General features: G+C 55.1%; 45 protein-coding genes and 2 tRNA genes. 30 read left to right on the top strand and 17 right to left on the bottom strand.

Going from position 1 to position 57,671, the window contains the following annotated elements; translation table 11 throughout:
- Window positions 1–291: 291 nt before the first annotated feature.
- Window positions 292–364: transfer RNA gene (locus H8527_RS07145), tRNA-Lys, on the bottom strand.
- A 263-nt stretch (window positions 365–627) separates the two neighbouring features.
- On the opposite strand from H8527_RS07145, the gene H8527_RS07150 reads away from it, so the two are divergent.
- The 11 genes from H8527_RS07150 (at window position 628) to H8527_RS07200 (ending at window position 15,985) form a co-directional block, all read left to right on the top strand.
- Window positions 628–1,236: a hypothetical protein gene (locus tag H8527_RS07150; RefSeq protein ID WP_187546881.1), complete on the top strand. Its 609-nt coding sequence runs from the start codon at window positions 628–630 to the stop codon at window positions 1,234–1,236.
- Window positions 1,237–1,473: 237 nt separating this feature from the next.
- Window positions 1,474–2,814, top strand: a complete 1,341-nt coding sequence (locus H8527_RS07155) for a DUF4105 domain-containing protein (RefSeq protein ID WP_187546883.1) — start codon at window positions 1,474–1,476, stop codon at window positions 2,812–2,814.
- 27 nt (window positions 2,815–2,841) lie between these two features.
- A complete protein-coding gene (locus H8527_RS07160) occupies window positions 2,842–4,437 on the top strand; it encodes an alkaline phosphatase family protein (protein WP_187546886.1) in 1,596 nt (531 codons plus the stop codon).
- 81 nt (window positions 4,438–4,518) lie between these two features.
- Window positions 4,519–7,908: a preprotein translocase subunit SecA gene (gene secA, locus H8527_RS07165; protein ID WP_187546888.1), complete on the top strand. Its 3,390-nt coding sequence runs from the start codon at window positions 4,519–4,521 to the stop codon at window positions 7,906–7,908.
- Window positions 7,909–8,105: 197 nt separating this feature from the next.
- Window positions 8,106–9,179 carry a 3-phosphoserine/phosphohydroxythreonine transaminase gene (gene serC / locus H8527_RS07170; protein ID WP_187546890.1) on the top strand — a complete coding sequence of 358 codons (1,074 nt, stop codon included), beginning with the start codon at window positions 8,106–8,108 and terminating at the stop codon, window positions 9,177–9,179.
- A 204-nt stretch (window positions 9,180–9,383) separates the two neighbouring features.
- Window positions 9,384–10,304, top strand: a complete 921-nt coding sequence (locus H8527_RS07175; RefSeq protein ID WP_187546892.1) for an NAD(P)-dependent oxidoreductase — start codon at window positions 9,384–9,386, stop codon at window positions 10,302–10,304.
- A gap of 26 nt (window positions 10,305–10,330) precedes the next feature.
- Entirely contained in the window at window positions 10,331–11,578 is a 1,248-nt protein-coding gene (locus H8527_RS07180; RefSeq protein ID WP_187546894.1) for a DUF1015 domain-containing protein, read from the top strand.
- Between the two features lie 354 nt (window positions 11,579–11,932).
- The gene (locus H8527_RS07185) at window positions 11,933–13,309 is read left to right on the top strand and encodes a FimB/Mfa2 family fimbrial subunit (RefSeq protein WP_187546895.1); all 1,377 of its coding nucleotides are present in this window, start codon (window positions 11,933–11,935) and stop codon (window positions 13,307–13,309) included.
- Window positions 13,310–13,340: 31 nt separating this feature from the next.
- Window positions 13,341–13,733, top strand: a complete 393-nt coding sequence (locus H8527_RS07190; RefSeq protein WP_187546897.1) for a rhodanese-like domain-containing protein — start codon at window positions 13,341–13,343, stop codon at window positions 13,731–13,733.
- Between the two features lie 300 nt (window positions 13,734–14,033).
- Window positions 14,034–15,059: an aminodeoxychorismate synthase component I gene (locus H8527_RS07195; RefSeq protein WP_187546899.1), complete on the top strand. Its 1,026-nt coding sequence runs from the start codon at window positions 14,034–14,036 to the stop codon at window positions 15,057–15,059.
- A gap of 248 nt (window positions 15,060–15,307) precedes the next feature.
- On the top strand, window positions 15,308–15,985 hold the full coding sequence (locus H8527_RS07200; RefSeq protein ID WP_222935129.1) for an aminotransferase class IV: 678 nt from the start codon (window positions 15,308–15,310) through the stop codon (window positions 15,983–15,985).
- 192 nt (window positions 15,986–16,177) lie between these two features.
- Here H8527_RS07200 and H8527_RS07205 read toward each other — a convergent pair whose 3' ends face one another.
- Window positions 16,178–17,692, bottom strand: a complete 1,515-nt coding sequence (locus tag H8527_RS07205) for a glutamine synthetase family protein (RefSeq protein WP_187546904.1) — start codon at window positions 17,690–17,692, stop codon at window positions 16,178–16,180.
- A gap of 288 nt (window positions 17,693–17,980) precedes the next feature.
- Window positions 17,981–18,700 carry a DUF4369 domain-containing protein gene (locus H8527_RS07210; RefSeq protein WP_187546906.1) on the bottom strand — a complete coding sequence of 240 codons (720 nt, stop codon included), beginning with the start codon at window positions 18,698–18,700 and terminating at the stop codon, window positions 17,981–17,983.
- A 441-nt stretch (window positions 18,701–19,141) separates the two neighbouring features.
- On the opposite strand from H8527_RS07210, the gene H8527_RS07215 reads away from it, so the two are divergent.
- From H8527_RS07215 to H8527_RS07225, 3 genes are read left to right on the top strand one after another with little or no spacing between them, the layout of a single operon-like run.
- Window positions 19,142–20,404 carry a regulatory iron-sulfur-containing complex subunit RicT gene (locus H8527_RS07215; protein WP_187546908.1) on the top strand — a complete coding sequence of 421 codons (1,263 nt, stop codon included), beginning with the start codon at window positions 19,142–19,144 and terminating at the stop codon, window positions 20,402–20,404.
- Window positions 20,391–20,981 carry a hypothetical protein gene (locus H8527_RS07220; RefSeq protein ID WP_187546910.1) on the top strand — a complete coding sequence of 197 codons (591 nt, stop codon included), beginning with the start codon at window positions 20,391–20,393 and terminating at the stop codon, window positions 20,979–20,981. Before H8527_RS07215 ends, H8527_RS07220 begins: the two co-directional genes overlap by 14 nt.
- A gap of 17 nt (window positions 20,982–20,998) precedes the next feature.
- Window positions 20,999–21,709, top strand: a complete 711-nt coding sequence (locus tag H8527_RS07225) for a porin family protein (RefSeq protein ID WP_255498547.1) — start codon at window positions 20,999–21,001, stop codon at window positions 21,707–21,709.
- A 106-nt stretch (window positions 21,710–21,815) separates the two neighbouring features.
- Here H8527_RS07225 and thrA read toward each other — a convergent pair whose 3' ends face one another.
- From thrA to H8527_RS07240, 3 genes are all read right to left on the bottom strand, one after another.
- Entirely contained in the window at window positions 21,816–24,242 is a 2,427-nt protein-coding gene (gene thrA, locus H8527_RS07230; protein ID WP_187546911.1) for a bifunctional aspartate kinase/homoserine dehydrogenase I, read from the bottom strand.
- Between the two features lie 77 nt (window positions 24,243–24,319).
- A complete protein-coding gene (locus H8527_RS07235; protein ID WP_187546913.1) occupies window positions 24,320–25,819 on the bottom strand; it encodes a glycoside hydrolase family 10 protein in 1,500 nt (499 codons plus the stop codon).
- On the bottom strand, window positions 25,816–28,458 hold the full coding sequence (locus H8527_RS07240; RefSeq protein WP_255498548.1) for a transglutaminase family protein: 2,643 nt from the start codon (window positions 28,456–28,458) through the stop codon (window positions 25,816–25,818). Before H8527_RS07240 ends, H8527_RS07235 begins: the two co-directional genes overlap by 4 nt.
- 313 nt (window positions 28,459–28,771) lie before the next feature.
- Between H8527_RS07240 and H8527_RS07245 the strand changes: the two genes are divergently transcribed.
- From H8527_RS07245 to rfbB, 6 genes are all read left to right on the top strand, one after another.
- Window positions 28,772–28,999, top strand: coding sequence for a hypothetical protein (locus H8527_RS07245; protein ID WP_187546919.1), 228 nt, complete (start codon window positions 28,772–28,774; stop codon window positions 28,997–28,999).
- A gap of 1,107 nt (window positions 29,000–30,106) precedes the next feature.
- Window positions 30,107–30,616: a hypothetical protein gene (locus H8527_RS07250; RefSeq protein WP_187546921.1), complete on the top strand. Its 510-nt coding sequence runs from the start codon at window positions 30,107–30,109 to the stop codon at window positions 30,614–30,616.
- A 31-nt stretch (window positions 30,617–30,647) separates the two neighbouring features.
- Window positions 30,648–31,553 carry a glucose-1-phosphate thymidylyltransferase RfbA gene (gene rfbA, locus H8527_RS07255; protein WP_187546922.1) on the top strand — a complete coding sequence of 302 codons (906 nt, stop codon included), beginning with the start codon at window positions 30,648–30,650 and terminating at the stop codon, window positions 31,551–31,553.
- Window positions 31,554–31,559: 6 nt separating this feature from the next.
- On the top strand, window positions 31,560–32,129 hold the full coding sequence (gene rfbC / locus H8527_RS07260) for a dTDP-4-dehydrorhamnose 3,5-epimerase (protein ID WP_187546924.1): 570 nt from the start codon (window positions 31,560–31,562) through the stop codon (window positions 32,127–32,129).
- A gap of 4 nt (window positions 32,130–32,133) precedes the next feature.
- Window positions 32,134–33,024, top strand: a complete 891-nt coding sequence (gene rfbD / locus H8527_RS07265; RefSeq protein ID WP_187546925.1) for a dTDP-4-dehydrorhamnose reductase — start codon at window positions 32,134–32,136, stop codon at window positions 33,022–33,024.
- Between the two features lie 47 nt (window positions 33,025–33,071).
- Entirely contained in the window at window positions 33,072–34,163 is a 1,092-nt protein-coding gene (gene rfbB / locus H8527_RS07270) for a dTDP-glucose 4,6-dehydratase (protein WP_187546927.1), read from the top strand.
- Between the two features lie 72 nt (window positions 34,164–34,235).
- Here the strand turns inward: rfbB and H8527_RS07275 are convergent, their stop codons facing one another.
- A complete protein-coding gene (locus H8527_RS07275) occupies window positions 34,236–36,386 on the bottom strand; it encodes a TonB-dependent siderophore receptor (protein WP_187546929.1) in 2,151 nt (716 codons plus the stop codon).
- Between the two features lie 132 nt (window positions 36,387–36,518).
- Between H8527_RS07275 and H8527_RS07280 the strand changes: the two genes are divergently transcribed.
- Complete coding sequence (locus tag H8527_RS07280) at window positions 36,519–37,565, top strand: CNNM domain-containing protein (RefSeq protein ID WP_187546935.1); 1,047 nt, start codon at window positions 36,519–36,521, stop codon at window positions 37,563–37,565.
- A gap of 1,019 nt (window positions 37,566–38,584) precedes the next feature.
- Complete coding sequence (locus H8527_RS07285; protein ID WP_187546937.1) at window positions 38,585–39,751, top strand: tail fiber domain-containing protein; 1,167 nt, start codon at window positions 38,585–38,587, stop codon at window positions 39,749–39,751.
- Between the two features lie 112 nt (window positions 39,752–39,863).
- On the opposite strand, the gene H8527_RS07290 is transcribed toward H8527_RS07285, so the two are convergent.
- The 5 genes from H8527_RS07290 to H8527_RS07310 are packed head-to-tail and all read right to left on the bottom strand — an operon-like array spanning window position 39,864 to window position 46,181.
- Window positions 39,864–42,893, bottom strand: a complete 3,030-nt coding sequence (locus tag H8527_RS07290) for a tetratricopeptide repeat protein (protein WP_187546939.1) — start codon at window positions 42,891–42,893, stop codon at window positions 39,864–39,866.
- 33 nt (window positions 42,894–42,926) lie between these two features.
- On the bottom strand, window positions 42,927–43,742 hold the full coding sequence (locus tag H8527_RS07295; RefSeq protein WP_187546941.1) for a metal ABC transporter permease: 816 nt from the start codon (window positions 43,740–43,742) through the stop codon (window positions 42,927–42,929).
- A gap of 37 nt (window positions 43,743–43,779) precedes the next feature.
- The gene (locus tag H8527_RS07300; RefSeq protein WP_187546942.1) at window positions 43,780–44,211 is read right to left on the bottom strand and encodes a phospholipase; all 432 of its coding nucleotides are present in this window, start codon (window positions 44,209–44,211) and stop codon (window positions 43,780–43,782) included.
- A 39-nt stretch (window positions 44,212–44,250) separates the two neighbouring features.
- The gene (locus H8527_RS07305; protein ID WP_187546944.1) at window positions 44,251–45,483 is read right to left on the bottom strand and encodes a 3-phosphoshikimate 1-carboxyvinyltransferase; all 1,233 of its coding nucleotides are present in this window, start codon (window positions 45,481–45,483) and stop codon (window positions 44,251–44,253) included.
- Window positions 45,484–45,527: 44 nt separating this feature from the next.
- Window positions 45,528–46,181, bottom strand: coding sequence for a DedA family protein (locus H8527_RS07310; RefSeq protein ID WP_187546945.1), 654 nt, complete (start codon window positions 46,179–46,181; stop codon window positions 45,528–45,530).
- A 1,083-nt stretch (window positions 46,182–47,264) separates the two neighbouring features.
- Between H8527_RS07310 and lysS the strand changes: the two genes are divergently transcribed.
- The 7 genes from lysS (at window position 47,265) to H8527_RS07345 (ending at window position 53,463) form a co-directional block, all read left to right on the top strand.
- Entirely contained in the window at window positions 47,265–49,007 is a 1,743-nt protein-coding gene (gene lysS / locus H8527_RS07315; RefSeq protein ID WP_187546947.1) for a lysine--tRNA ligase, read from the top strand.
- Window positions 49,008–49,084: 77 nt separating this feature from the next.
- Window positions 49,085–50,137 (top strand): NAD(P)H-dependent glycerol-3-phosphate dehydrogenase, encoded by a 1,053-nt coding sequence (locus tag H8527_RS07320; RefSeq protein ID WP_187546949.1) that lies wholly within the window; start codon window positions 49,085–49,087, stop codon window positions 50,135–50,137.
- A 33-nt stretch (window positions 50,138–50,170) separates the two neighbouring features.
- Complete coding sequence (locus H8527_RS07325) at window positions 50,171–51,535, top strand: NAD(P)/FAD-dependent oxidoreductase (RefSeq protein ID WP_187546951.1); 1,365 nt, start codon at window positions 50,171–50,173, stop codon at window positions 51,533–51,535.
- 30 nt (window positions 51,536–51,565) lie between these two features.
- Window positions 51,566–52,216, top strand: a complete 651-nt coding sequence (gene queC, locus H8527_RS07330) for a 7-cyano-7-deazaguanine synthase QueC (RefSeq protein WP_187546952.1) — start codon at window positions 51,566–51,568, stop codon at window positions 52,214–52,216.
- A 12-nt stretch (window positions 52,217–52,228) separates the two neighbouring features.
- Entirely contained in the window at window positions 52,229–52,693 is a 465-nt protein-coding gene (queF, locus tag H8527_RS07335) for a preQ(1) synthase (RefSeq protein ID WP_187546954.1), read from the top strand.
- 10 nt (window positions 52,694–52,703) lie between these two features.
- Window positions 52,704–53,003, top strand: a complete 300-nt coding sequence (locus H8527_RS07340) for a septum formation initiator family protein (RefSeq protein ID WP_187546956.1) — start codon at window positions 52,704–52,706, stop codon at window positions 53,001–53,003.
- A gap of 79 nt (window positions 53,004–53,082) precedes the next feature.
- Window positions 53,083–53,463 carry a hypothetical protein gene (locus H8527_RS07345; protein ID WP_370539235.1) on the top strand — a complete coding sequence of 127 codons (381 nt, stop codon included), beginning with the start codon at window positions 53,083–53,085 and terminating at the stop codon, window positions 53,461–53,463.
- A gap of 212 nt (window positions 53,464–53,675) precedes the next feature.
- Here H8527_RS07345 and H8527_RS07350 read toward each other — a convergent pair whose 3' ends face one another.
- From H8527_RS07350 to H8527_RS07370, 5 genes are all read right to left on the bottom strand, one after another.
- Window positions 53,676–53,936: a hypothetical protein gene (locus tag H8527_RS07350; RefSeq protein WP_187546958.1), complete on the bottom strand. Its 261-nt coding sequence runs from the start codon at window positions 53,934–53,936 to the stop codon at window positions 53,676–53,678.
- Window positions 53,937–54,109: 173 nt separating this feature from the next.
- Window positions 54,110–54,592: a low molecular weight protein-tyrosine-phosphatase gene (locus tag H8527_RS07355; protein ID WP_187546959.1), complete on the bottom strand. Its 483-nt coding sequence runs from the start codon at window positions 54,590–54,592 to the stop codon at window positions 54,110–54,112.
- A complete protein-coding gene (locus H8527_RS07360) occupies window positions 54,592–55,164 on the bottom strand; it encodes a sugar O-acetyltransferase (RefSeq protein WP_187546961.1) in 573 nt (190 codons plus the stop codon). Before H8527_RS07360 ends, H8527_RS07355 begins: the two co-directional genes overlap by 1 nt.
- A 32-nt stretch (window positions 55,165–55,196) precedes the next feature.
- Window positions 55,197–55,781: a hypothetical protein gene (locus H8527_RS07365; RefSeq protein WP_187546963.1), complete on the bottom strand. Its 585-nt coding sequence runs from the start codon at window positions 55,779–55,781 to the stop codon at window positions 55,197–55,199.
- Window positions 55,782–56,390: 609 nt separating this feature from the next.
- Entirely contained in the window at window positions 56,391–56,873 is a 483-nt protein-coding gene (locus H8527_RS07370; protein WP_187546964.1) for an arginine repressor, read from the bottom strand.
- Window positions 56,874–57,591: 718 nt separating this feature from the next.
- Between H8527_RS07370 and H8527_RS07375 the strand changes: the two genes are divergently transcribed.
- Window positions 57,592–57,662, top strand: a tRNA-Gln gene (locus H8527_RS07375).
- Window positions 57,663–57,671: the final 9 nt, after the last annotated feature.

Consider the following 57,671-nt stretch of genomic DNA (forward strand, 5'->3'; position numbering starts at 1 on the left):
AAGAGAGCCTGAGTTCAGAAAAGAACACAGGCTCTCTTTTTTTGCGTTATAGTTTGACTAATCAGACCATCAACTAATCAACAGTGGGTAGTGTGCAGTGCGGGAAAATCCCCCGATTTAGGTATTGTCGAAGTGGCGGGAAAGCGCTACCTTTGCTTAAGAATACGAGAGGAAAAGTCTCTCCAAAAACTAAATTGTTTGACTAATCAATCTACTAATCAACCAATCTCCGATAAACGATTTCAAAACCGAAAAAAGAGGTTATATCTTTCGATACAACCTCTTTTTAAGTGATCCGTTTGGGACTCGAACCCAAGACCCATACATTAAAAGTGTATTGCTCTACCAGCTGAGCTAACGGATCAAAGCAAACAATGTGCAGATGCGCATTTACGATGAAACTGATTTACCAGTATCTTGCTGTTTGCGAGTGCAAAAGTAGGCATTTATTTTGAAATGACCAAGTAATCTCTGAGAAAAATGATAGAAGTCTATAAATAGGCCGGTCTCGGTTGGATAGATTTCATCTTAAAAGGATAAAGTAATAAAAAAGACAAACTTTTTCCTCATGTGAAAAAGAATTAGTACCTTTGCTCCCATAAAGAATAATTTAATTCGTCACAAGATATGAAACTTAAGAATTACTCCCTACTCATGGGCCTCTTGATGCCGCTGGGCGTCTGGGCACAGACAGAGCGTGTTGGTGTAAATACAAATTCTCCAACCGAGGACTTGGATGTGAAAGGGACAGCTCGTATCCAGAATCTTCCCAAAAGAGATGAAGGGGTGACGACCAATACCAGCGGTGACTACGATGCCGGTAAAACGACTAAATTCTTGCCTAATAAAGTTGTTGTCGCCAATGCACAAGGTGTTCTGGGAGCGATGAATGCGGCATGGCCGTTATTTTTCTACATGCCCAGCGTTGTGCTTCCCACAGATACCAGCGACCCACGATGGAATGGCACGACTTTTACTATCGACCTGCACAAGTTGTATAGTGAGCAGTTTGCTCCCGGCTTAGCGCTGACTCCCGGTCCTACTGCTTCCAGCCCCTCAGCCGGTGCTCTTCCTGTGGAAAGCAAAACTTCTTTGGGCTATTTCATTACCTACTATGACAAGAATGTCTTTACCAATGTTCAAGTAAATGACTATGGCATTTTGTCCTATGGTCTTGTTTCGACTCCTAATGTTACCGAGAATACTTACATGAACATCATTTTTAAGAGAAAGTAGTCATTCTTGATTAACAAGTCGGATATCCTCATTTGTCCCTGCTGTAAGAACAACTCTGACGGCAGGGACTTTTGCATCCCTCTGTTTCGGAGTATGATATGGGGTGCAGAGGGGAGGCTTATCGAGCAGTGGCGATCTTTCTTCCAGAAAAAAGACCATTCTTAAAATAAAAAGCACGAAAATTTGGAGGATTAGGCAAAAGGACGTACCTTTGCTTTTGCAACAAATTTTTCGTTTATGAGAACGCCTCTGCGACTTCTTTTCTGCTTTTGGCTGTTGCCGCTCTTGGCTATGGCGCAAGTGTCTGCTCCCGTTGCACAACAACGGCCCATAGACTCGCTGCAAGTGAGTTTGCTGACGTGTGCGCCGGGTCATCAGATTTATCGCCTCTACGGGCATACTGCATTGCGTTTTCAAAAAGCCGAACGTCCCAAGGAGGACTGGACGTACAATTTCGGTTGGTTCTCTTTCGACACTCCTAACTTCGTACTGAAGTTTGTATTGGGGCTCACGGACTATTCGATGTGCCAAGAAAGCACGGCCTTGTTTCTCTCGGGACAAATTGCCGACGATATGCCCGTGACCGAGCAGGTGCTCAATCTCACCCCCAACGAGGCACGCACTTTGCAGGCAGAGCTGCAGCGCATCTTGGCAAAGCCGGGCAGTCAGCGTCGCGAATTTGCCGTGGAGAGCATTTCCGGATTTGACACGCTTGTGATGATCACCCCGGACTGGACCTACCGCTACAACTTTCTCTACGACAACTGCACCACACGTGCTGTGCAAGCCATTATCAAAGTGGTTGAAGCGCAGGGTGAGCGTGTGGTCTATCCCACGCTGAAAGGCAATGAGCAGATGCTCACCCAGCGTGAGATGATACATGAATTTACGCGCCAAAGCCCTTGGTTCGAGTTCGGCCAAGATTTGCTGCTCGGTCCGGAGGTGGACCAGAAGCACAGTGTGCAGGAGATGACGCGTTTGAACTTTCTCCCCACCTACGCACAAAACTTCTTTGCTGTGGCGAAAATTCAAGATGCACAGGGGCGTCTTCGCCCTTTGGTAAATCACACGCAACCTTTGTTCCCACTTACCCCACAGCCTAAGCGGCCGGCGCTGCCTTTTGGTCCTAATCTTGTATTGTGGAGCTGGTTGGGCTTGTGCGTGTGCCTAACCTTTGGCGAATATCGTTCGCGCCGTGCCGGAGCGCCCACGCAACGTGCTTGGCGAATTTGGGTTGGCACGTTCGACACGATTACCTTTGTGCTGATGGGGCTGGTGGGACTGTTCCTCACGCTGATGGTGGGGTGGAGCGAACATCCGGCCGTAGGGACGAATTGGTTGCTTTGCCTTTTCAATCCCCTCTTGCTCCTCTATATGGTGTCCTATTGGTGGCATCGTCGCAGAGGACGTCGCGATGTCCTCGCTCCTTGGCTTGCAGTAGGTGCCATCATCTATTTTACGGTCAAAATCGTAGGTGTACAAGTTTTTCCCACAGCGACCGATGCCTTGGCATGGATATTGCTTGTTAGAGGGCTCTTCCTCTTTCTGCGACCCGGATTTATTTCCGCTTCTGAGTAGTAACTACCTTTCTCCTCTGTGCACGATATGCAAAAAAATCACTTGCTTTTCTCGCTCTTAACCTTGCTCTCGCTCTTGACTTCTACCGAAGTTAAGGGCGAAGGGAGTGTTGTGAGCCAGAGACCGCAAGGGATGCCTCGACTGGTCGTGAACATTATGGTTGACCAGTTGCAATCGGACTATTTGGAAGCCTTCTCTCCCCTTTACGGCAGCGATGGTCTGCAGTTGCTTCTCCAAAAGGGGCGTGTCTACTTGCAGGCTGACTACCCCTTTGTTGCGCGTGACGAGGCTTCTGCCGCTGCGACAGTGGCGACCGGAGCCACTCCGAGCGAACATGGTGTCGTGGCGTTGCAATGGCTTAATCGAGACATCTGGCGTCCTCAACGCGCTGTGGACGACCGCAGCGTCAAGGGACTGTACACTGCCGAAGGCTGTTCGCCCCGACAGCTCGAAGTGAGCACAGTGGCCGATGAACTGAAAGTGAGCACCGGTGGCCGAGCATGGGTGGTGAGCATCGCCCCCGATTCGGAAAGTGCCATCTTCCAAGCTGGTCATGCTGCCGACCAGGTGGTGTGGATAGACGATAATACCGGAAATTGGGCCTCTTCCTCTTATTATGGAGAGTTCCCCAAATGGGCCGATTACCGCAATGTCTATCAGAATTTAGACTATCGTCTCCAGTCTCTGCACTGGCAACCACTTGTGCCGCGTGCCCCCTTTTATTGGACGACCTCCCAGCGCACTTCTACTTTTGCCCACAAGCTGAAAGGCCCCTCGCGCTTTGCGGCTTTCAAAAGTTCAGCCCTCGTCAATAGTGAGATTGCCGCGGCTGTGGGTAGTGCTTTGCAAGGTACCTATTTGGGAAGCGATGATATTCCCGACTATCTGGCCATTACCCTCTATGCCGGTCCTTTCAGTGGGAAAAGCTCCTTGACGGGGACGGCCGAACTACAAGACACCTATGCACGATTGGATCGTGCAGTGGCTGAGATTATCGCCGGTGTCCACAAGAAGGTGGGAGAGGGCAATGCCTTGTTTACCCTCACTTCTACGGGCTACTGCGCGGAAAATGAAGAAGAGGAACGTGCCAAATATCGCCTGCCCATCGGACAATTGGACATGCGGCGCACGGTCAATCTCCTCGGGATGTATCTTGTGGCGCTCTACGGCCAAGGCAACTACATTGCAGCCACGATGGGCAACCAGATTTACCTCAATCATCGGTTGCTCGATGAACGCCAAATCAATGTCCCCGAACTGCAAACTCGCGTGCAAGAATTTTTGCAGGGTTTGATAGGAGTGAAAGAAGTGGTGAGCGCCCATCGATTGCAGAATGGAGCCTGGTCGCCCGAAATGGAGCGTGCCCAAAAGAACTTCTATGCTCAGCGTTCGGGCGATTTCATCCTCCGCCTCCGTCCGGGATGGCACGTGGTGAATGCCGACTATCCAGGGCATCCGTCATCACAAATGGCCTTTGTGCGTTTCCCTATTTTCCTTTACGGTACAGGCGTTGTCCCGCAGAAAGTGGAAACCCCAGTCACCATAGACCGCATTGCGCCCACGCTATCCAAGGCTTTGCGCATCAGAGCCCCCAGTGCTTGTCGACAACTTCCCCTATTTTGAGGTGAGGCAGAGGATGGCCTCCTCACCTCTCACTTTTCAACAAGCATTTACACACTCCCACAACAAGAAAACAAACATCAAATGGATATCAATAAACTCCTCTCTAAAATCTTTGGTAGTAAGGCTACGCGCGACATGAAGGAAATTCAGCCGTGGGTGGAAAAAATCAAGGCCGTGACGCCTCAGATTCAAGCGCTCGACAATGATGCACTGCGTGCCAAGACCCGCGAGTTGCAACAGAAAGTTCAAGGTTCTGCCGATGACCTTAATGGCCAAATCGCTGAAATCAAAAATAAGATTGAAGACACTCCCATTGAGGATCGTGAACCCCTCTTTACGCAGATTGACAAACTGGAAAAGGAGGTGCTCGAACGCATGGATGTAGCACTCGAAGAGGCGTTGCCCGAAACCTTTGCCATCGTCAAAGAGACTGCGCGTCGTTTTACCGAAAATGAAACACTGATGGTCACTGCCACCGACTACGACCGCGAACTGGCCGTGACGCGTGATTTTGTGGAAATGGCAGAGGATGGTGTGCACGCCATCTACCACAACCACTGGCTTGCCGGTGGCAACGACCTGAAGTGGGAGATGGTGCACTATGACGTGCAACTCTTTGGTGGTGTCGTCCTCGCCCAAGGTAAAATCGCAGAAATGGCCACGGGTGAAGGTAAAACCCTCGTTGCCACCTGCCCCGTGTTCTTGCGCGCCCTCTCCGGACGCGGTGTGCACGTTGTCACGGTCAATGACTATTTGGCCAAACGCGACTCCGAATGGATGGGACCGCTCTATCAGTTCCACGGATTGAGCGTCGACTGTATCGACAAGCACCAGCCCAACAGCGAAGCCCGCCGTCGTGCTTACAACGCTGATATCACTTTCGGAACGAACAACGAATTTGGCTTTGACTACCTGCGCGACAACATGGCCATGAAGCCCTCCGACCTCGTGCAGCGCAAGCACTATTATGCCATTGTCGATGAAGTAGACTCTGTGCTCATCGATGATGCTCGCACACCGCTCATCATCTCCGGCCCTGTGGAAAAAGGCGAAGACCAGATGTACGAGCAGTATCAGCCCCTCGTGGAGCAACTCGTGGCGGTGCAACGTAAATATGCCACCGAACAACTCACCGAAGCTAAGCGTCTCATCCCGAGCGACAACAAGGAAGAACGCGAAAAGGGATATTTGGCCCTCTATCGCTCTCACAAAGCCCTCCCCAAGAACGGACCGCTCATCAAGTATCTCTCCGAGCCGGGCATCAAGGCCGGTATGTTGAAGACCGAGGAGATTTACATGGAAAACAACAACCGCCGTATGCCCGAGGCGGTGGAACCTCTTTATTTCGTGGTCGATGAGAAGCAACGGTCGTGCGACCTCACCGACAAGGGAACGGCCTGGCTGGCCAAGCAGGTGCAAAACGATGACCTTTTCGTGCTGCCCGACATTGCCGGCCAGTTGTCCGACCTCGAAGCACAAAATCTGCCCAATGAAGAGCGTGTGGCCAAAAAGGACGAACTGCTCTCCGAATACGCCATCAAGTCCGATCGCGTACACACTTTGCAGCAGTTGCTCAAAGCCTATTCGATGTTTACCCTCAATGACGATTATGTCATCCAAGATGGCCAGGTGAAGATTGTCGATGAATCAACAGGACGCATCATGGAAGGCCGTCGTTGGAGCGATGGCCTGCACCAAGCCGTAGAAGCGAAGGAGCATGTGAAGGTGGAAGCAGCTACGCAAACTTTTGCCACTATCACCCTTCAGAACTACTTCCGCATGTACCATAAGTTGGCGGGTATGACCGGTACGGCCATTACTGAAGCCGGTGAGTTCTGGAACATCTACAAACTCGATGTGGTGGAAATTCCCACCAACCGCCCCATCCTGCGCAACGACATGAACGACCGCGTCTACAAGACACAGCGCGAAAAGTACAACGCTGTGATTGACGAGGTGGAACGTATGCGCAATGCCGGTCGGCCGGTGCTGGTGGGTACCAGTTCGGTGGACATCTCCGAATTGCTCAGCCGTCTGCTCAACCTCCGCCACATCCCTCACCAAGTGCTCAACGCCAAGTTGCACCAAAAGGAAGCCGAGATTGTGGCTTTGGCCGGTCAAAGCACGCCCGGCACCATCGTAGAAGTCGATGAGAATGGCAACAAAACCGAGCGCGAAGGATTGCTGGGTGCTGTGACCATCGCCACCAATATGGCCGGCCGTGGTACAGACATCAAACTCTCCGAAGAAGTGCGTGCCGCCGGTGGTTTGGCCATCATCGGCACGGAACGCCACGACAGCCGCCGTGTCGACCGCCAGTTGCGTGGTCGTGCCGGTCGTCAAGGCGATGTGGGCAGCTCCGTGTTCTACGTCTCTCTGGAAGACAAACTCATGCGTCTTTTTGCTTCCGAACGCATTGCCTCCATCATGGATAAGCTCGGCTTTAAGGAAGGCGAAATGATTGAGTCGTCGATGATCAGCAAGAGCATTGAGCGCGCACAGAAGAAGGTCGAGGAAAACAACTTCGGCACTCGTAAGCACCTCTTGGAGTATGACGATGTGATGAACAAGCAGCGCACGGTCATCTACGAGAAGCGCCGCCACGCCTTGATGGGCGAACGCATCGGTATGGACATCTCCAACATGGTGTGGGATCGGGTCATCGACATCATCGACCGCTGCGACTATCCCGGCTGTGTGGACCGCTTCATCGAAATCTTTGCCATGCAGGTGCCTTTCACCGAGGAAGAGTACAATTCCATGAAGCGCGACGATCTCTACGAAAAAGCCTTTGAGGCCGCGATGGAAGCCTTCAACCGCAAAATGGAAACGCTGCGTGGTGTGGCCATCCCCGTCATCAAAGAGGTCTACGAAAACCAAGCCGATCAGTTCGACAACATCCTCGTGCCCATCACCGATGGACGTTTGGTCTACAACATCCGCGTCAACCTCAAAGAGGCTTACGAAACAGACTGCAAGAACGTTGTGAGGGAGTTCGAGAAATCCATTCTGCTCCACAACATCGACGACTCTTGGAAAGAAAATCTCCGCCTCCTCGACGAACTCAAACACTCCGTGCGCAACGTTTCCTACGAACAGAAAGATCCCCTCGTGGTGTTCAAGATTGAAAGTGTGAAGCTCTTCGACGATATGGTGAACGACATCAACGACAACTCCGTCTCTACGCTGATGCGTGCCCGCATCCCCGTGGCCGGACCGGAGGAAGTGCAAGAAGCCGCTCCCGAACAACCCGAAACCGGAAAGCGATACACCGAAACTAAGCAGGATGTGGATGCTGCCGGTGATGTCGTGGAGGACGACCCCAACATGATGGCGGCTGCAGCCCAAGACACTCGTGCGCAACAGCCCCAGCAGCCCATTGTGAAGGACAAGCTCCCTGGCCGTAATGAGCCCTGCCCTTGCGGCTCTGGCAAGAAGTTTAAGAACTGTCACGGTCGCGGACTGGTCTAACGGCCGCTCTCTTGACACATCCTTCCACATGATAGAACCATTGCTATGAACCGAAACACAGCATGAATGCCCATAAAGGTCTTGGACTACATCTCTCCAATGTAGCCCAAGGCCTTTTGAGCTTTCGTTCCCCCTCTTTTTCTCAGATAAAAAACACAACTCCCTTTTATTATTAACCTCACAAACCTCTCTCTATTATGAAAAAGTTCAATTTCGGAGCAGGCCCTTCCATCCTGCCACAAGAAGTCATTAAGGCCACTGCCGAAGCATGCCTTGAATTTGACAACATGGGGCTTTCCTTGATGGAAATCAGCCACCGCACGAAAAATTTCCAAGCCGTCATCGACGAAGCCATTGCCCTTGTCAAAGAACTCTTGAAGGTGCCCGAAGGCTACAGCGTCCTCTTCCTCGGTGGTGGAGCTTCCACGCAATTTTGCTACGTCCCCTTCAACCTTTTGGAGAAGAAAGCCGCCTATTTGAACACCGGTGTTTGGGCACGTAAGGCCGTGAAAGAGGCCAAGCTCTTTGGCGAAGTGGTAGAAGTAGCCTCCGGTGCAGCAGCCAACTACACTTATATCCCCAAAAACTACCAAATCCCAGCCGATGCCGACTACTTCCACATCACGACCAACAACACCATCTATGGCACGGAGTTGCACGAAGACATCGATAGTCCTGTACCCGTGGTGGCCGACATGTCGAGCGACATCTTCTCTCGAGTGATAGACGTGAAGAAGTATGGCCTCATCTATGGCGGTGCGCAGAAAAATCTGTCTATGGCCGGCGTTACTTTCGTCATTGTCCGCGACGACCTACTCGGAAAAGTTTCGCGCCCCCTTCCCACAATGATCGACTATCGCACGCACATCAGCAAAGGCAGTATGTTTAACACGCCGCCTGTTGTGCCCATCTTCACCTGCCTTCAGACCCTACGTTGGATTAAGTCACAGGGAGGTGTGCCGGCCATGGAAAAACTGGCCAAAGAGCGCGCCGAACTGCTGTACAACGAAATCGACCGCAACCCCTTCTTCCGTGGCACTGTGACCCACAAGGAGGACCGCAGTTTCATGAACATCTGCTTCGTCATGGCCGATGACAAGAAAGAACTTGAAGACGAATTTCGTGAGTTTGCCACTGCCCGTGGCATGCATGGCATCAAGGGACACCGCGATGTGGGCGGCTTCCGCGCATCGACCTACAACGCCATGCCCATCGAAGGTGTGAAAGCCTTGGTGGAAACCATGCAAGAGTTTGAACGCCTGCATTCCTAAAAAAAACGGCACAATCTGATGCGATGCCCACACCATCTTCAGCCTCGGAGCGCCCCTGCTCACTGCATGCTGCACGTTCTATGCTGAAAGTGGAGTGGGGCATCTGCATCGCTCATCTATTTTCTTTAAGTAGAGAACATTCTACAAGTAAAATAGTTACGATTAATTTTTGAAGATCTACTTACTATCAAAACACCCCCTGTTATGAAAATCCTCGTTGCCACAGAAAAACCTTTTGCCAAAGTTGCCGTCGAAGGTATTCGTCAAATCATAGAAAGCGCAGGCCATGAACTGGTGACGCTCGAAAGCTACACCGACAAGGCACAGCTCCTTGCAGCCGTGGCCGATGTCCATGCGCTCATCATCCGTAGCGACCTCATTGATGCCGAGGTGATGACAGCAGCCCCACAACTGAAAATCATTGTGCGCGCCGGCGCCGGCTACGACAATGTCGATCTTGCCACGGCCACTGCGCGCAACATCGTTGTGATGAACACACCCGGCCAGAACTCCAATGCTGTTGCCGAACTTGTGTTTGGCATGCTCATCTTCAACGCCCGTCATCACTTCAACGGCAAGTCGGGCAGCGAACTCAAAGGCAAAACCCTCGGTATTGTGGCCTATGGTCAAGTGGGCCGCAACGTGACGCGCATTGCCAAAGGGATGGAGATGGAAGTCCATGCTTACGATTTCTTCGACCTTGCCGAACGCATGAAAGCCGATGGAGTGACGAAAGAAGACAGCATCAAAGCTATCTTCGAAAAGTGCGACATCGTCTCGCTCCACCTCCCTGCCACGGCCGACACGAAACAGTCCATCAACCGCGCCTTGGTGGGCTTGATGAAGCCGAAGGCGGTGCTCATCAACACCGCGCGCAAGGAAATCATCAATGAGACCGAACTCCTCGCTCTCCTCCTGACGGAGCGTCCCGACCTCACCTATCTCACCGACATCCGTCCCGACCTCCACAACGAGTATGCCGAAGCCTTGGGCGAACGCTATTTCGCCACGCCTAAGAAGATGGGTGCACAGACCGCCGAGGCCAATATCAATGCCGGTCTGGCGGCAGCCCGCCAAATCTGCAGTTTCTTTGCCGACGGATGCACGAAATTCCAAGTCAACTAACCTCCACCTTTTTTTACGATACTATTATGCCACGCATCAAACCTTTCCGCGGCATTCGTCCGCCGCAACATCTCGTTGCCCAGGTGGCTTCCCGCCCTTACGATGTGCTCAACTCCGAAGAGGCGCGCCTCGAAGCCGGCGACAACGAGAAGTCGCTCTATCATATCATCAAACCTGAAATCAACTTCCCCCCCGGCACCGACGAACACGATGAGCGTGTTTATGATGCCGCACGTGCCCAACTGGATCATTTCATCGAACAAGGTTGGTTGGTGCAGGATGAGGAGGAACATTATTACCTTTACGCCCAGACCATGGATGGGCACACCCAATATGGATTTGTGGTGTGTGCCCATATCGACGACTATACCAAGGGCATCATCAAAAAGCACGAACTCACGCGCCGTGCGAAGGAAGACGACCGCATGCGCCACATCAACACCACCAATGCCCACATCGGCTCGGCCTTTCTGGCTTTCCGCCACAATGCCACTCTCCTGGCACTCATCGACAAGGTAGCCAAGACAAAGCCCGAATACGACTTTGTCGCTCCCGAAGATGGATTTCGCCACACGTTGTGGGTCATTAATGATGCCACCGACTTAGACACCATCACCCACGAGTTCGACGAGATGGACTGCCTCTACATCGCCGACGGCCACCACCGCAGTGCCGCTGCTGCACGTGTGGGGCAGGAGCGTGCCGCGGCCAATCCCGCCAACACCGGCCGCGAGGAGTACAACTTCTATTTGGCCGTCTGCTTCCCCGCCGAGCAACTCACCATCCTCGACTACAACCGCGTGGTGACCGACCTCAACGGACTCACACCGCAAGAGTTCCTGACCGCCCTTTCGCTCAATTTTGAGGTGAAAGACCGCGGCGAAGTGCCCTATCGTCCGCAGCATCCCCACCAGTTCTCGCTCTATCTCGAAGGCCGTTGGTACAGCCTCGACGCCCATCCCGGCAGCTTCGACCCCAACGACCCCATAGGCGATCTCGATGTGGACATATCCTCTCGCCTCATCCTGCAAGACATCTTGGACATCGGCGACCTCCGCTCCTCCCAGCGCATTGACTTCGTGGGAGGACTCCGCGGCCTTGAAGAACTCAAACGTCGTGTCGACAGCGGCGAGATGAAAGCCGCCCTCGCGCTCTATCCCGTCTCCATCGAACAGGTGATGCGCATTGCCGACACCGGCAACATCATGCCGCCCAAGGCCACTTGGTTCGAACCGAAATTACGCTCCGGTGTGGTCATTCATTCGCTCGAATAGTCCTCTATCTCTGCTGCTTCCGGACGTGCACCGCGTGCGCTCGGAAGCAGCCTTTTTGCTGCCTTCCGCTGTTGTCCTGCCGGGAGGCGCAACCGAAAAAACGCCTTTTTTCTCCCATCAATCTACTGGAGAGCACGCCCTCTCCCCAAATCTTTTAAGTAGGTGTTCACAATGAATTGATACGAGAAATGTTTCCATTTTTCGTCAGATTGTCTTTGTGAAGAAGGAGTGTAGCGAGCTACACGACTGATGAACAAAGGCGAGATGGCGGAAAGGGAGAGCAAAGATGGTATCAAAGTAAAGAACATCCTACAATTAAGAGAATTACGATTAATTTTGAACACCTACTTATCGATGAAACGTCTCCTTTTGCTACTTTTCCTCAGCCTCTTCCTGATGGGCTGCCAGACCATTGAAATCCCCGACACTCCCACACCGCAGAAGCCCAAACACCCCAACGTGAGCATCGTGGCACGCTCCACCTCGCAAGAAGCGCTGTCCTATCCGCTCTCGGTCTATGCCTTTGACGAAAGCGGAAAGTGTGCGGCACAACAGACGATCGCTTCGGCCGAAGAAGCGCTGAGTCTGGCGCTCGCTCCGGGCAACTATCGGATCATTGCGCTGAGTGGACAGCAGGGCTACACCCTCTCGTCGGGCGAGGTCAGTGCCACCACGCGGCTCTCCATGACGGCCAAGGAAAACTATGCCACCGTGCCTCTCCAACGTGGCGAAGCGCTGGTGAAGGTGGGCAAGACGAAGTCGAAAGTGACGTTGATGATGAACTATGCCGTGGCCGGCGTGACCCTCGTGCTCAACCACGTCCCCTCTTCGGTCACTGCCGTTTCGGCGCGCCTCGGCGACCTCTATCGGCAGATGGATTGCAACGGCTCCTACTTCTCCACCGCAGCGGTCGACATCCCCTGCACGCAGCAGACCGACGGCACGTGGTCCACACCCACTGTCTATGTCTTCCCCGGGGCAAAGGCGGCCACCTCGGTGACCCTCTCCCTCACCGATGCCGGCCAAACGCGCGACTACAGCGCCGTGATGAATCAGCCCATTGCCGCCGCCACGCCCTACCGCTTTGAGGGCAACTACTCCGGCGAGGGCGAGTCCGGCACCATGTCGCTCACTGGCACACTCATCGCCGGTGGATGGCAGACGCAGGTGGACAAAGATTTTGCCTTCGGACCCACAGCACCGGCACAACCCACTCCCGACCCCGGCACACCAGCCGTTCCCCCGAAGTCGGGCGAAGTGACAGTGGCCTCCCTGCCCACAGCCGGTACGCTCTGGCAGGACAAGTATGTCGTCGCACTGGTGGAAAGCCCCACGACCGAAGGCGCCGACATCCTCCTCATCTCCACCGCCGACTGGGACAACCTCTATTCCGCCCTCTCGGCCAACGACCCCACGGGTGCTGCCGACATTGCCGCCTCCTACGTCGAAAACGGCCTCACCGGATGGACCATCCCCACCACGGCCGAGGCCAAAGCCTTGGCCGAAGCCTACAACGGCGCCGCCCTCAACCGTCTTAACGCCCTCATCCGCAAAGTCGGTGGGCAAAACATCGAGGTGGAGTCCGGCAACAAGCGCGTGCGCTACCTTTGCGAAAACGCCACCCACACCTACACCTTTCAATCCGACAATCGGGTGCTGGGTGCCGGAGAAAAGGTGAAAAACTATCATCTCCGTCTCGTCAAGCGCCTTCACCTCATCTTGAAGCACTAAACTTCTTTTCAATTCTCATTCCTCATACCTTATGTTCAAAACCCTTCTTTATCTCTTCCCCATGTTTCTATCCTCCCTCTTCTCGTGCCAAAGTTCGACCGACATAGAGAGCGTTTCCCCCATCGCTTTTTCTAAAATCATTGACGCCGATGCCTCCATCGTGCGCCTCGATGTGCGTACTCCTGCCGAATATGCCGAAGGCCACATCGCCGGCAGCCTTAACGTCGATGTCACCTCGCCCGACTTTGTGCAGCGCGTGCAGCAGCAAATCCCCAAGGGGAAGACCATCGCCCTCTATTGCCGCAGTGGACGGCGCAGCAAGATGGCCGCTGCTCAGCTCCTCAAACAGGGCTACAAAATCATAGAACTGGAAAGCGGCATCTTGGGCTGGATGTCCCAGCAGTTGCCTGTAAGCAAAGACTAATCTACACCCGTTGGCAGAATTAAATTAGTACCTACTTCATCCTTCCTATGGGTTTGTTGTTCATATAATTGATGTATTGCAATGCGGTCACGTACTTTCAAAATCGAAGTGCAACAAATCTTCGGAGAATTGCTTGCGTATCTCCAAGAATTTGACGAACTTTGTATACCGGTTGCACATGACGAGATCGCAGAACTTAAAGCTTGATGGCGACTAAGTCGCTGATAAGCTGTGATATGTGAAACTTTTTCCGTGTGTGCTTTACCGATTATTTAATTCCGCCAACGAGTTAATCTACTTATGTCGCTTTATGAACAATCTGCCGCCATCGCGCAGATGAACCAATGGGGGAAGGCTGCAAAGCCTTTCCTCTTTCTTGTGGACTACCGCGGGACGCAGACCCTCCTCCTTCCGCTCGATGAAATCGACCCCGACCACTTGCTCTACGACTTTTCGGGCGTGACCAATGCCGCCGGTCGGCCGCCCGAACCCCTGCCCATACCTTTGCACTGGAGCGTAGTCCCGCCCACCCCCGAAGTCTATGCCGCAGCCTTCCACACCGTGGTGCACCACCTCAAGCGCGGCGACAGTTTTCTGACCAACCTGACCTGCCGCCTGCCGCTCACCACCAATCTCTCTTTGCGCCAGATGTTCCATCACGCCTCTGCCCGCTACCGCCTTTGGTGGGACGACCGCCTGGTGTGCTTTTCGCCCGAAATCTTTGTGCAAATCTCCGAGGGAAAAATCCACTCCTTTCCGATGAAGGGTACCCTCGATGCCCACCTCCCGAACGCCCGCGCCCTCCTCTTGGACAACCCCAAAGAGGCGGCCGAACACGCCACCATCGTCGACCTCATCCGCAACGACCTCAGCACCATCGCCACCGAAGTGTACGTGGCGCGCTATCGCTACGTCGACACCATCGCCACCCACAGCGGTGCGCTTCTCCAGACGAGTTCCGAGGTGGTCGGCACGCTGCCCGAGGACTATCCCGCCCGCCTGGGCACGCTCCTCTTCCGCCTCCTGCCTGCCGGGAGCATCACGGGCGCACCCAAGCCCAAGACGATGGACATCATCGCGGCTGCCGAAACCTACGAACGCGGTTTCTACACCGGTGTGATGGGCATTTTCGACGGCCGAAATGTGGACAGCGCCGTCATGATACGCTTTGTCGACCGGCAGCCCGACGGCACACTCGCTTTCAAGGCCGGGGGCGGCATCACCTGCCAAAGCGACCTTGTGAGCGAATATGCCGAAGTGTGCCAGAAGGCTGTGCTGCCGCTGGACAAAAACTTCCCTTTCCGCCGGAAAAACTTCCACAAGTAGGTCGTAAACTATAAACCAAACCTTGAATTATATAAACCAAGCTTTGGTTTACATAAACCAAAGTTTGAATTACATAAACCAAACCTTGGTTTATAGATTATCTTTGAGAAAACGAACTTTTTCGTTCAGCCAGACGGGCAGTGCCAAAACGAAGGATGAGTTTTGAGCAATGCCGTGGCGAGAAAATGTCTGTAAAACGAACTTTTTCTCCCTTCCACACCACTTTTCTTGTGGGCTATACCACTTTTATGATGCATCTCGAAGAAATCCCTCCGGGGCAGCCACAAAGGCCAACGCCTGCGGCACACCCGCCTCAACTCCTCGAAACCCTCTGCCTGCTTCACCGTGTGCCGCAGCGGGTGGAACAGCACCGCGTCCGCATGGCCGCTGCCCTCGCGGCCATGAACGCACCCTCTCGCCGCGCCCTTTCGGCGCTTGATGGACCGCTGGTCGAATTGCTGCACGATGCCCCTCCGCCCACGGCCGATCGGGAGCGTCTGCGCCTCGTCTACGATGGGGTGGGGCACTACACCTGGACGCTCCACCCCTACACGCCGCGTCCAGTCCGCACGCTGCGTCTGCTTGCGGCCGACCATCTGGACTACGCCCACAAGTGGGCCGACCGCCGGGTGCTCGATGCCTGCTTTGCCGCCCGTGCCGGTGCCGACGATGTGCTGCTCGTGCGCCACGGACGGCTCACCGACACCACCATTGCCAACGTTGCGCTTTGGGACGGCCACCACTGGTGCACCCCGGCCGAGCCTCTGCTCCGCGGCACCCACCGCGCCCACCTTCTGGAGCGCGACCTCATCGTGGAGCGCGACCTCACGCCGGCCGACTTGGCGCGCTGCTTGCGCCTCCGCCTCTTCAACGCGATGCTGGCTTGGGGCGAAATCGATCTGCCCATCTCGGCCGTGCTGCTCTAAATCCGCCTTTTCCGCCCACCGAAGGAGGAGTGCTGCGTGGGCGAGGCTGCTGTCCTGCTTCTCTCTCGAGATCCCCCCCCCCTAAACGCCAATCGAGGACCTATCCGCAGTGGGATAGGTCCTCGATTTGTGTTGGGTGGAGCGATGTTCATCTGCTCCGCTTTTGAGTGTTGTCCTCGGGCAAGCGTGTCTTTATCCGCAGTGGAAGAAGCGCTCCACGAGTTGGGCGATTTGGTCGGGACGTCCCTCGATGTCGCGGCGGAGGGTGGCGTCGTCGAAGGCGCGAAGTTGCTGCACAATCCCCTCAATCATGGCCGGGGAGAACACACCGTGCGCTTCGAAGACACGGCGTTGGAGGAGCAGACATTCGGCCGAAGCCACGCAACTATCGGGCAACTGAGAGAGACGGGAGAGGACGCGCGCGTTTTCCTGTGCGTGGATGTTGACGTCCACGTAGGTTTGGGCGGCCACATTGAGCGCATCGGGCATCTCAAACCCGTGTCGGCACGCCACGCAGATGCCGGCGAGGAGCTGATAGACATCGGCCGACCCATCGGAGGAGCGGATTTCGACCGTCTGCTTGAGGGCGGTGTCAAACTTGAGAGTACCGGCCCCGGCTTCCAGTGGATTGGCCTTGGCACACATGTCCACATCGGCCGTCCAGCCGAGGGGCACGCGCACCAACACAGAACGGTTGCGGTCGCCCCAGCACACGTTGGTGGGGGCTTCCTGATGCGGCACGAGGCGGAAGTAGGCCGTGGGATTCTTGTTGCCGAAGGCAGTAAGGGCGGGCGCGAGATGCATCATGCCGGCAATCATACGGCGGGCATCATCGCTGATTTTACCGTGGTCGAGCATGCAGTTTCGCCCGTCCTTCATCATCCGCATGTGGATGTGGAGGCCTGAGCCCGCTTTGCCGGTGGTGATTTTTGGGGCAAAGGTGACGTCAAGCCCTTCGCGGTAGGCCTGGTTGCGGATGACCCACTTGGCGATGGTGAGTTGGTCGGCGGCGTCCTGCACACGGACGGGAAGAAATTCGATTTCGTTTTGCTCGTAGAGCCGCCCATCTTGGTGGAAACTTCCCACCTCCGAGTGCCCATACTTGATTTGGCCGCCGGTTTGGGCGATGAGGTGCATGCAGCGCGTGCGGAAATCGTTGCTTTTGGCGTAGGGGGCCGACTCGTGGTAGGCGCGTTGGTCCACGGCCGGATAGGCCGTTTCGTCGGGGCGGATGACGTAGTATTCGAGTTCGCCCATCGCTTGAAACTCCATTCCGGTGGTTGCGGTGAAAGCGCGTGCTGCCTTTTCGAGGGTATGCTCGGGCGAACTCTCCAGCGGTCGACCATCTTTGTCAAAATAAGAGCAAAGGAGGTTGAGCGTGGGAATTTCGGCAAAAGGATCGACAAAGGCGGTGCGGAAACGCGGCACGACATAGAGGTCGCTGCTGCCGGCCTGAATGAAGCTGAAGAGACTCGACCCATCTACGCGTTCGCCGCAGGAGAGGATGGTGTCGAGGTAGGCCGCATCGTTGATGACGAAATTGAGCGTCTTGAGGCGGCCATCACCTCCGGGGTAGAGAAAGTTGACCATCTGGATGTCGTGCTCCATGATGAAGCGAACGAGGTCGGCTTTGGTGAAAGCATCGGCGGGCTTGCCCAATTCGCGCACAACGAGGTTGGCATGCATGGCATAAGGGTTGGTGTTCATAGATAAAATGTTTTAAGGAGGGGTATAAGTAGGTGTTCAAAATTAAACGTAGCTATCTTAGTCGTAGGATGTTCTCTACCTTGATACTCCCATTGTTCCCCTTTTTCGCCGTCTCGCCTTTGTTCATCAGTCGTGTAGACCGCTACACTCCTTCTTCACAAAGACAATCTGACGAAAGAATGAAACAAACATAGTATCAATTCATTCTGAACGCCTACTTAAGGATAGAAAACAACGAAGAAAGGCGAGCCGAGCAAAGTTCTTTTGCTCGGCTCGCCTTTTGGGCATTTATTTGCGCACTTTCTGCTGCTTCGTCGGTGTGTAGCCCGCCAGAAACAGATAGTTGCTCACTTGGGGATTGCGCAGAAAACTGGCGGGGGCTTTCTCCACGATGCGACGCAGTTGGGCGCTCATCGTCGGAAATCCCAGCTGGTCGGCCAACTGCATGAAATAGCCCGTTCCGAGGGCATTGTTGTGGTTGTCCAGGACAAACTTCACCTCCAAATCCTCTATTTTCTGGACGATGGCATCGCGTTTAGGAGCAAACTGCGCTTCCACCTGCTCGACGGGTACACCCGAAAAGAGGAGTTTGCGGGCCTTTCTTTCCAGTTCCCAAAGTTCGCTGCTGTAGCGGAGACGGCGTTGCATAAATTCGGTCAGGCGCTCGTTGAGCGGTCCTCCGGTGACGGTCTGTCCATAGTTGTCCACCTGCATGAGAAGTTCGCCGCCTTCGATGACCACCGGCATGAGGATTTGGTCCTCCATGTAGACTTCGGCCAGTGTGATGCTGTCGGCGTTGCCGCCAAAGGAAAAACGGCCGTGGATGACAACGCAGGAGTCGAGGTTGATGGAGTGGGTGGATTGTTGGGCGTAGCTCTTGGTGCGTAGATACAATTTTTTTCCATCCAAGCAGGCCAGCGACGAATTTCCGTCGATGTTGTATTGTGAGGCGCACGAGGTGAAGGTGAGCACCAGCACGGCCAAGAAGGAAAAAAGCGATATGCGCATTGTCAGGGTCTGTGTTTCGAGGTTGTGATTGCAAATGTACGTTTTGTTTGTCGAACTTCCAAGTCTCTGGTAGGGGAAGTTGCTCAAAATAACTTTCTTTTTGCCTTGTCGGGGCAAGAATATCCCTTATTTGCGGAAATTTGCAGTTGCGGATTGCGGGTGTGGGAAGCGAGCGATGTATCCCCTCGGCGAAAATTTGGAACAGTCGGTAGAAATCACTATATTTGCAGAGTAAATTGCGTGTATCCGTACTTTTCGGTGGCTTTGCCTCTGGATGAGATGGGGAAGGAATTGGCGTGTCAAACGCTGATCTACCGCCCATATCCTCGGACCAACGCCCGCTGTTTTTCTACTTTTTCTCTCAAAATATCATCTCCCGGGGGCGGGCAGTTGTGCTGAGCAAGCCCGACCGCAGCGTCCTTTCAACCATAAGACACCACCATGTCAGAAACCTTCATCACCGACCCCACATTGCGCGGTTTTTCGGCCTGCGGTTGTGGTTGCGCCAAGCAGCAACTCAACCTGTCGGACTATCTGAGCGATGTGCCGGGCAACAACGAAATATCCGACCTTGTCGAAGTGCAATTTAAGAACACGCGTAAGGGTTACTACCGCAACGACAACCATCTCGACCTCGTCAAAGGCGACATTGTGGCCGTGGAGGCATCGCCTGGCCACGACATCGGCACCGTCACCCTCACCGGGTCGCTCGTGCCGCTCCAAATGAAAAAGGCGCAAATCAAAGGTACGGCCGACGTCAAGCGTATCTACCGTAAAGCGCGTCCGGCCGACATCGACAAGTGGGAAGAGGCACGCGGCCGCGAAAACGGCACGATGATTCAGAGTCGACAGATTGCCAAAGATTTGCAACTGAACATGAAAATCGGCGATGTCGAATATCAGGGCGATTGCAACAAAGCCATCTTCTACTACATTGCCGATGCACGCGTTGATTTCCGCCGTCTCATCAAGGTCTTGGCCGACACCTTTCATGTGCGCATCGAAATGCGTCAAATCGGAGCGCGACAAGAGGCTGGACGCATCGGCGGCATCGGTCCGTGTGGCCGAGAGTTGTGCTGCTCCACTTGGGTGAAAAATTTCCAAACCGTGTCGACCGGTGCGGCTCGAACGCAGGATATCTCGCCCAATCCACAGAAGTTGGCCGGGCAGTGCGGCAAACTCAAATGCTGTCTTAACTTCGAACTGGACATCTACAACGAAGCGCATAAGGTGCTGCCCGAACGCAACATTGCACTCGAAACGGCCGAAGGCACTTATTACCACTTCAAAACCGACATCTTGAGTGGACGCATCACCTATTCGACCGACAAGCGTATGGCCGCCAACCTCGTGACGCTGTCGGCAGAACGAGCTTGGGAAGTCATTCGAATGAACCGCGAGGGGCAACATCCCGAAGAGTTGGACACTGAGGCCAAACCCGCTCCGAAGAAACCCATTGACTTGGCCGAACAAGACGACCTCACCCGATTTGACAAAACGCAAAAGCGGAAAAAGAAGTCGAACGCCCGCCGCTCTTCCCCTCGCAAAGAACAAAACGCTCGTGCCGAGGCGGGACGCGCTCCGCAGCATGAGGCCGCAGCTGCTTCGGCGCGACGAAGACAAAACGAACCTCGCAGCGAACAGAAGGGAGGCACAAATTCCGTCGGACGCGGTGCTCAACAGAACGACCATGTGCAGCCGTAGGATTTTGTTCGGGAGCGTGATGGGTGTCTTGCTGTGTGCGCTGACGGCCTGTGTGCGCGATGAAGCCTATCTTTGCTTTATGCCCGTCGACCTGTCCGGATGGGACAAGACGGAAAGCCTCGACTTCCGCATCGACTCCTTGCCGGAGAGTGCCCTCTACGCCCCACAGTTGCTTGTGCGGAAGGCCGTGGCCGGCAACTACCCCTACCAGAGCCTCACCCTCGAAGTGCGACAGCGGTGGGTGCTGCCCGAACCGCCACCACCACAGCAACGCAACCCCAGCGAGCGTACCTACTTGGTGTCGCTGCCCCAACAGCGGTCGCGTGTGCCGCGTGTTCGCAAAAATCGTCTTCTGCTGGAACGTACCGACACGGTGGTTTGCCGATTTATGACCCCTGCCGGCGATTTGATGGCCGGAGGAGTTTCGCTTTCGCAATATGCCTGCCCGCTTCCACCACTCTCTCTCCCTCGTGGGGCAGAAGGCCGCATTGTGGTGCGCCACCTGATGCTCAAAGAGGTCGTGCCCGGCATTTCTGATGTCGGCATTTCGCTGTCGGCATCCCCCTCTCAACATTAACGCTTAAACTCGACACCATGCGCAACGGCTGGTTGACCCTCTGCATCGGATGGTTGATGATGCTTCTGCCCTCATCGGCACAGCAACGTCAACTGCAGAACAAACCTTTCATCGACGAGCGCCCTTGGCACTACGGCTTCTACATTGGGCTGCACGATCAAGGACTGAAACTCACCGGAAACGGATGGGTAGACCCCGACACGGGCGGGCAGTGGATGGCGGAAAACGACCATCAGAACTTCGGATTTTCGGTCGGGATTTTGGGTGATTGGCGCCTTTCGCGCCACCTCTCCTTGCGTCTCACACCGGGCCTGCACTTCGGGTCGAAACACGTGACCTTTCACAACCTGCTGACGGGACGCGAGGTGACGCAAAACATCAAGTCGAGCTACATCGCGCTGCCTGTGGAACTGAAAGTGGCCGGCCCGCGCTTCAACAACTATCGACCTTACGTGCTGATGGGAGCCACGGAAATGTGCGACATGACCTCTACCAAAGGCGGCTATATCCGCACCAGCCCTTTCCAGACTTATCTGCAAGTGGGACTGGGGTGCGACTTCTATATGCCGTTTTTCAAACTCATTCCCGAACTCAAATTCTGTTTTGGTGTGGGCGATGTGTTGCGCCACGACCGCCCCGATTTGACCAATGCCGCACAGCGCGTCTACACACAGAGTTTGGAGCGTGCTTCCGCCAACATGGTGATCCTCACCTTCTATTTTGAATGAGGGGCTGTGGTGGCTTCCGAATAGCAACCCATCACAACGCCATCAGCCGAAAACGAAGTCAACACTTCGTTTTCGGCTGATTTTTTTGTGCCTGTATTGGGAAAGCTCAGATGTTGGCCACGCGCATAATGTCGGCAAAGACTCCGGCAGCCGTCACTTCTGCTCCGGCGCCATAGCCCTGGATGAGCATCGGCGCATCGTAGCGCTCGGTGGTGAGGCAAACGATGTTGTTTGAGCCTTCGAGGTGATAGAGCGGATGCCCTTGGACAATCTCTTTCAGGCCGACACGCCCCTTTCCGTTGCGCCATTCGGCCACGAAACGCCAACATTTGCCCTTGGCGGCCAGACGAGCGCGTTGTGCCTCAAACTCGGCATCGAAGTTGGGGAGTTGTGCCCAAAAGTCGTTGAGCGTACCTTCAAACATGGCGGCGGGGAGGAAGAGTTGTTGCTCAATGTCGGTCGTATTGACCCGATAACCGCTTTCGCGGGCTAAGATGGTGAGTTTACGCACCACGTCCATACCGCAAAGGTCAATACGGGGGTCGGGCTCACTGTATCCGTTCTCTTGTGCGAGGTGTACGGCCTGCGAAAGCGGTACGTCGGCGGAAAGGGTGCTGAAGACGTAGTTGAGCGTCCCCGAAAGGACAGCTTCGATGCTCAGCACGCGGTCGCCCGAAGCGGTGAGGTCGTTGATGGTGTTGATGATGGGGAGTCCGGCGCCTACATTGGTTTCAAAATGAAATTTCACACCTCGATCGCGCGCCATGACTTTCAAGCGCCGATAAGTGTCGTACTCTCCGGATGCCGCGAGTTTGTTGGCGGTCACGATATTGACGTTTTGCGCCAGCAGGCGTTCGTAGTGGGTCGAAACCTCGGCCGAAGCTGTGCAGTCGACAAAGACGGAGTTGAAGATGTTCATTCGGCTGATTTCCTCCATCATACGCTCCACTCCGCCGGGCGTTGTGCTTTCGGCCAGTTGGCGACGGCAGTTGGCGAGGTCGATGCCCTCGGCATCGTAGAGGGCGTGCCGCTGCCCCGTAAGTCCGACCAAGTTGATTTTCAAACCGTGTTGCTCGCGGAGATGGTCGGCCTGCGCGGCCAGTTGTTCCAAGAGCTGTCCGCCCACCGTACCGGTGCCGCAGAGGAAGAGATTGAGTTCTTCGTAGTCGGCCAAGAAGAAGGAGTCGTGAAGGACGTTGAGGGCTTTTTTGAGTTGGTCGCGCGCCACGACAAACGAGACGCTGGTTTCCAAAGCGCCCAACGCCACAGCGCAAACGCCAATGCCGTTGCGCCCCAGTACGGAGAACAATTTGCCTACGGTGCCGGTGTGTTGGCGCAGATTTTCGCCCACCACGGCCACAGTGGCCAAACCCACACGCCATTCGGCAGGGTTCATCGCGCCGGCCGCAATTTCTTGTGCAAACTCCTCGTCGAGCAGTTGCGCAGCCCGCTCCACATCATTGGGAGTAACGCAAAGGGAGGTGGAAGTTTCGGAAGCCGTTTGTGCCACCATAAACACGCTTACACCCTCTTTGGCCAAGGCGGAAAAGATGCGGTGGTTCACCCCGACCACACCCACCATCGCCATACCGCTCACCGTGACCAGCGCGGTGTCGTTGACAGAGGAGATGCCTCGAATCAGGCGGTCGCTCTTGGCGGCCTCCTTTTTGATGATAGACTGCTTTCCCGCAGGATTGAACGTGTTGCGAATCAGAATCGGAATTTCTTTGGCGCAAACGGGGTAGATGGTGGGCGGATAAACGACTTTTGCCCCAAAATTGCACAACTCCGTTGCTTCGGCATAGGAGAGTTCGTCGATGGTAAAGGCGGTCGGAATCACACGAGGGTCGGCCGTCATAAAGCCGTCCACGTCCGTCCAAATCTCCAACACTTCGGCCTCCAAGGCAGCAGCCAAGATGGCAGCGGTATAGTCGGAGCCGCCCCGTCCCAAATTGGTGGTGCGCTGCGTTTCTCCATCGCGGGAAATGAAACCGCCCATCACCGTAACGGCCGGCAGCGTGGCGAAAGCGTTGCGAATATGGGCGTTGGTGGTTTCAAAATCGACCACGTTTTTGCCTTCCTGCTGCACAGTGGTGATGAGGTCGCGCGAATCGAGATGACGTGCACCGTCGATGAGGGCGGCCACGATGAGCGAAGAAATGCGTTCACCATACGCCACAATGGCATCGGCAGTTTTGCGCGTGAGGTCTTGGATCAGACTCACCCCGTGCAGAATGCTGCCCAGTTCATCGAAATGTGCCTGCACGCGGCCGAGGAGTTCCGTCTGCCGGTCGGAGGTAATGAGTGCCTGCACCATTTCCTTGTGACGTTGGTGGAGCGCCGCGAGTTGGGCGACATAGGCGACGTCACCGGTTTGGGCTTCTTGCGAAAGGCAGATGAGTTGGTCGGTCACTCCTCCCAAGGCCGAAACCACCACGATGATGGGTGTTTCGACAGTTTCAACAATGCGCTTTACGCACAATAGGCTTTCGGGAGTACCCACCGACGTGCCCCCAAATTTCAATACTTTCATATTCGGATAAGTAAGAAAGTCGGTGTGCAACATCAAGAGTAGACATTGCCCACCGACTTATGAAATCGGTTACGAAATTAAAGTTTGACTTTTACTTTCACGCCTTTCGATTCGTTCTGTAATCGATCCAAGGCAGTGACAACATAGGTATATTTTTCCTGACCCATGTTGTAAGGCAGTTTGTACATCATATCGCTGGTGACGGCCATAATGTGTGTTGAAGAAGACAAGTCGATCTTCTCTCCGCGTTCAAAACTATAAATCACATATTGTCGCGCAGCATCCATTTCGGAACGAGCTTTGGGCGCTGTCCAGAACAAATAATATCCATCGGGCATCCAGAGCGCTTTCACCTTACGCGGTTTCTTGGGTGCTTTGTCGTCGATAAACGGCATCAAAGGTTGAAGAGCGGGCGTGAGGTGATAGTTGTTTTGCAGTTCATAGGCATAATTGCCCACGTTGCGCACCACGGCCGCCGAGTACCACAAACACGAGCCGGAAATGTTGGGAAGATTGCGTTGAAGTTCAAATTTCGCCGCCATCTGATTGACCGTCGGATTATTGATATCACGTGCATTGACCGTGCGTTCCACGTCCTGCCCGATGATGAGCGGACGGTTGGAGCAGTGGCGCGACCACCAGCGCACGAGCGTTTCGTAGTCGGCGCTCTTATGTCCGATTTCCCAATAGAGTTGCGGCACCACATAGTCCACCCAGCCTTCGTTGACCCAATAGAGCACATCGGCATAGAGGTCGTCGTAGTTCTGCAATCCGCGCGTTTCGCTGCCGGGGACGGTGTCGCCGGGCTTGGCGTTGTGGTAGATGCCGAAGGGCGACACGCCAAACTTCACCCACGGCTTGGTGCTGTGGATGGTGTTGTAGAGCATCTTGATGAAGTTGTTCACATTGTAGCGACGCCACGTGCCGATGTCGTTGATGCCGTTGTTGTGGGTGCGGAAAGTGCCCTCATCGGGGATGGGCAGTCCGGCAGCCGGATAGGGGTAGAAGTAGTCGTCGATGTGCAGTCCGTCCACATCATAGCGGCGCACGATGTCGGCCGCCACACGGCAGATGTAGTTTTGATTTTCCAGCAGACCGGGATCGAAGAGCATCAGTCCGTCGTACTTGAAAAAGCGGTCGGGGTTCTGAAAATAGGGATGGGTTGAGGCCAATTCACGGGTCGTCTTTGTCTTGGCGCGAAAGGGGTTGATCCAAGCGTGCACCTCCATGCCGCGACGATGGCCCTCTTCCACCATCCACGCCAGAGGATCCCAACCGGGGTGCTGACCCTGCCGCCCGGTGAGAAAGCGACTCCAAGGTTCGTAAGGACTCTCGTAGAGCGCATCGGCTTCGGCCCGCACCTGAAACATGATGGTGTTGACCCCCACGGCATGCAGCACATCGAGCTGTTGGGTCAGGTTGGCCTGCATCTGTTCGCGCGACAAGCCCATAAACTGCCCATTGACACACTGTATCCAGGCGCCGCGCATCTCGCGTTTCGGGCCTTCAAAGGGATTTTGTGCCGCTACGCTCAGCGACAAGAGGAAAGAGAGGAGGAGAAAGAGGATTGACTTCATTGAGGTGAGTTGATTTTTCCAACGATGGTTTTGATTTGTTCGCCAAGCCCGATGGTGTAGCCTTGCGAGCGAAACACGACGCGGTTGAACGTGTCGGCAATGACCACCAGCGGCAGGTCGTCGCAGTTCATCAAGCCCGAGAGGCGCAGGTCGTCGGCCACCTGCTTTTGGTGGTCGATGCCGAAGTGGAGCGTTGCGGGGAGGTGGACGTACTCCGCGCGGTTTTTCTGGAAACGCATCCAGTCCTCCTCACTCTGGAAGAGCAGCAGGAGGGGGCGTCCCCAGGCTTCGAGATCGCCTTTGAGGGCCGAGAGGTCGTGCAGGATGTGGTTGGTGGGTTCGTGGTTGGGACGCACCAGTCCCACTACGTAGTAGCCGCGCCCCGTGGTGGAGAGAAGCGATTTTGTTTGTCCTGAAATGGGATCGAGGTAGAGGTTTTCGGCGTTGAAATTGCCAATCACCTGCACCTGCGTGCTGTCTTGCCGCATCGTGAGGGGTATTTCGGTGGTGCGCCCTTTCTCCACCGGAAAGATTTCGAGGTGTGCCAACACCGAACCATCGGCCATACGCGTCCCACTCACCAGCAGATAGTCGCCGGCGGCGATGGTGCGCGGCGTTTCAAAAAGTTCCTTCCACGTCCCGTCATAATTTTGCAAAACGGGCGCACCATTCTGCAAGGCCGAGAGGGAGAAGTGCGTATAGTAGGCCGGATCGAGCAAATACTCTCGCGGCGTATAAGTGAGTCGCAGCTGTGTCGGTGCCGTTGCTTCTCCGGCGGCCGGCGGCGTCTGCTTCAATTGGTCGAAATCCACTTCCACCCACGCATCGGGCGAAAGTGCATAACGCATTTTTTCCGTGACGGGATCGATGCCGGCAGCAATGCCCAGCGAACGGGCAGCGGCCACAAACAAGCGCTGACGTGAGTAAGAATCGGTCGTGCGCAGGCGGAGCGCATTTTCCGGATTGTGGCTTTGGTAGAGCGGGTTCCACGTGTTGTCGACTTTCACGTTCGCAGCAATCCAGCGTGCCAATTCAAGAGGATTTCGGCGGAAGGCTTCTTGCTGTTTTTGAGAAAAACTGCGTTGCAACACACTGCGCCAAGGCGACAGCGGTTCGTAGGCGATGCGCGGGGAGTAGATGTAGGCCGCCGCAAAAGCATCTACTTGCTTCGGCACCCGTCCTGCGCGGAGATGGTCGGCCAAGATGTCGTAATCAAAATCGGCCAAATCCTTTTCGCTCAAACTTTTGAGCACCGCCACCACATCACAATGTTTGAAATCGCGCAGGAGGCGGAAGAGGGCAGCCGAATTGCCGCGGCTCTTCTCAACCAATGGGCGGACGACGGCATAGTCGTAACCTTCCTTTCGGCAGAAATCGGCCGTTGCCACCGAGTCCGGAAAAGCGGCCACATAGGCGTGGCGGATACTGTCTTCATGTGCTTTGCGCTTTTCGTTTTGCGCGGCGGCTTCGGGCGAAACATAGGGCAGATTGTTGCGTCCCTTGGGAGGAACGATGTTGAGGTCGGCCTGCACGCGGTCGCCCTGCCGATGGCGAAGCACGACGGTCACCACACTATCACGCCCCACACTAAACTTCTGAAAACCATAGCGCCCATCTTTGGCCGCCCACGCCACGAGGTCGCCCAGCCCCGCAGTGATGGAGGCGCGGCCTTGAGCATCCGTTCGTCCGCGGTAGACGCTGTAGAACTCGGCATAGTTGTAGAGCGTGAAGCGCAGGTCGGCATCTGCCACGGGATGCCCCGCCTCATCGACCACTTGCGCCACCGTTCGCGCCGTTTCGGCGTAATTGTCGGTCACGTTGATTTCGGTGTAGCAGGCCGTAGACTTCATCCTGTCTTCCGGTCCGGCATAGCGTCCGAAGGCTTTCGTGTGCATGAGCATACCGCGGCTCGCGGGGGCATTAAACCAACCCAAATCGAGCACTGGTTCCGGTTCGCACGCTCCCAGGAAATGCCACTTTCCGTCGACCCATGCTTCCACCCACGCATGATTGTCGTCGGTGTGCGCCCAGCGGGGCGTGTAGACCTGCCGGGCCGGGATGCCCACCGCACGCAGGGCGGCCACTGTGAAGGTGGATTCTTCGCCGCAGCGTCCCGTGGCTGTGCGCATCGAAGCCAGTGGCGATGAGGTGCGGGCATCGGAGGGTTTGTAGGTCACGTATTCGTGACACCAGTGATTCACCGCCAGCACCGCCTCCGCCATCGTCAGCCCGGCCACACGCGCTTTCAGTTCTTCGTAGCGAGCACTTCGGAAGGAGTCGAGGCGCTCGTTGTTGACGCGCAGGGGCAGCACGAAGTGGCGCCATTCGCGTTCGGGCACGTTGCGTCCCCACGGCATCTCTCGGCGGGCGCGCAGGGTGGTGCTCACCTCGCGGGCATAGAAGGCGCGCGAGTGGTCCGTCAAGTCGGGCAGTACCATATAGGCATAGAGAAACTCGAGCGCTGCGGCCACATCGTGCCGTTTGTCCAAACTGCGCGCATCGAGCGGCAGCGGCAGTTTTTGTGTCATCACGCGTTCGCGATAGTCGCGCTGGTAGTTGGCTTGTGCGCCGGCGGTCAGCACGATGCCCGACAAGAGCAACATCAGCACCAGTCGGCTGATAAGAGATCGGCAGGTCATAAGGCGATGAAAATGAGTGAGAAGTTGGTGGCAGGAACGCAAACAACAGGCTTCCCGCCTTTTGCCTACAAATTTACGACAATGCAGCGAATGGGGCAATAAAATGTGAAGAAAAAAACTATTTTTCCCCACAAGTCTTCTCAAGGGTTAAAAATAAACACGGATTTTTACGAAAGGCTGCCTTGTGCTTTTCGCACGGCGGTAGCCAAGGAGGGCTATCTATATATAGACATCTCGAAGTCAAAACTTACCACTCACCTCCGACTTTAACACGAATTTAACATTTTCCTCCTCGCGCGCGTATATCCTTCCTATGGTGCGTGTCATTATCCTTCAATCCTTCACCACCCCTTTTAACCCGCAGGCTATCAACGCTTTTCGGGTGAAGGATTTTGTTTTCGCCATCCTTCACCCACTATTTCTCCCCCTCTTTTTCCTGCAAAAAGAGCTTCAAAAGCCATTCATCTTTATTGCATTGAAAGTCAGCGACTTGTATTCCTCGGTGAAGGAAGTGAAGGATAAAAACACAAATTTGCAGTAATGTGCGCGTACGCGCGCGAGAGAAATTCCGAGGATGGCGCACCATAAAAGACAAAAATGACGAGAGCGTGTTTTTCTGCATTTCCCTCCTTTCTCGATTTACCTACCTCAGACTTAATTTTTTCTACTTCTGAGGGCGGTGAAACTATCTCCTATCTAAATCGCACATACACTGAAGATGAAGTCAAAGAGAAGTCGGCTTGTAAAAGCAGCAAGGAAGCCTTTTGAAGACTTCCTTGTGTTGATGAGTTCCAACCTAAACGCTGCTCTGCAGACTAAACATGCCCCTTTCTCATCACGGGTTTTGCATGAACGATTATTACCGCCGTGTTGTCTGTTGCAAAAGTACAAATTTATTTTGAGATGATTGCTGTTCGGTGCATTTAGTATAAAAAAGAATTCCTCGAAAGTGGGCGGTGCTCGCTATTGATAGGCCGTGCTTTGCTCTCTTCTTTCGAGGAATTATGCTGCAAAGGTACAAGTCTTAATCCTTGTTTTAATGAAAGATGGTCTCGGACACAAGCATTTGAGCAAGCATATAGTCGCTTCTTAGGCTTGAAGAAACTAAATGATGGGCAATATAGACAGTTCAAACTTATATATTGCATCCATAAAGATAGAATGATGTACATAAAAAACCAAGCTAAAAAAATAGCTTGGTTGGAACGAGGGAGGGTCTCTGAAGGTTATCCACGACCTCGCATTGCAAAGGTACAAAAACTCCGCTATCTACCAAATAGATAGCGGAGTTTTTTTATTTTGTCATAACTTTTATTTCAAAAGCCAATGTCTTCATCCTTGTTTTATAGTTTCGGACTTGGCACATAAAAAAGATGAGCCAGAAATCCGAATATACTGGCCCCTGTTTTCAATAGTTATCATTACACTCCCATGGTACAAAGACACACAAAACCTCTTTACCCACCCAATAAAGATGGAGGTATTTTACACTTCATCCTATTTAGTTTTGTCCATTTACTTGAAAACCGCTATTTTTGCAGTAAAATCCATAAAATAAGAGCCATCCTATGAGAGAAATAGGATTTAGAAAAGGAAAATAGCAGGTTAGAAACATCCATTCCCTTCATCATCAAATAAACTTCTACTTATGAGAGCATTTTTATTGCTGATTGCCCTGCTTTTTGTGGGCACCGCTTCGGCACAAAAACAAAGTATCTATGCTGATTTCGGAGGTACGTCGGGCTTCGGCTTGAGTTACGATCGCCGCTTTGCCAAGAACAGCCCTTGGGGATTTCGTGCCGGTTTGGGCTACGGTTTTCTGACAGTCGATGGTGCGGTGACCGACCGCGCGGTCCTCTTTCCCGTGAGTGCTTATCGCCTGCTGGGTAACGGCAAACACAACCTCGAATTGGGCGCCGGCCTGACTCTCGGTGTGGGTTGGGAGGACAACGATCGGGTATGTAATTACTATTACAAGTGCGATTTTCCTGCGGAGTCCTACTTCCTTGCTTTTCTCCACACCACCGTCGGCTATCGTCTGCACACTCGCAGCGGCTTCACCCTGCGTGCCGGCATTAACCCACTGTTGGTGCTGAGTGAAAACAACTATACAACCCTCAACGCCATGCCCTACCTCAGTGTGGGCTATACGTTCTGAAAAATCGACAACATACTATCGAATACACGCTATGAAAGGAATAGTCCTCGCCGGTGGTAGCGGCACGCGCCTCTACCCCATCACCAAAGGAGTGAGCAAACAGATGCTCCCCATTTTCGACAAACCGATGATTTATTATCCCATCTCGGTGCTGATGTTAGCCGGCATTCGTGAGATACTCATCATCTCCACCCCCCACGACCTACCGGGCTTCCGGCGCTTACTGGGCGATGGGTCGGACTACGGGGTGCGCTTCGAATATGCAGAACAACCTTCGCCCGACGGATTAGCGCAGGCTTTCATCATCGGCAAGGAGTTTTTGGGCAACGACGCTGCCTGCTTGGTGCTGGGCGACAACATTTTCCACGGCGCCGGATTTAGTGCGATGCTCAAAGAAGCGGTGCGCACGGCCGAAACCGAACAGAAAGCCACCGTGTTTGGCTACTGGGTGAGCGATCCCGAACGCTATGGCGTGGCGGAGTTTGACGCAGAAGGCAACTGCCTTTCCATCGAGGAGAAACCTGCGCAACCCAAATCGAACTATGCCGTAGTGGGACTTTACTTCTACCCCAACAAGGTGGTGGATGTGGCACACAACATCCAGCCATCAGCGCGCGGCGAACTCGAGATTACGACCGTCAACCAGCGCTTCCTGCAAGACGACGAACTGAAAGTGCAAACCCTCGGACGCGGATTTGCATGGCTCGACACCGGTACGCACGATTCGCTCTCGGAGGCATCGACCTACATCGAGGTGCTCGAAAAGCGACAAGGTCTGAAAGTGGCCTGTCTCGAAGGCATAGCCTACCGCCAAGGCTGGATTGACGATGAGAAAATGCGTCAATTGGCACAACCTATGATTAAAAACCAATACGGACAATACCTCTTGCAGATGGTCGACGACATGAAGCGCTTCGGCCGACTGCCTCAAGAATAGCAATACATGGAAGTCATCAAAACAGCTTTGGAGGGTGTGGTCATCCTCGAACCCCGCATTTTCAACGACCAACGCGGCTACTTTTTTGAATCGTTCTCGCAAAGAGAATTTGACGAGAAGATACGCCCCATCCGCTTCGTTCAGGACAACGAATCGCGCTCCACACGCGGTGTGCTGCGCGGCCTGCACTACCAGCGTATGCCCTACACACAAAGCAAACTGGTGCGCTGCACGCAAGGTGCGGTGCTCGATGTGGCGGTGGACATCCGCAAGGGCAGTCCCACCTTTGGCCAACACGTGGCCGTGGAACTCACCGCCCTCAACCACCGTCAGCTCTTCATTCCCCGCGGATTTGCCCACGGATTTGCCGTGCTGAGCAATGAGGCCGTGTTTGAATACAAATGCGACAATTTTTATGCGCCGGAAGCCGATGGCGGCATCTCCATCCTCGACGAAACGCTCGGCATCGATTGGCGCATGACTTTTGAAGAAGCCATTTTGAGCGAAAAAGACTTGCGACACCCCAAACTGGCAGAAGCCCACCTTGACTTCGACATCAACGACAAACTCTATTAAAAAGATGAATATACTCGTCACGGGAGCCAACGGGCAGTTGGGCAACGAAATCCGCCTGCTCGCTCCCTCCACCTCCGACCATTTTCTTTTCACCGATGTGTGCGAGCAGGAAGGCGTGGAAACCACCCCGCTCGACATCACCAACTTGGCCGAGGTGCAAGCCATGGTGGCGGAACACCACATTGACCTCATCATCAACTGCGCAGCTTACACCAACGTGGACAAGGCAGAGAGTGATGCGGAACTGTGCGAACGCCTCAACCACCATGCCGTTGAAAATCTGGCCACGGCGATGAAAGCGGTGGACGGATGGCTCGTCCACGTTTCCACCGACTATGTGTTTGGCGGCGACCCTTACAACACGCCCTGCCGCGAAGACCAAACCGGCACACCGACCGGTGTTTACGGCGCCAGCAAACTGCGAGGCGAGCAGGCCATTGCGCGCGTGGGCTGTCATCACCTCATCTTCCGCACGGCATGGCTCTACAGCCGCTTCGGCAAGAACTTCGTCAAAACGATGCTTCACCTCACCGCCACCAAACGCGAACTGAAAGTGGTGTTCGACCAATGCGGTACCCCTACCTTTGCCGGCGATTTGGCCAAAGCACTCATCGACATCATCGACCAACGCAAGTTGGAAGGCAATGAGGGCATTTATCACTACTCCAACGAAGGCGTCACCTCGTGGTACGACTTCACCCAGATGATTGCTTGCTTGGCGGGCAACGTGTCGTGTCGCATTCTCCCCTGCTATTCGTCAGAATATCCCAGTCCGGTGAAGCGCCCCGCTTACAGTGTGCTCGACAAAACGAAATTCAAAGAAACGTTCCAACTCGCCGTCCCCTACTGGATCGACAGTCTGCAACTCTGCATCCGCGATCTCTGCACACAATAATCAGCGCCCGACGGCGTTCTTTCTTCAAACCCTATTTTTCTCAGTATATGAAATCTATCGTCATCACCGGAGGAGCCGGCTTTATCGGCAACCATGTTGTTCGCCTCTTCGTCAATAAATATCCCGACTACCACATCATTTGCCTCGACGCGCTCACCTACGCGGGCAACTTGGCCAATTTGAGCGATGTGGAAGACAAGCCCAATTATGAGTTTGTCAAAATGGACATCTGCGATTTTGAAGGCGTGCACCACTTGTTGAAAGACCGCCAAGTCGAGGGTATCATTCATTTGGCGGCCGAGAGCCACGTGGATCGCTCCATTCGCGACCCCTTTGCTTTTGCACAAACCAACGTGATGGGTACGCTCTCTCTCCTCCAAGCAGCCAAACTCTACTGGGAAAGTCTACCTGAACGCTACGAAGGCAAACGTTTCTACCACATCTCTACCGATGAGGTGTACGGCGCTTTGGAACTCACCCGCCCCGATGGAGAAGCCCCTTATGGCGATGATTTCTTCCTCGAAACGACGAAGTACAATCCTCATTCTCCCTATTCGGCCTCCAAAGCCTCGAGCGACCACTTTGTGCGCGCTTTCCACGACACCTACGGCATGCCGACCATCGTGACGAACTGCTCCAACAACTACGGCCCTTATCAGTTTCCCGAAAAGCTCATTCCGCTCTTCATCAACAACATCCGCCATCGGAAGCCGCTCCCCGTCTACGGCAAGGGCGAAAACGTGCGCGACTGGCTTTATGTGGAAGACCATGCCCGCGCCATCGACCTGATTTACCACAAGGGAAAGACGGCCGAAACTTACAATATCGGTGGTTTCAATGAGTGGAAAAACATTGACATCATCAAGGTGGTCATCGCCACGGTCGATCGCCTGTTGGGACGTCCAGAAGGTGCCGACCTCGATCTCATCACCTACGTCACCGACCGTGCCGGCCACGACCTGCGATATGCCATCGACTCCACCAAACTCAAAACGGAATTGGGTTGGGAGCCTTCTCTGCAATTTGAAGAAGGTATCGAAAAAACCGTGCGCTGGTATCTCGAACATGAGGAATGGATGGACAACATCACCAGCGGTGAGTATGAGAAGTACTACGACTCCATGTACAAGAATCGCTGATATTACATTGCACTTATCACAAAAAAAACTCCCTCTTCGGAAGCACCGAGGAGGGAGTTGTTGTTATGAGCCTCAGAAGCGAAGCGTGCCGCCGACGAGGAAGAGGCGGCCGGGTTGCTCCACGTTGCCGATGTCGTAGAAACGATGACCAGTGAGGTTGTGTAGATCGACAAAGAGAGAGTAGCGCGTGGCCGTCCAATGGACTTTCACGTCAAGGCGACCATGTGTGCCATACGGCGCCGTAGTGCCCGTACGCTTGTGGGTGGTGCGGTCGAACACCTCGTAAGTTCCGTTGCGCTCTTGCAGGCGGAAACTCCACGACGCACCGAGGCGCTGCCAGATGGTGTGGTCGAGCGTGAGGATGAGCTTGTGGCGGAGATATTCCAAGGCATAGGCCGACTTGAAGATAGGGCGCGTGTCGCTGCGGTGCTGTGCGCTCCAAGCGTAGTCGATGCTGAGCAGACGCAAGGGCTGGTGGGGGCCGAAGAGCGCCGTGCCGTCGAGGTCGGCTGTGAGATGCGCGCCGTAGTTGTCGAGCCGCAGCCAGTTGACCGCTTTATATTTAGTATCGGTCGCCGCAGTCTTCACCCAGTCGATCATGTTCTTTCCGCGATGGAAGAACCCGTTGGCGCGCAGACGGAGGCCCGATGTCGGTGTCCACTGAAAGCCGAGGCGGAAGGCATCGACCTCCTCGGGGCGCAACTGGTTGCTGCCCTCGTGAGTGGGCGTGTTGTAGAAACGGTCGGTGAAGGTGGGCAGACGCAGGGCTTGGTTCCACGAGGCAAAGAGGCGAAGCCGATCCGCAGGGCGGAAGGCCACATCGATGCCGGGATAGAGGTGGAAATCAGCATCGATGGGCGTGTTGCGTTGGGCGAGGAGGCCGAGCGAGAGCGTCCAGCGATTGAGCACGATGTTGTGTTCCAAAAAGTAACTCAAATTCGTGCGCCGCACCTGTTTGGTGTAGTAGGCCGCACCACCGTCGCGATCTTCCCACTTTCCACCGCGCTCAACAGGGTGCTTGCCTGGGATGACCACCCACTCGTCCTGTGTCAGGGCGTGGCCGAGGTTGGTGGAGTGGACGCCCTCCTCGCGGAGTTCCGCCCCCACCGCCGTGCGCCCCAGCGCCCATTGCGTCCAGGCATTGAGGCCGAGGGTGAATACATCGCTGCGGTGGAAGTTTTCGGCCGTATGGGTGTTGCGGATGAGTTGGAAATGGTCGGCACTGCGCGTCCATGACAACTGCGGAGCGAAGTGGATGCGCCCTTTGCTTTCGCCTTTGAGGGCAAATGTGTAGCGGTGGAGCGCCTCCCACTGATTGGGATAGGCGGCCGAGTAGAACGTGTTGGCGCCGAAGTCGTTGAGGGTCATTCCCGCTTGTGCATCAACGCGCACTGAGGCATCTTCGTATCCACCCTGCCAAAAGGCTTTTCCGCCGCGGAAGTCGCCGTTGTCCACAGCCCCATCGGAGCGCTGGAAAGAACCGCTCAATGAGGAACGGAAACGACGGCCGTCGGTCGTGGTATGCTGCCAAGCACCGCGCGCTTCAGTCTGTACCGTTCCCCACGAGCCCATGGCCGCGCGCAACAATATGCCGCGGTCGGCAGTGTGCGTCACGATGTTGATGGCACCCGAAAAGGCTTGCGTACCGAGCACACGTGATGCTGCGCCTTCGAGCACTTCGATGCGCTCAATGTCGCTGAGATTGAGGGGAAAGTCGGCCGCGTTGTGGCCCGTCTGTGGATTGTTGATGGGGACGCCGTTGACAAGAATTGTGATTTGGTCAAAGGTTCCGCCATTGATGCCGATGTCCGTTTGTAAACCAAAACCTCCGCGCTCTCGGACATCGATGCCTGCGCTGAGTTTGAGCACGTCGTTGATACTGGTGACGCCCGCCGCCGCGAGTTGCGCGTGGCCGAGAGTCGTCACCTGTCGAGCAGCCAAGTCGGCCGCCATCGGGGCACGCGAAGCAGCGCTCACTGCCTCACGGAGCAACTGGTCGTCGTCGAGCGTGGCAATGCTGTCGTTGTGCGACGCGTGGTGCACATCGGCTGCGGTGCTCACTCCGTTTGCTGCCGCCAGACAGGGAGCAGCGGTGGAGAGCGTTGCCACCGTCAGGACGCCGACCTTCACCTCACGACCCAATGCCGCAAAGAGCGCATAGCCCTTACGGTTGAAGTGGCGGAAGGTGAACTCAGTACCCTTAGATGAGTTTTTTTGATACATAAATGTTTGAAAATAGGTTGAAAACGCTGCAAAGTTACAAAAAATGTAGCGAAAAGACATAACACTCGCCAAGAAATACGTATATTTGCAGCAATCACCAACCCGTGCACGCCGGTCGTGCCGCAACACTTAATGGGCTTACTCCTTTTCTATCTCATCCTTTCCCTTTCGCTTTCTTCCCTTTGCTCCGTACTCGAAGCCGTCTTGCTGGCCTGCACCCCCTCCTTTGCCACCCTTAAAGAAGAGGAGGGCAGCAAAACCGCCACGCGCCTCAAACACTACAAAGCCGACATCGACCGCCCTATCTCCGCCATCCTGTCGCTCAATACCATCGCCCACACCGTGGGTGCTGCCGGTGTGGGCGCGCAGGCGGCTGAAATCTGGGGCAGTGATGCCGTCGGGGTGGCTTCGGCCGTGATGACCCTGCTCATCCTTGTCATCTCTGAAATCATCCCCAAGGTGGTGGGCGCCACCTATTGGCGAGAACTGGCCATGGGCGCCACCCGCATCATTCGTGTGCTCATCGTCATCACCTATCCGCTGGTGCTTCTTTCCGAACTCATCACGCGCCTGTTTGCCTCCAACCAAAGCGCCCTCTCTGTGAGCCGTGAGGAGGTGCAGGCCATGGTCAATGTGGGCGTGGAAGAAGGCGTGTTCAAAGCCAAGGAAAACAAGGCCATCCAGAGTTTTTTGAAGCTCGGCGAGATGAAAGCCGAACAAATCATGACCCCCGCCACCGTGGTGGCCACGGCCAACGAGACAATGACGCTCCAAGAGTTTTACGAATACGGCGACGAGCGCCTGCACGCCTACAGCCGCATTCCCATCTACGATGTCGAGGAGGAATACATCAAGGGCTACGTCCTCAAAGCCGAAGTGCTTGAAGCCCTCTCCGACGACCAGTTTTCCATGACCCTCTCGCAGCTCATCCGCCCCATCCTCGCTTTCCGCGACGACGAACCGGTGTCCAACATCTGGGAGAAGATGCTCGCCAAGAAGGAGCATATCTCCGTCATCCTCGACGAATACGGGTCGATGCGCGGTATCGTCACCCTCGAAGACGTCATCGAAACGATGCTCGGCGTTGAAATAGTCGATGAAAATGACGAAGCCGTAGATATGCAGGACGTGGCGCGCGAGAAGTGGCAGCAACAACAGCAGCAACAGCCCACGCTCTAATTTCGGTCGCTTCCATCGACAATCGCCCTCCCACCCTCGATCCCTCTCATCCCACGCCTGCCCCTCCACCTTCCCTTGGTGGAGGGGCAGGTGTTTTTTGCGTGGGCGTGCCGATGGTGTATGTCTACTTGTGTCTGCCGGCTTTTCGATGGGCGTCCCCGTTGGGGGCATTCCCTTCGGCATTGGACATTCCGTAGGTTCGTCGTCGCTGCGCTCCGTCTCGCTTACGGCTATTGGGAGAAGCCCCTCCTTCGGGGACAGCCCTCCTTTTTCTTATGATTTTCAGCGTAGATTGATTGGATCTGGATGGATATCGGACCTGGGCTTGCGATGTCGCTGAAAGCGACACCTTAGCATCGCCTCGGGTCCTCCCGAGGTGGACAGGACATAGAGGGAAGCCGGCCGAAGATCGGTCCGATATTCTCATAGAATATCAGCCGGTGTTCAAAACGGAGGGAAAAGGCCACCGCGCTTTTCCTCCCCTCGCGCGCGTATCTCTACAATAGTGTGCGTATTTTGCCTTCACTCCTTCACCCAGGAAGGTAAGTTGCAGAGCATCAGTAGGTTATGGGTGAAGGCAAGAGGCCGGACGTCCTTCACCGCTTTCGCGAATTTACCTTCTGTGGTAACTTCCTGTTTTTCAGAAGTTTGTATCCTTCGGTGAAGGCAGTGAAGGCAAAAAACAAGACTTTCAGTATAGACGCGCGCGTACGCGCGAGGGGAAAAGGGTCGGAGGGAGGAAGATTTATCTCAGAGGTAAATGCAACTCCCTCAGAGGTAGAAAAAACTACCTCTGAGGTAGATAGGCCTTCAAAAAAATAATCGTAGCTATTCTTTGATAAGTGCTCCCTGTACAATTAATAATCTGAAAAGCCAGCAGTAGATATATTCGAATGTGTAATGTCTTGTTTGCAAAATGGGATGGTGGCGACGTTTTTACACTACTTTTAGAAGTTTTTTTTGCTCATCCTCTCCCTTTTTGATAATTTCGCGTGCAAACGAAAACACCTTATTTGACTATGCGACATTATCTCCTTTTCCTCTGTCTTGGCAGCGCGCTGGCAACGCAGGCTCAAACCGCCAACGTGGGCGTGAACACCCGAACGCCTGAAGTCACGCTCGACGTGCTGCCCGCCAAACCTACCGGCAACACCAACGAAGGCATACGCGCACCGCAACTCACCAAGACGCGCATTGCTGCCATCGCCCAGCCCAAGGAGGGGACGTTCGTTTACGCCAAGGCCGAGAGTGGTTCGACCTTCTCCACCTATACGGGCAGCAACGCTGCTGTGCGCGACATTAACGAGAAGGGCTACTATTTTTTCAACGGAACAAGGTGGGTGAAGACCAATGATGAGTGGGAATATGATGGCGACAAACTGCGCGTACGCACTTATTCCAATATGAACGCCCCACGCACCGACCTGCGAAACGTGTTCATCACCGATGATGGGAAAATGGGGGTTGGTACACGCAACCCTGACCAAGCGCTGGAGGTGAACGGCAATGTCTTTGTGGGTAGCGTCCGCCGCAGTTCACAAACCAACTTTCCGCATCGCGGAAACTTTCTTTCTTTTGAAGGGACGGAAAACTACCGCTACGAGTGGAATACCCCTACTTTCAGTAACTCCGACATCTTTGCTTTCTATCGTTGGGATACAGCGGTAAATAGAGGTGACCTTCGCCTGTTGCTGGGTGATGATGGCGATGGGTCGGAAGCGCTCTCCATCGGTAAGATGATGGGGCTTTACCATCTTAGCCATTGGAACACCGTCAATCACGCCACGGCTTTTCACGAAATTTTCCGCTTGCAGACCAACGGTATTGCGCAGAAGCCGGGCGGAGGTACATGGTCCTCCCTTTCCGATGCTCGAACGAAAGAGAAGGTTTCGACTTACACCCAAGGGCTCTCCACGTTGATGAAGGTGCGCCCCGTCAACTATCAATATCGCGAAGGCTTTGGTGCCAGAGGGCGATATGTCGGCGTGCTGGCGCAGGAGCTGGAGCAGGTAGACAGCACGATGGTCATCAACACCGACGAGTCGCGCTTAGGGGTGGATCATATTAAATATGTCGACCCATCCAATTTCACCTATATGCTCATCAACGCTGTCAAGGAACTCAAAGCCGAAAACGAACAGCTGCGCCAACGTCTCGAAGCCCTCGAACGCAAAGTGGGGCAATAGGGTGGGAGAAATCGCTTGAAGCCACACCACAACAGATGGGCCCGAAAACCAGCCGAGGTGCTGGTTTTCGGGCCCATCTGTTGTGGTGTGATTTCGGAAGCGTGGTGCAAGGCTACTCGTCGTACTCATCGTAGGTCTGAGTGCTTGCAGGAGTGTCGGTGTCCGTAGAGGTCTGCGGTGTGCCGGAGGAATGACCTGCGGGTTGCGTCACCTCGTCTTCGTAGATTTGCTTCGGATGATCGTCCGTGGGCGGCTCGTATTCGAGCGGCAGATCGGGATTGATGCGGAGCGGTGCGAAATGCTTGTCGAAGAACTTGCGATAGTCGTCGAAGGAGTAGAGCGTGCCGAGCAGGCGGAGGTTGGTCTCGCTGATGAGTTCGATGCGGGCACGGCGCAACAAATGGGTCAATGCCGGGTCGCGGAAGAGGCGTTGGGCGTAGTAGTGGACATCATCGTAGGAGGTGAAGCCCGAAACGCGGAACTGCGTGAGCGTGCTGTTGCGCTCCTTGCCGATGTCGAACCCGCGGGTGACGAAAGCCGAGAAGTTGAAGCGCGCCAAGGCGTAGAGGAGACTGTCGTCGCTGAGGCTGTCGGTGGGGTAGGCGATGAGGAAAATGAAGGGGGCGTCTTTGGCCTCCGAGAGTTGACGGTCTTCCCCGGCAGCGGCTGTGGCTGCGCTGTTTTCGCTGAGCCGTCGCGACCAAAGTCCGCCCAAGTCGAAGGACGTCGGGCTGAGGTTGCGTCCCATCTCGATGCCGCGCACAATCATGGCTGCCATTTCGGCCACATCGCTCTTGGGATGCTCTGTGGCAAGGGTGCGGAGTTCGGCAGCGATGGTGTCGCGCGGTGCCGTGCCCAAGCGGGAGAGAGCGTGCACCAAGATGAACTTCGGGCGGTTGGCGCCGTGAGGATAAGTGGCGGTGGATCGGGCAAAGTTGGCAGCCACAGTGGCAGCGTCCCCGAGGCGATAGGCGTTGTAGGTGGAGGCGTAGAGCGAGTCTTCCAGTTCGCGGGCATAGCGACTGTTGCGGTCGAAGTCCGGGTCGTTGACCACCGGTGTGAGGGCGTAGTCGGGATAGTGGGTGGCAAGCGTCTGCCGGTAGCGGTCGGCCGCGGCAGTGTCGCCCTTGCGCTTGGCCAAGAGGAAGAGGTGATAGTAAGCCTCGTTGAGCCGCTCAAAGTCGGGATAATTGCGGATGAGGCGGTCGAACGTGCTTTCGGCCAGCGCATAGTCGCCCAGTTTGTCCTTCTCGATGATGCCGGCTTCGATGAGCGCATCGCGGATGAGCTGATGCGCCTTCTTTTGTTGCTCGGCCGTGAAGGGCACTTTAGCCAAATAGAACTCGCGTTGGAGCGGGTCGGCCGCCGGTCCTGTCGGAGTTGTGGCTTCGGCCGGTTTGTCGGAAGCGGGCTTTTCGGTGTCTTCGGCCAAACGGCGGTCGATTTCTTCGGGACTCAGCCCTTGGGCCGACAAACTGTCGCGTCGGGCTTTCTGTGGGGCCGAAATCGGGGCCTCTTCCTTCGTCTCAGTCGGGGTGCTTGAAGCCAAAAGGCTGCGGTTGGCACGCCGCCAGTCGTCTTCATTCTTGCGCCGCCCCCATTGTCGGGCAAAGGACTGTTTGCCCTGCTGCACGAGTTGCGGATTGTAGAAGTACCACGACTTGTCGTTGTTGCCGGCAAGGGGCGGTTGCGGCATCTCATTGCCGCGTGGGTGCCGGTCGAAATCGTTGTCGCCATTGTCGTTGTTGTCCTCTTGTGCCTGTCGCAGACTGTCGGCCCTGTTGCGGCGCGCCTCTTCCTGCTGCTTCTTGTAGAGGGCGATGGCGCGGTCGATCACGGCATTGCGATCGGCCTCCGGCATTTGAGCGAGGGCAAGCAGGGAGTCTTGTTCGAACACGACGCTCGTGTAAGGCACAAGTTCGTCGAGCACCTTCGAGCGGCGTGTGAGTTCGGCATAGTCCGCGCGCTTGCGGTCGAGCAGACCGATGGCTTCTGTGTAGCAAGGTTGCGCCTTGTCGAAGCGCTGACGCTCCCAGTAGAGACCACCCAGGCGCAGGAGCAACAGCCCTTTTTCGGGAGTGGCTTGGGTGGATTTGGCGCGCCCCGTTTCGTAGGCTGTGATGGCGGCAGTGGTGTCGCTCAGGGCAAGGTTGATGTTGCCGATGGCGTAGTAAAGTTGGTCGAGGTAGTCCTTGTTACTGCTGTTGCGCGTCATCTTTTGGAGGCGCGTAATCATTCGTTTCGCGCTTTGAGGGGTGGTGAGGGCTTCCGTTTGGAGGATGCGCGCATGGAGCATCATGGTGTAGTCGGGGCTGCGGTTGATGCACTGCTGAAGGGCGGCATAGGCTTCGGCTTTGCGGTCGAGCGCCATGTAGACCTGCCCGAGCAAATAGGAAAGGCGGGCGCGGTGGTGACTGCCGGAAGCACTGCGGGCAGCGCGCTGCAAGTAGGGCACCGCCTCGTTCAGCCGCTCCTGGCGGATGAGAAAATCGGCCATCGTGAGGTCGCGTTCCCGACCGAGACGGCGCGAGAGTTTCGGAGTGCTCGCTTGGTCGAGGCGTTGGAGGGCATCTTCGGCATCGTAATACCATTCGAGTTCGGCATAACAACGTGCCAACCAGATGCGCGCTTCGGCCACCACCATGGGCTCGGCGGCGTAGAAGCGCGTGATGTAGGCAAAGGTCGAAGCCGCGGCCACAAACTCGCCCTGCTGAAACTGCGCACGTCCCATCAGCAACCACGCATTTTTGAGGAAAGGATTGAACTCCTTGCGAGAGAGATAGGCTCTCTCGCGTTCCGTCTTGCTGTGGTTGAGGTTGGTCTTCGGTTTGGCCTTGATGCTGTGGAGTTGGATGGCTTTTTCGCACTTGGTGATGGCCAGGTCGAAGTCGTTTCGCCCGAGGGAACGCATCTTTTCATAGCCCACGCCAAACACCGGCAGGCGTTCCGTGTAGTCCTCGCGCAGGCCGCTGCGTTGCGCCTCCTCGCCCTTCTCGTAGGCTTGTGTGGCGTTGTAGTACACGTTGTAGCGGGTGACAAAAGCCTGCCACCTGCGAGAGGCTGCGGTGTTCTCCTTGGGCGAACAAGCCGTGAGCAGCCCTACGATGAGGATGAAAAAGAGAAAAACGTGTTTGATAAGCAATGGAAACGGGGAGAGATAAGGTGTGCAACTCCCTTATCGAAAATAACGCGCCACGAGGCGTTTTATTGTTCCGGCAGCGAAGTAGACCATCACGCTTACCACGATGATGGCCGCTCCCGAGGGCACGTTGAGTAGATAGGAGAGCGTCAGTCCGCCCACGCAGTCGGCCAGCCCGATGCCCATCGACAAGAGGGCGGTGCGGCGAAAGGTATGCACGAACAGCGCGGCGGTGAGTTGCGGGATGGAGAGGAGCGAAATGACCATCACGATGCCCACCATGCGCAGGCAGCCCACGATGGTCAGGGCGGTCAGGGCGGTGAGCAGGCGTTCGAGGGTGCGCACGGGCAGCCCTTGCGTGAAGGCAAAGTCGCGGTCGTAGGCCACAGCCACGATGCTGCGCTCCAAGAGCAAGAAAAAGAGCAACGTTGTCAGTGTCAAAATGCCCATCCCCACGAGGTCGGCGTGGGCGATGCTGAGAATATCGCCGAAAAGATAGGCCGGAAGGTCGGTCATAAAACCGGGAGCGAGATAAGCAAAAAGAATGCCGATGCTCATGCCCAGCGTCCAAATCATCGCCACCGCACTGTCCTCACGCACCGTGCGCCGACGGCTCAGCCAGTCGATGCCCAGTCCGCTCCCCAAGGCAAACAGCGTGGCGCCCAACAATGGCGAAAAACCGAAGAAGGCTCCGATGCCCACACCGCCGAGCGAAGCGTGCGCCATACCGCCGCCGGCAATGACCAGCCGCCGCGTCACAACGTACGTGCCCACAAGACCGCAAAGGATGCTTGTGAGCACTGCCCCCAAAAGGGCGTTCTGAAAAAAAGCGTAAGTGAAAATAGAAGGCATATTTGACAAGTGCTGTGTGTAAAGAGGACGACAATTCTTATTCGGCGGGGTGCGTGCGGCGTTCGCCCACGAGCAGGATGACGTCGTCTTTCAGTTCGTCGGGGAGTGCCACGCCCCGCAGTTGGAGCGAACGCACCCATCCGGCCACCTCTTCCGAGCGCAACGTGGTGAGCACGTCGGTAAATTCTTCGATGGCGGCAGCGTCATAGCCCGAGGAGGGGTGGCCGCGAAATCGGTCCAACTCCTCGTCTTCGTAGTATTCGATGCCTTTGCTCACCGCCGCCAGAAGACTGTCTTTTTCGCACGTTTCGTGCTGACCGCAGCAACCGATGGCTGCTCCTTGGCGCACTTCGGGCATTTGGTCGATGATTCCGGCACGCACCTGTCGGCCGTACCACCATTGGCGCACCAGTCCGGCCACGGCAGCCACAACGCCCAGCGCGATGAGAAGGAGAAGGAGCGGAAGCATAAAAACGAAAGAGGATAAAAAACGAAGAACGTGGAGAAGTTATGGGTGACCGAAATGAGCGAGGTCGTCCCAGAAAGAGGGATAGGACTTCGACACCACCTCGGGATGTTGGATGTCCACCTCACGGCAGCAATAGGCCGTGGGGGCAAAAGCCATTGCCATGCGGTGGTCGCTGTAAGTAGCGACACTCACCCTCGCATCGGCCAAGTCCGCAGCCTGGGGCGTGGGCGTAAAGGCCAGTTCGCCCGGCGCTGGTTCGGAGAGCGTGATGCCATATTTGGCCAGCTCGGCCGTGAGGGCGGCAATGCGGTCGGTCTCTTTGATTTTCAGGGTGTGCAACCCTTTGAAGTGGAAGGCGCGTCGCAGCATGGCGCACGTCACCACGAGAGTTTGTGCCAAGTCGGGACAGTCGCCCAAATCGGCGTGGAGCGCTCCCTCGGTCGATGGGGTGCGGCGCAGCCAAATTCCGTCGGGCGCCGGCGTGGTGGCGACGCCCAAAGGGGCAAACAGCCGTGCGCAAACGCTGTCGCCCTGGGCGCTGTCGAGCGAAAGGTGGCGCAGGAAAAGTTGTGCATCGGCATCGGGCGAGAGGGCGAGCAGTTCGTACCAGTAGGAGGCAGCGCTCCAGTCGGGCTCGATGGAGTAGTTGGTGGGCGGATGGTAGTCGGTCGAGGGCACAACGATGGTGTTCGTGTCAGTCTCCCATCGGCTTTCCACGCCAAACTCTCGCATCAGCCGCAGCGTCATGCGCAGATAGGGCAGCGAGGTGGGCACTCCCTTCAAGCGCAACTGCAATCCGCGTTCGAGGGTGGGAGCAATCATCAATAGGGCAGAGACGTATTGCGAACTCCAGTGGGCCGGCACTTCCAACTCTCCACCGGCTAAGCACTTTCCCACGATGCGCAGCGGTGGATAGCCTTCCTGTCCGAGGCATTCGATGTCGGCGCCCAAACTCCGCAACGCATCCACCAGTATCCCGATGGGACGTTGCTGCATGCGCTCCGTACCGGTGAGCACGTGAGTTTCTCCCACTCTTGTGGCATAAAAAGCGGTGAGAAAGCGCATCGCCGTGCCGGCTGCACCGATATCGACCACTTCGGGATGGGCACTCAAGGCGTCCACCACAGCGCGGGTGTCGTCGCAGTCCGAGAGGTGGTGCAGCCGTCCCGGTCGGGCCGACAGGGCATTGAGCACCAGCGCGCGCGCCGACAGACTTTTGCTGGGAGGGAGCGTCACCACGCCATTTAAGGAAGAGGGGAGCGAAACGAGCATAGGACAATCTGTGTTTTAGAAAAGCAGAAGAGGGACGATGCCAATCAAGACTGCACGTTCGACTTCTTTTTTTGCTTCGCACGCATCACCATAATCACCACAAACACGACCACAGAGGTCGCCAGCCCAGAGCCGATGAGGTGACTGTATTTCTCGGCGGTGCTCACCACTTGCTCGCGAGTGGTCAGTCCCGGCACGCGAGAGAGGGCAAACCCGATGGTGGCCAACACGCAGTTCCACGCTCCGGCACCTAAAGTGGTGTAGAGCAGAAATTTGCCCAGGTGCATGCGAGCCAATCCGGCCGGAATACTGATGAGCTGTCGCACCGCAGGAATGAGGCGTCCCACGAGGGTGGAGGTCACCCCATGGCGGTTGAAATAGGCCTCGGCATTCGCCACCTTCTCCGCATCGAGCAGCAGGAGATGTCCCCATCGGCTGTCGGCCAAGCGATAGATGAGCGGACGTCCCAGCCAGCGTGCGAGATAGTAATTGACCAGCGCACCGATGTCGGCACCGAGGGTAGCAAAGACCACCACGAGCACAATGTTGAGCTGCCCGTCGCCGGTCGAGGCCAACCACGCTGCCGGCGGCACCACCACTTCCGAAGGAAAGGGTATGAACGAACTTTCAATGGCCATGAAGAGCGTGATGACCCAATAACTGAGATGATTGAGCACCCACGAGATGATGACTTCCATAACGAAACAATAAGTTTTTGGTGACTTTTAGTTTGTGCAAAGGTACGAAAAAGAATGCGCTTTGCCAAATTGCCCTCAAAATTTGCCACACCCCCTCCTCATCGCCTTTCGTCTTGTTTTTCTCTTCTTTCTCCCTCGGTTTGATGTGTGATTGTAAAAAACAGCCCTATCCTTTGTGGATAAGAATGGAATGTGTGATTTTGCAGCGTGGGAGTGTAATGATAACCATTGAGAGCCGGGGAATACCCTGCGCGCCCTGAGACCATAGTGCAGCTGTGGTCTCTTGTATTTTATGACCTTCCTCCATAATCTCTCTCGCACACACCCGCCTCGAAGGGGGGCATTTGATTAGCCGTAGGCGAGGAGGACGAAGGACGACGAACCTACGGACGGCCCAACGCCGAAGAGAGCCTCCCCGGAGGGGGCGAATATCAGAATCGACAGCGTTGCTGATATTCGCCCACCAACGACAACAACTGAAAAAACTCAGAGATAGGAAAATCTACCTCAGAGGTAGAAAAAACTATCTCTGAGGTAGGAGAAACGGTATAGGAGAAAAAACGAAGGAGGAGGGAAGTTTTCGTTTTTTTTGATGATGGGGCAGTCTTTTGATGGCGGCTCGCCCCCTGCCGAATTCTTTCTGCCCGCGGTCGTCGTTTCTCCCATATCATTTCCCGCGTGCACGCATTCGTTTTCTCGCGCGCACGCGCGTATATACATTAAATGTCGTGTTTTTTGCCTTCACTGCCTTCACCGCGATGTCGAAAGAAGAGGCGAAAAGGGCTTGGGGTGAAGGCAAAAAACGCATTTTGCCTTCACTCAAAACCATCTGAAACACTGTGTCTTACGGCCGGAGGTGAAGGAGTGAAGGCAAATGTTGCACACTATTGTAGAGTATACGCGCGCGAGGAGAGGATGCTTACCGAGAAAGGGCGGGGACGAAAATAAATCAAGGGCAGACGGATTTCTTCAAAAAGAAATTCGTAATTTTGCCACAAATACCAAAATCATCACACCTTGCCCAAGCTGTCTCCCACAAGAGATGGCTCGGGTGGGGTGGTTCAACCTCAGACATTCACCCTTATGAATATCCTCGAACTCAGCGAACAAGAAATTGCACGCCGCAACTCCCTCAACGAAATCCGCGCCTTGGGCATCGACCCCTATCCTGCCGCCGAATATCCCACCAACGCTTTCAGCGACGACATCCTCGCCAACTTCCGCGATGAGGAGGAAACGCCTCGCGAGGTGTGCGTGGCCGGCCGTATGATGGGACGCCGCGTGATGGGCAAAGCCACTTTCCTCGAACTGCTCGACTCTCGTGGTCGCATCCAAATCTACATCAGCCGCGATGAGATTTGCCCCGAAGAGGACAAGACGACGTACAACTCGCTCGTGAAGAAACTCCTCGACCTCGGCGATTTTGTCGGTGTCAAAGGCTACGTGTTCCGCACGAAAACAGGCGAAATCTCTGTTCACGCCCGCGAAATCACCCTCCTCTCCAAGAGCCTCAAACCGCTCCCCATGCCTAAGGAGAAGGACGGTGAAGTGTTCGACGCATTCTCCGATCCCGAATTGCGCTATCGCCGTCGCTACATTGACCTTGTGGTCAATCCGCAGGTGAAGGACACCTTCTACAAGCGTGCAAAAGCCATCACTACCCTCCGCAGCATCCTCGACGAAGCGGGCTACACGGAGGTGGAAACCCCCACGTTGCAAAACATTCCCGGCGGTGCATCGGCGCGCCCCTTCATCACGCACTTCAACGCGCTCAATCAGCAGATGTATTGCCGCATCGCCACCGAACTTTATCTCAAGCGGCTCATCGTGGGCGGATTTGAGGGCGTGTACGAAATCGGCAAAAACTTCCGCAACGAGGGTATGGACCGCACCCACAATCCCGAGTTCACCTGCATGGAGCTCTACGTTCAGTATAAAGACTATAACTGGATGATGGACTTCACCGAGCAGATGCTCGAGAAGATTTGCATCGCCGTGAACGGCACTACCGAAACTGTGGTGGACGGCAAGACTATTAGTTTCAAAGCTCCTTATCGCCGTCTCCCCATCCTCGACGCCATCAAGGAGCAAACCGGCTACGACCTCAACGGCATGAGCGAGGAGGAAATGCGCACCGTGGCCGAAAAGCTCGGCATCGAAGTGGACGAAACGATGGGCAAGGGTAAGCTCATCGACGAGATTTTCGGTGAAACCTGCGAAGGCACGTTCATTCAGCCCACTTTCATCACCGACTACCCCGTGGAGATGTCGCCCCTGACGAAGATGCACCGCAGCAAACCCGGTCTGACGGAACGCTTCGAACTGATGGTTAACGGTAAGGAATTGGCCAATGCCTACTCCGAACTCAACGACCCCATCGACCAAGAAGAGCGTTTTGTAGAACAAATGCGCCTTGCTGACAAGGGCGATGACGAGGCGATGCTCATTGACCAAGATTTCCTGCGTGCCCTCCAATACGGTATGCCCCCCACTTCGGGCATCGGCATCGGCATCGACCGCCTCGTCATGCTCCTCACGGGCAACACCGCCATTCAAGAAGTGCTCTTCTTCCCGCAGATGAAGCCCGAAAAGCTCGCTGCCAAAGACAAGGCCGAAGCCTACGCTCCCTATGGCATCGCGGCCGACCTCGTGCCGGTGCTTCAGAAGGTGGGCTACTATCTCGTGCAAGACCTCAGTGGTGCCAACCCGCAGAAGGTGCAACAGCAGATGGGCGAGGTGATCAAGAAGTTCAAACTCGACATCGAAAAGCCCTCCGTGGCCGACATCGCGGCGTGGGTGGAAGCCATCGACAAGACGGCACAATAAGGAGAGGTTCATGCGACACGCCCTTTCGTTCGTCGCCTCTTTCTTCTTGTATTCCTCGTCTTTAACTCGCTAACGTCATGCCCAGTCTTAGTTCTTTTTTCGGTTTCGGCACTTCGTCCGAAGAGAACCGCCCCACAGAGTTTCCAGGAGCCATTGCCATCATCGGCAGTGGTTCGTGGGCAACTGCTGTGGCCAAAATCGTGTTGGAGAGTGTGCCCGAAATCTGGTGGTATGTGCGTCGCGAAGAGACCATCGATGATTTTAAGCGGATGGAACACAATCCGTCCTACCTCACCACGGTGAAGTTTCCCATCGACCGCATCCACTTCTCGACGGACATCAACGAGGTGGTGCGTGAGGCCGATACGCTCATTTTCATCACTCCTTCGCCCTACCTCAAAGCGCAACTCAAGCGCCTCAAAGTGAAGCTCCACAACAAGTGCATCATGACGGCTATCAAGGGGATTGTGCCCGATGAGAACGTGGTGTGCACGGAATACTTCCGCACGCAATATGGTGTGCCCGAGGAGCAACTGATGGTGCTGGGCGGGCCGAGCCATGCCGAGGAAGTGGCGCTCGACCGCCTCACCTACCTCACCGTGGGGTGTAGCAATGTGGAGCGAGCGCGAGTGATGGCCCATTTGCTAGCCAACCACTATGTCAAGACTTCCACGTCGGACGATGTGATTGGCATCGAATATGCGGCCGTGCTGAAGAACGTCTACGCCATCGCCGCCGGTATCTGTGCGGGCTTGAAGTATGGCGACAATTTCCTCTCCGTGCTCCTGTCGAGCGCTGTGCAGGAGATGCACCGTTTCCTCCGCGCTGTCTATCCCATCGAGCGCAACGTCTACGACAGTGCCTACTTGGGCGACCTCCTCGTGACGGCCTACTCCAACTTCTCGCGCAATCGTGTGTTTGGGCAGATGATAGGGAAGGGCTACAGCGTGAAGAGTGCGCAGATGGAGATGGAGATGATTGCCGAAGGCTATTACGGCGTGAAGTGCATGAAGAGCATCAACCGCCGCCACCACGTCAATATGCCCATCCTCGATGCGGTCTACAACATCCTCTACGAGCGCATTTCGCCCACCATCGAAATCAAACTCCTCACCGACTCTTTGCGATAACCACACCAACTTCAACAGACTTATACTGAAACTATGGCTTTCAACCTCCCCAAAACCGACAAAAAGCGCGTCGTCATCGTAGGTGGTGGCTTTGGCGGTCTCAAACTGGCCAACAAACTCCGCAACTCCGACTTCCAAGTGGTCTTGGTGGACCGCAACAACTACCACCAGTTTCCTCCGCTCATCTACCAAATTGCCTCGGCCGGCATCGAGCCGAGTAGTATTTCTTTCCCGTTCCGCAAAATCTTCCAGAAGCGCGACAACTTCTTCTTCCGTATGGCAGAGGTGCGGAGCGTCTTTCCGGAGCAAAACATCCTCCAAACCTCCATCGGCAAGGTGCGCTACGACTATCTCGTGCTCGCAGCGGGTACCACAACCAATTTCTTCGGCAACAAAAATGTCGAGGAACACGCCATTCCGATGAAGAACGTGAGTGAGGCGATGGGATTACGCAATGCGCTGCTCGAAAACTTTGAACGCGCTCTCACCTGCGCTTCCGAAACGGAACGTCAGGAGTTGCTCAACGTGGTCATCGTGGGCGGCGGCGCCACGGGAGTGGAAGTGGCCGGCGCACTCTCGGAGATGAAAAATCACGTCCTGCCGAAGGACTATCCCGATATGCCGTCGAGCCTGATGAACATTTACCTCATCGAGGCCGGAACGCGTTTGCTCCCCGCCATGAGCGAACAAACCTCGCAACACGTGCTCAACTATCTGCGCAAGATGGGGGTGAACGTGTTGCTCAACAAGATGGTGACGGACTACGATCACCACCGCGTCATCCTCAAAGACGGCAGCCAGATTGCCACACGCACCTTTATCTGGGTGAGCGGTGTGGCCGCAGAGAAGATTACCAACCTCGACGGCGAACACCTCGGACGAGGCGCACGCATCATCGTGGACGAACACAACCGCGTGAAGGGTTTTGACAACATTTTCTCCATCGGCGACCAATGTATCATGCCCGAAGGCGATCCCAACTATCCCGGTGGGCATCCGCAGTTGGCGCAAGTGGCCATTCAGCAAGGAAAACTCTTGGCGCGCAACCTCAAAGCGCTGGAGAAGGGCAAGTCGCTCAAATCCTTCCGCTACCGCAACCTCGGTGCAATGGCCACGGTGGGACGCAACCGCGCCGTAGCGGAGTTCAGCACGATGAAGATGGCTGGTTTCTGGGCTTGGATCATGTGGCTCGTGGTGCATCTGCGCTCCATCCTCGGTATCCGTAACAAGAGCATCGTCCTCTTCAACTGGGTGTGGAACTATTTCTCCTACGCTCAATCGCTGCGCTTCATCGTCTACGCCCGCAAAGCCAAAGAGGTGGTAGACCGCCAAGCACGCCTCGCCTCGCAACACTGGGGCAACGACCTCAACAGCAAGGGCGTCGATGCCGAAGAATAATCTCGCCCTCTCCCAACTCACAAGAACTTTATGAAAAGAAACAAAGCGCTTGTCGTGCTCTCGGGCGGACAAGATTCTACCACCTGCCTCTTTTGGGCGCTTCGCCATTTTGAAGAGGTACACGCCCTCTCCTTCACCTACGGGCAGAAGCACGCGCAGGAGGTCGACATCGCCCGCACCATCTGCCAAGAGCAAAACGTGCCGTTCGAGGTGATGGACATCCCCCTCATCGGGCAGCTCGGACGCAACTCCCTCACCGACACTTCCATGGAGATGGACACGGAAAAACCTTCCGACAGTCCTCCCAACACTTTCGTACCAGGCCGCAACCTCTTCTTTTTGAGCATCGCCGCCGTCCACGCTCGCGAGAAGGGCATCTTCGACCTCATCACTGGTGTGGGACAAACCGACTTTTCCGGTTATCCCGACTGCCGCGACGCCTTCATCAAGAGCCTGAACGTCACACTCAACCTCGCCATGGATGAGCAATTCTGCATCCACACGCCGCTCATGTGGCTCGATAAAGCACAAACTTGGGCGCTGGCCGACAAACTCGGCGTGCTCGACCTCATCCGCCACCGCACCCTCACTTGCTACAACGGCATCGTGGGCGATGGCTGCGGCGAATGTCCCGCCTGCAAGCTCCGCAATGCCGGATTGCAGCAATATCTCCACCCCTAATTCCCCTCCACCATGTCCCAACGCGAAACAGAAGGCTTGCAGCACCTCGGCAGCCAGGGCACAAAATACCCCACCGACTACGCCCCCGAAATGCTTGAGTCGTTCGTCAACAAACACCCCGACAACGACTACTGGGTGCGCTTCAACTGTCCCGAATTTACGTCCCTCTGTCCCATCACCGGACAGCCCGACTATGCCGAAATCCGCATCGCCTACATCCCCGACGTCCGTATGGTCGAGAGCAAGAGCCTCAAACTCTACCTCTTCTCCTTCCGCAACCACGGCGACTTCCACGAGGATTGTGTTAATATCATCATGAAGGACCTCATCCGCCTCATGGACCCGAAATACATCGAAGTGACCGGCCTCTTCACCCCTCGCGGCGGCATCAGCATCTTCCCCTATGCCAACTACGGCCGCCCCGGCACAAAGTTTGAAAAGCTCGCCGAATACCGCTTGCAACAACACGATCTCTAAGCCCCATCTCATGCAGCGCTTTCTTCGCTTCCTCAACCTCCTCTGGTCCGGCCGCTGCTGGCTGACCACGCTTTTCTTCATTGTCGTTGTAGGCTTTGTCGACCACAACAGTTTTCTCAATCTCTTCTTCCTGTTGCAGAAAAACAGCGAACTCAAAGAGGAGATTGCCTACTACGAACAGCAATATGCCGAAGACAGCAAAGCCCTCCGCCTGCTCAACACCTCGGCCGAGGCGGTGGAGAAGGTGGCGCGCGTCAATCTCCTCATGAAAAACGACAACGAAGACGTCTACGTCGTCGTCGAAGAATAGTTGGTAAATCATTGGCCAATCCTTGTCAAAGCACCACTATCGAAGTTCAGTTGCAAAAATCTCCATTCCCCCACCGCTCGTGAAACCCCTCACCTCCCTCCAAAACCTCATCTACCAAATCGGTGGCATCCTGCTCATCGTGGGCGCCATTCTCCCCGTTGTTCCCTCCCTCACCGCCTTTGCGCCCTACGTCTTCACCACGGGCAGCCTGATGTTTGCCACCATGCAACTGCAACAGCGCTACCAGGGGTGCGACATCACCGTGCGCCGCTTGCGTCGGCAGCAAATCGTGGGCGCATTTCTGCTCCTCATCTCTGCCTGCTTGATGCTGATGAAGTGGTTTCACCTCGGTCCGCTCCGTGGCGACGAATGGAAACTCACGTTGGCCATCGCCGCCCTCTTGCAACTTTACACCGCTTTCCGTCTGCCAGCTGCTCTTCGTAAGTCGGAGGAACAATAGCATCTACCTCTTCGCAGAAGACGTAAGAAAGACTGTGCTCCACCTTTCACCGGGTGGAACACAGTCTTTCTTTTTTGGGCAATGGCAAAAAAGAGACCTTCTCTTCAAGCCGCGGAAAAGCAGCATAAGAGCCATCACCTCTTGCAAAAACAAAGCGATGCACAACATTCATTGCACATCGCTCGTCTATCCAAAGAGGCGGGAGAAGAAGATTACTTCTTGTCGCAGGCTTTCTTGTCACAAGCCTTCTTGTCGCCCTTGCAGCACTTCTTTTCACCGGCTTTCTTATCGCAGGCTTTCTTGTCGCAAGCCTTCTTGTCGCAGGTTTTCTTGTCGTCTTTCTTGCCGTCACAGGCCTTCTTGCAGCAAGTCTTTTCTTCCTTCTTCTGTTCTTGGGGAGCTTGTGCCATTGCGCTGACACCGAAAGAGAGCATACCAACGAGGAGGAGGCTCTTGATTACATTGAGTTTCATAGAGATAATATTTTTGATGATTTACGATACGAACTATCCGTATCCGCTACAAAAGTATTTCTTTTTGCTCAAATCACCAAACAAACCACCGACGAACTTCGTTTTTTTGAGTTTTATATGCAGGTGTAGAGTTTTGTTTAGAAAATCGACCTTTTTCCGTGGACGCCTTGCGACTATTTTCTACTCGTCGGTCGAAGCGTTTCGAGCAGTTGTGTGCAGGCATCGTCGCAGAGGTCGATGACCAAGTCGAAGTCGGCCGCATCGCCATAATAGGGATCGGGAATGGAGGCGTAATCCGGATGGTGTGTGAGATAGTCGGAGAGCAACACCACCCGCTCCATATCCTCGGGGCGGGGCGCGAGGTTGCGCAAGCGGCGCAGATTGTCGGCATCCATCGCCACAATGAGATCGAAACGTTGGAAATCGGCCGCCTGCATCGGTCGGGAGCGATGAGTGAGGCGCAGCCCTCGATGGGCGGCAGCAGTGCGCATACGGACATCGGGAAGTTCTCCCTCGTGATAGTCAATCATGCCGGCAGAGTCGATGTGAGGAAAGTGGGCTTCGAGTTGCGCTTGTTTCACCTTTTGTCGAAACACCTCCTCCGCCAAGGGAGAACGACAGATGTTGCCCAAACAGATAAAGAGGATGTTCATCATCAAGAGAGATTAGAGGGATTAGACAGTGTGCGCACCACGCGGCAGGGGTTGCCCACGGCCACCGAGTTGTCGGGGATGTCGCGCACCACCACGCTGCCGGCTCCGATGGTCACATTGTGGCCGATGGTCACGCCCGGCAGGATGGTCGTGCCGCCGCCAATCCATACGTTGTCGCCGATGGTCACAGGACGTGCCCACTCGCGACGCGAGTTGCGCTCCTCCACGTTCGTACTGTGGCAGGCGGTGTAGATGCTCACATTCGGCCCGATGAAGCAGTCGTCGCCGATGGTGACGCGCGCTTCGTCGAGAATGACGAGGTTGAAATTGGCAAAGAAGCGTTCGCCCACCGAGATGTTGCAGCCATAGTCGCAACGGAAAGGCTGATTGATGTTGATTTCTTCGCCCGTCCGCCCGAGGATAGACTTGATGAGGACGGTGCGTTCCGCGAGTTGCGAGGGACGCAGCGCGTTGTAGTCGTAGAGCGCATCGTGGCAGTCCACGATGTGCCCCACCAACTCCGGGTCGGCCGCATCGTAAACGTGCCCGGCAAGCATTTTTTCTTCTTCGGTCATGATCTTCAAGTTCGTTTTTGTGTGCAGTTTTTTCAAAGTCTCTTTTTCGCCATCGCTTTCAACGCATTGCGTTGAGCCGCAGCGATCGCCGGCGAACAAGGGGCGTCATCGAGCCCATGCAGGAGCGCCTTCAGTTCGCATTGCACTTCTGGAAAATGGTGGGTGATTACCATCGCCAGTTTGATGCAAAGGGCAGGAAGATGCGTGTTTTCTTCGGTCGGTGCAATGCGCTGCATGCAGAAGTCGAGCAACTTCATGAGCGTGGGCGAAAGGCGGGCTTCAGCCTGTGCCGGTGTGAGCGACCGCGGCAGGAACTGTTCCAGCAGGTGGAGCACTGTGGTGAGCCAAAGACGCCGCAGGGTGCTGTCGTGAGTGTTCATCGCACAATCTGCCAGCCCCTCGAGGTGCGGTCGTAGGCGCAAGAGCGTCTTCCCCTTCAAGTGGGAGGCCACCCAAGCCGCGTTGATGGTGCAACGCCCTTCGTTGCCCAGCAGGAGTTTGAGCCAAGCGGCCCATAAGTCGGAAGAGGCCGCCGCTTCAAGCCGAGCACAAGTCTGCTTGACTTCCAGCAGCGTGAAGCGGTGGTCGAAGGTGGAGAGAAGTGGTGAGGTCTTCATTAGGGAAGCGGGTACGTTTCTTTACGCGCGTGCGCGTATACACTCTATATAGTGTGCGTTTTTTGCCTTCACTCCTTCACCGATAGTAGAAATCTTTTGATTTTCAGGAAGTTTCGGGTGAAGGCAAATCTTTCCTTTGCCTTCACCCGAAGCCCAATTCCGTATTCTCTAAGTGTGATAGGCACTTGGGGGAGAACAGAATTTGCTTTCACCAATAGGCTGTTGATAATCAGTGTATTAAATCGAAAGGTGAAGGCAGTGAAGGAAAAAAACACAAACTATAATAGTGTACGCGCGTGCGCGCGAGGGAAAATAAGGCGAAAGTCCGGCGCTTGCCGTGGTGGCAAGCCGGCAGCGACATCGAGGGGTGCAGCGAAAACTACCTCAGAGATAAATTCACCCGGCTCAGAGATAGAAAGAACTACCTCTGAGGTAGATGCGGTCCACCCTGAGAACGAAGATTCCGGCAAAGTCAGATACTCCCCCCAAAAAAAACATCAGCATGCGTAGAGGAGAAAGCAAATTTCCCCCTCTACGCATGCTGAACGATGTGCCACAAGATGGTCCATCCCGGCTGTGCGTGAGGGCGGGACGGCAGGATGGGGCAGATTAGAGCAGGATACTCTTGACCGCGGGCAGTACCACGGCCAGTTCATCAATCACCTGTTGGCGGTCTACACCTTCGCGCATGATGGCCAAGATGGTGTCGTCGCCGGCAAGAGTACCGCAGATGGTCTCAAAGCGGTGGCTGTCGATTTCGGTGGTGATGCCGGCGGCATAGCCGGGACGAGTGTGCATCACAACGATGTTGCCGGAAAACTCCAATCCCAAGAATCCGGTGTTGCGCAGAAACTCGGGCACATCGGCCGAGATTTTGCGGCGGTAGAGGGGGTTTTCGGGCAGGATGTAGCGATAGCCGCTCATGCTGGCCACTTTCGCCGCCTTGAGTTTTTGCAAGTCGCGCGAGAGGGTGGCTTGTGTCACTTTGTAGCCTTCGGCAGCCAATTCTTTGAGCAGCGCTTCTTGGCTGCCGATTTCGGTGTTGGTCAGGATGAGGCGGAGCACCTCCATGCGGTCACTTCTTGATTTCATATTCGCAGAATTGTGGTTTTATACGTTGCAAAAATACTATTTTTTTCTTACATACGAAGCTTTATATGCGCAAAAATAGTTTTTTCTTCCGAAATCAATGGGTTTTCTCGGCATTCTATCTTGTTTTATCTTAAAAAAGCGCAACCGGAAAATGTATAATTCGCGGGGTGTATGGTGTCCTCAATGCTGCACAGTCTTTCCGAAGTCCCTCGCATAGCAAAGTTTAGACCGATATTCTCTCCTTACCGCAGGGGGTAAAAAGTAGTGAATATCGATGTCCAAAGCCTTATCTCCTGAGGTCAGAGTTCCGTACGCGTTAGTGGCCCGATGGGCGTCCCCTCCGGGGTGTTCCCTTCGGCATTGGATCGTCCGTAGGTTCGTCGTGCTTCGTCTTCCTCGCCTACGACTCATCAGATGCCCCCCCCCTTCGGGGCGGAAGTCGTTAATGTCCTCTGCTGCCATTGGTTGCACTCTAGTATTGTTCTAACGGAAGATGTACTTCAAAAGAGAAAAAGAGAATGTGTCCCAATTCGATGGTTGGAGCATGTTCTTTTTTCTTTTGTGGTAGAAATCTGAAGAAGAAGGGTTGAGAGAGGTGACTTTTGAGGCGTTTTTTGCGGTGAAAGGCGAAAAAAGCAGCTTTTCCTTTGGGAGAAAACAAAAAAGTATGTACTTTTGCAGTCGTATTCGAGAGGGCATCTCGAACATCCTTTTTGATTGGGGTATGGTGTAATGGTAACACTGCAGATTCTGGTCCTGCCTTTCCTGGTTCGAATCCGGGTACCCCAACACCAGAGG

Source organism: Alloprevotella sp. Lung230 (genome assembly GCF_014385435.1).
In the GTDB taxonomy this organism is placed as follows: Bacteria; Bacteroidota; Bacteroidia; order Bacteroidales; family Bacteroidaceae; genus Alloprevotella.

Bases quoted from the DNA above. Each gene is read 5' to 3' on its own strand.
- H8527_RS07150 (WP_187546881.1), top strand. From the start codon at position 628: ATGAAACTTAAGAATTACTCCCTACTCATGGGCCTCTTGATGCCGCTG.
- H8527_RS07155 (WP_187546883.1), top strand. From the start codon at position 1,474: ATGAGAACGCCTCTGCGACTTCTTTTCTGCTTTTGGCTGTTGCCGCTC.
- H8527_RS07160 (WP_187546886.1), top strand. From the start codon at position 2,842: ATGCAAAAAAATCACTTGCTTTTCTCGCTCTTAACCTTGCTCTCGCTC.
- secA (WP_187546888.1), top strand. From the start codon at position 4,519: ATGGATATCAATAAACTCCTCTCTAAAATCTTTGGTAGTAAGGCTACG.
- serC (WP_187546890.1), top strand. From the start codon at position 8,106: ATGAAAAAGTTCAATTTCGGAGCAGGCCCTTCCATCCTGCCACAAGAA.
- H8527_RS07175 (WP_187546892.1), top strand. From the start codon at position 9,384: ATGAAAATCCTCGTTGCCACAGAAAAACCTTTTGCCAAAGTTGCCGTC.
- H8527_RS07180 (WP_187546894.1), top strand. From the start codon at position 10,331: ATGCCACGCATCAAACCTTTCCGCGGCATTCGTCCGCCGCAACATCTC.
- H8527_RS07185 (WP_187546895.1), top strand. From the start codon at position 11,933: ATGAAACGTCTCCTTTTGCTACTTTTCCTCAGCCTCTTCCTGATGGGC.
- H8527_RS07190 (WP_187546897.1), top strand. From the start codon at position 13,341: ATGTTCAAAACCCTTCTTTATCTCTTCCCCATGTTTCTATCCTCCCTC.
- H8527_RS07195 (WP_187546899.1), top strand. From the start codon at position 14,034: ATGTCGCTTTATGAACAATCTGCCGCCATCGCGCAGATGAACCAATGG.
- H8527_RS07200 (WP_222935129.1), top strand. From the start codon at position 15,308: ATGATGCATCTCGAAGAAATCCCTCCGGGGCAGCCACAAAGGCCAACG.
- H8527_RS07205 (WP_187546904.1), bottom strand. From the start codon at position 17,692: ATGAACACCAACCCTTATGCCATGCATGCCAACCTCGTTGTGCGCGAA.
- H8527_RS07210 (WP_187546906.1), bottom strand. From the start codon at position 18,700: ATGCGCATATCGCTTTTTTCCTTCTTGGCCGTGCTGGTGCTCACCTTC.
- H8527_RS07215 (WP_187546908.1), top strand. From the start codon at position 19,142: ATGTCAGAAACCTTCATCACCGACCCCACATTGCGCGGTTTTTCGGCC.
- H8527_RS07220 (WP_187546910.1), top strand. From the start codon at position 20,391: ATGTGCAGCCGTAGGATTTTGTTCGGGAGCGTGATGGGTGTCTTGCTG.
- H8527_RS07225 (WP_255498547.1), top strand. From the start codon at position 20,999: ATGCGCAACGGCTGGTTGACCCTCTGCATCGGATGGTTGATGATGCTT.
- thrA (WP_187546911.1), bottom strand. From the start codon at position 24,242: ATGAAAGTATTGAAATTTGGGGGCACGTCGGTGGGTACTCCCGAAAGC.
- H8527_RS07235 (WP_187546913.1), bottom strand. From the start codon at position 25,819: ATGAAGTCAATCCTCTTTCTCCTCCTCTCTTTCCTCTTGTCGCTGAGC.
- H8527_RS07240 (WP_255498548.1), bottom strand. From the start codon at position 28,458: ATGACCTGCCGATCTCTTATCAGCCGACTGGTGCTGATGTTGCTCTTG.
- H8527_RS07245 (WP_187546919.1), top strand. From the start codon at position 28,772: ATGGTGCGTGTCATTATCCTTCAATCCTTCACCACCCCTTTTAACCCG.
- H8527_RS07250 (WP_187546921.1), top strand. From the start codon at position 30,107: ATGAGAGCATTTTTATTGCTGATTGCCCTGCTTTTTGTGGGCACCGCT.
- rfbA (WP_187546922.1), top strand. From the start codon at position 30,648: ATGAAAGGAATAGTCCTCGCCGGTGGTAGCGGCACGCGCCTCTACCCC.
- rfbC (WP_187546924.1), top strand. From the start codon at position 31,560: ATGGAAGTCATCAAAACAGCTTTGGAGGGTGTGGTCATCCTCGAACCC.
- rfbD (WP_187546925.1), top strand. From the start codon at position 32,134: ATGAATATACTCGTCACGGGAGCCAACGGGCAGTTGGGCAACGAAATC.
- rfbB (WP_187546927.1), top strand. From the start codon at position 33,072: ATGAAATCTATCGTCATCACCGGAGGAGCCGGCTTTATCGGCAACCAT.
- H8527_RS07275 (WP_187546929.1), bottom strand. From the start codon at position 36,386: ATGTATCAAAAAAACTCATCTAAGGGTACTGAGTTCACCTTCCGCCAC.
- H8527_RS07280 (WP_187546935.1), top strand. From the start codon at position 36,519: ATGGGCTTACTCCTTTTCTATCTCATCCTTTCCCTTTCGCTTTCTTCC.
- H8527_RS07285 (WP_187546937.1), top strand. From the start codon at position 38,585: ATGCGACATTATCTCCTTTTCCTCTGTCTTGGCAGCGCGCTGGCAACG.
- H8527_RS07295 (WP_187546941.1), bottom strand. From the start codon at position 43,742: ATGCCTTCTATTTTCACTTACGCTTTTTTTCAGAACGCCCTTTTGGGG.
- H8527_RS07300 (WP_187546942.1), bottom strand. From the start codon at position 44,211: ATGCTTCCGCTCCTTCTCCTTCTCATCGCGCTGGGCGTTGTGGCTGCC.
- H8527_RS07305 (WP_187546944.1), bottom strand. From the start codon at position 45,483: ATGCTCGTTTCGCTCCCCTCTTCCTTAAATGGCGTGGTGACGCTCCCT.
- H8527_RS07310 (WP_187546945.1), bottom strand. From the start codon at position 46,181: ATGGAAGTCATCATCTCGTGGGTGCTCAATCATCTCAGTTATTGGGTC.
- lysS (WP_187546947.1), top strand. From the start codon at position 47,265: ATGAATATCCTCGAACTCAGCGAACAAGAAATTGCACGCCGCAACTCC.
- H8527_RS07320 (WP_187546949.1), top strand. From the start codon at position 49,085: ATGCCCAGTCTTAGTTCTTTTTTCGGTTTCGGCACTTCGTCCGAAGAG.
- H8527_RS07325 (WP_187546951.1), top strand. From the start codon at position 50,171: ATGGCTTTCAACCTCCCCAAAACCGACAAAAAGCGCGTCGTCATCGTA.
- queC (WP_187546952.1), top strand. From the start codon at position 51,566: ATGAAAAGAAACAAAGCGCTTGTCGTGCTCTCGGGCGGACAAGATTCT.
- queF (WP_187546954.1), top strand. From the start codon at position 52,229: ATGTCCCAACGCGAAACAGAAGGCTTGCAGCACCTCGGCAGCCAGGGC.
- H8527_RS07340 (WP_187546956.1), top strand. From the start codon at position 52,704: ATGCAGCGCTTTCTTCGCTTCCTCAACCTCCTCTGGTCCGGCCGCTGC.
- H8527_RS07350 (WP_187546958.1), bottom strand. From the start codon at position 53,936: ATGAAACTCAATGTAATCAAGAGCCTCCTCCTCGTTGGTATGCTCTCT.
- H8527_RS07355 (WP_187546959.1), bottom strand. From the start codon at position 54,592: ATGATGAACATCCTCTTTATCTGTTTGGGCAACATCTGTCGTTCTCCC.
- H8527_RS07360 (WP_187546961.1), bottom strand. From the start codon at position 55,164: ATGACCGAAGAAGAAAAAATGCTTGCCGGGCACGTTTACGATGCGGCC.
- H8527_RS07365 (WP_187546963.1), bottom strand. From the start codon at position 55,781: ATGAAGACCTCACCACTTCTCTCCACCTTCGACCACCGCTTCACGCTG.
- H8527_RS07370 (WP_187546964.1), bottom strand. From the start codon at position 56,873: ATGAAATCAAGAAGTGACCGCATGGAGGTGCTCCGCCTCATCCTGACC.